Below are 41,986 nucleotides of genomic sequence, written 5' to 3' on the forward strand. Positions count from 1 at the left end.
TAAGACCATTAATCTTAATATTCATCTTTTCAAAGCACCATTGGATGTAGTCGAATATGTTATTGTCCACGAGCTTTGTCATTTGTTGGAACATAATCATTCAACTAGATTCTGGAAATTGGTGTCTAATCACATGGCAGACTACAAAACCAAAGTAAAGTGGCTCAAGGTTAACGGCTCATTAATTCTGTAGTGATGTGAACCATTAGTCTCTTGTTGAGGATTGAGGTAGTTTCATGTCAATTCTGGGATTGTTTTTTTAAGCATAATAACAATCCTTTATTAATGGAATTAATAATTATATAAGATTAAAAAATTTATACTATTACAGTCTAGATAGTGTTTCATAGCTGCAAGAAATTGGTCATTTTATCCTATAATTCCTTATCACAGTTTTATGTGATTTTTTTCTAAATACTTGCTTAATTTCAGGATAAAGAAATATTTTATACAGGTTGATTAATGATTTGTGTTATTGCAAAAATCCTCTATCCATTCTTGTACAATCGTGGTTGTTTTTACACTGGCATTATTTTCTATCGTATTTAGTGAGCAATGTTTTAGCCAAATCAATACACAGAATGTGACTTCAACTGATTGTAATATTTACATTAACCATAGTCAAACACTAAAAAACTCTATTATGTGTAATTATGAGAACGGAATCATAATCAACGATAATAACATAACACTTGATCTTAATAGTTCAGAATTATTGGGATCAGGATATTTGAATCCATACACTGGCATAATAATATCTGATAAATCTAACATACTTCTTAAAGGAAGTGGTAGCGTAGGTCATTATCAAACTGGCCTCTTAATTGACAATTCCACAAACATTGATATTTCTTCACTTAATTTTACAGCCAATGAAATATCTATTTTAGTTAAAAATTCTTCCTACATCAAGATTGATGATAATAATCTTTTTACCAATACTGCAGGGGTGAAGTTATACACTGTCAATAATTCTTCAATTTCAAATAACTACTTTGAATCAAATGATATTTCTGCCATATCATTATTTACATCAAAAAATAATACGCTAAACAATAATTCTATTTCTAGCAGTCTCAATGGGATTTATCTCGATCCTGAAAGCCAAAACATTACTATAGATTCAAACCGCTTCTCTAGAAGTTTTGGAGTAGATATAAACTTGGGAAATGGTGGCAAAATTAATCAATCATTAGGTCAAGTTTTTAACAATACCTGCCATGTAACTATTCCCGAATTATTATGTGCAAAAAAAGATAATTGATTTGCCTAAAAGTATCAAGATTTTTATATTATCTTGTATAAAGGTTTCGATACTATGAGCAACAAGGAAGCAGAAAGGGAGGAAATTATCGATGAGACTCATGAATTACAAGATACCGAAAGTGATGTTATAGACGATAAAGAGGACGATGATGAAGAGGACGATGATGAAGAGGACGATGATGCATTGGATGATATTGACTTTGACGAAGAAGAGGAATATTCAGACGATGATTTTACAAGCGACAATGAAGAAAGTTCTTAGCCTTTAAATTGTAAATCCATAGAAAAAGAATTTTATTTATACTATTCATCAATATAGTTTCTTTCATTCCTTTTTAAGATCTGTTCGGAAATATGATATTTGTTGTACCAAAATAGAGCTCCCGACATTATTATAAAATCTGCAATGTAAAATAAATCCCATGGCATTGCGGATGCAGCTCCATCAATATATTGAATTGTGTAACCGTTATCTGCAATTGCATTTACAAGAAGTGATGTAGATGCTAGAACCCACGGAACGGAATGACGATAATCTTTGTAAATATTTATCAAAATGGCTATTGAAGGTACTATGAGACTAAGATCCAACATTGGGTATAGCACCGTAATTACAACATCTGGTAATTCTATAATCTCTGAATGTGGATCTAGATTTGAATTATCCAAAATAAAATCCGAATCCGGTAGCATACTGTAGATATTAACTATAATAAATCCCATTACTACGGCCAACAAAATGGAGGCAGTTATGGATCTTTTTTTTATCTTGATGGTTTTTATTATTGAAATCAAATGTAGTGTGAGAAATACATATCCGGCAAGCCAAAATGAGTCTAAAATGGTAATCTTCTTGAACTCGTCTATATGCATAACAAAATAAGAATACAAAATACCTGCGTCTGCTACAAACCATAGTGCAATACCTATCGTCAAGAATAAATACGATTTACCATGCTTGCCGCCTAGCCCATGACGTAAAACTGCTATAATTGCGAGTATGGTGGTAATGGCCGCTGCAGTGTTAAGCGATATTATGGCAAAACCATGTTGAATATGGGCGTCAGGAATTAGTGCGATAGATACGTCAATTACTAGTATACTACATAACATAAAAATTACAAGATACTTTAAAACTCCTTTGTAATCTGCTTCATTAGTCATTTATGATTACGAAATGCCTTTAGTTAGGTTGAATAGTCTTCTATATATCTATTATCCAGTATTAAGAAAATTGGCAAAATTGTTACACACAATTATCTAATTCATCACCGTTTTAGAGATTTTGTTGCTATGTAATTATTCGCTTCAGATGATGACTGTCTGATTAAAAATATACAAGATACATTACCTTATTTTTAATGAGCACTAAAACATTAAACAAAAACCGTATTGAATCGGTAGTATCTCACAATGTATGATTAATATTTAAAACAGGTTCTTTTAACGACATGTAAATTTAAGGTGAATTTGAAATTCGCATACATACATACATATACATACACACACCATAATTTACTATCTGTTTTCTATCGGCGTATTTGAAAATGCTGATTCTTATACATTTATAGAGACATGTATAATATACTCTTGATATTTTTGGCCAGTGCTAATAATTTTGGAATTGAGAAGGGCAAGAGTGAAGCAGCCATAAAGTGGATAGATGAGTTTCTTGTCAAGAATAACAAGTCATTTAAGATCGCAGTCACAAACAATCAACTCGATACTTTGAACTTTGGAGCCTTTGATTTGGTTGAATGGAGCGGCGATTGGAGTATCGCTAGAAATGTTATCAAAAAGGTGAGTTCCAAACTAAACATAAAGGTTGTGGAGGCAGGATTTCACCTAAAAAACAATATCATCGAATCCTTTTTTGGTATGAGTAAGGAGTATTGTAAGGTCTATAGTGGTGGAAAATTCGTTGGAACCCTGATATTAAAAAAAAGATCTGGTAGTTGGGTTGTAGAAAAGGAAAAACGTGGATAGGTAAATTATTTTATTCATCCATTCATTATTGCAAAACCTTTATACCTTCAGTATCTATTGACACTTCTTTATTGTATGAGTTAATTCTATCATGCATAATCCATTTTTCAGTAGGTAGTATAATGTAATTTTGGGTAATCGTTAGTTTTAGATTGTCAACATGAAATATCCCACTTACAATTATGGTCTTTTTATCCAATATTCTTGATTCAAAAATTATTTCTCCAGACTTGTCAACCACAAGTACATGTTCTTTGTATGATTTTTTTTGGGTCAATTCGGGAGAGCATTCCTTTACTTGATTGCTTTCTACTACTAATAGCTGATTGCCATTCTTATCCAAAATAACAATAGATATGAGCGGAATTTCTGAATTGGAAGGTTGATCAAGTTTAAACAGATACCTGTCATTGAATTTTACCGCTTTGGGGCTGTTAGTGATAAAATTATTTCCAATTAATAGAGTAAATGACATACATCTTTGATGTCGTTGTACATTTTATATATATCCTATGCTAAGAGAAGAATTCAAGACATACATTTAAAAACACTTAATTGTGCTTGAAAAAATAATGTCCTTAATTGAAGAGACTTCTATAGGCGTAGTAGGAATCGGAATGCTTGGTTCTGCTATAATAGAACGGTTTTTGAATTCTGGCTTGAGAGTAAATGTATTTGGCCGTAACAAGCGAAAACTTGCCCTTCTGAATGAAAATGGTGCTACAATATTTGACTCTGCACGTTCTTTGGCTGAAAAATCGGATTTTATTATTACATGTGTTACCAATTATGAGTCTCTACAAGATGTATTATTTAGTATTGAGGGTATTTCAAAAGGTAATAATAAAAATGTTACTATAATTGATTGCACTACCATAACTGCGGAACAGTCGCTATGGTGTGCAGATAAGATGATGGTGGATAAAGGTTTAAGATTCATGAGTGTTCCTGTAATGGGGGGTCCAACGGATGCCCGCCATGGAGAACTTATCTCTCTTGTGTCTGGAAATGAAGAAACTTATCGAAAGATTTATCCAATTTTAGAAAGGTTCTCTAAGAAAATTTTCTATCTTGGAAATACTAATGGAATTTCTAATAATGTGAAACTTGCGCTTAACCTAAATATCGCCTTGATAACCTTGGCTTTGTCAGAAGGCCTGATATTGGCTAACCGATCTGGAATTGATGCTAACCTTTATCTGGAAATACTTAATCTTACTAAATTAAAGACAGGTATAAGTGAGCGTAAGGGAAACATGATGGTAAAGAATGACTATTCCCCATCTTTTTTCCTTAAGAATATGCTAAAAGACATTGATTTAGTTATGGAAATGTCTAATAGTTTACAACTTATCCTGCCCATGACAAGCATGTCCCAACAGCTGTTTAGGGCCGCTAACAAGAGGGAAGATAGACAAGAATTAGATTATTCTGTGATACACACTTTTCTGCAGGAGTTAAATACCAATCAGAAAAAATAATAATAATATTTTATTTTCTATGGGTTTTGGTGATTTAAAGACTCAGGACTTGAGGCAGTTGCTACATCTAAGAATGGGATAGTGGACTTCTCTCGGATTCTTTTTTGGTTTATTTCTTTTCATGTTATCGGTCATATTTATATAGAAAAAGAGAGGAGGGTGGAGGAAATTTTTCTATTGAGGGGGCTCATATACCCTGCTATTTTTTTTCCGTTATGGTTTTTGCTATTGGATTATTTTGCACTCCTTTACAGAACTTATTGAGCAGGACAAAAAGTTTAGGTTAGATGGTATAACGATGCTGTCTCTTCATAGAAATATTAATTCCGAATTTGTAAAATCTCCGTAGATCAATATTGTCGCTTTTGATTTGGTGTACGTTGTATCCTTCATCAGCTAGGCAGCAAATGCCATTCATTTGGCCATGAAATTCAATAAAAATTTAGACAAGAAGATCCTCTCTTTTGGTATTGGAATAATTATTTGGTGTCCGTCTAACATAAATACAATTTTTTTCTTAATTTTGTTGATCATTTGCCTTGTGATATGAATTTTTATGAAACTCTAGATGGATATACAAAAATATTTTATAAGTTAACATCTTATTTTGAATAACAATTTTTATCAAATTGGGTAACTTTTTTATTAAGGATATGGATATATGCAGGATTTTACAATAGTATATTAAGTTAAGTGAATTTTGATTCAATTTCTAGTGGATCGTTGAAAATAAACAGAAAAAAAGGAAAAATGGATTGCGAATTTTGTCTTCATAATTAGTAAGAAAACTATATATCTTTTGATCGTGCTATTATATATTACTTAATGCAAAACGTTGACAGTAGTGAGGATCCTTTTGTTAAAATAGCATCACTGATAGGTGGTGATGAGTATAATCAAGTTGCTAAAGCGTTATTAAAGACCGAAGATTCAACTGATGAAGAAATAGCTATTGCAACCGGTCTTCGAATCAATATAATTAGAAAGGTTCTTTATGATTTATTTGGAAAGGCATTGATTACAGGTATACGAGTAAAAGATGAAAAAAAGGGCTGGTTCGTATACCGGTGGCGAGCAAAGCGAGATCACGTAGATAATTTCATCGATAACCAAAAAAAGAAAATTTTGGAGAGATTGCAAAATAGGCTTGAGTATGAGGAATCATCCGAATTTTATCATTGTGGAAATTCTGCTTGTGACCGAATCAAATTTGATTATGCAATAGAGCTTTTCTTTAAATGTCCAAACTGTAAAGAACCACTAAATATGGTAGATAATAGTAAACTAAAGGATGCTTTGAGATTTAAGATTGAACAATTGAGCACTGAACCTGTAAAATAGATTATTTTTTTTTACCCATATTGGGATTCTTGTAGTATAGTGTTATCTCACCAGTATTTTTCTTTTGCATCTTCATCAAAACGAGCTTTGGACATTTTTTTATAACTTCATATCCTTTACCATCCACCAATGTGGTTGCATCCCTTCCACCAATTATGATCGGTGCTATTGTAATTATTAGCTCATCAAAAATATTGTTTTCTATGAAAGACCAGTTAATCTCTCCTCCTCCTTCTACAAGTATTGTTGAGATGGATTCATTTTCTAAAACCTTTAATAATTTCTTTAAATTTACTTTTTCTTTAGTTTTTGAATCCTTATCTATTACTGTTATTTTTAGACCTTGTTTTGATAGCTCTTTGAGCTTTGATTTGGGTGCGTCATTTGTGACTGCTATTATGGTTTCGACCTGATCCGCCGTTTTTACTATCTTTGACTTTAATGGTATCCTAGCTCTGCTATCTATAATCACACGTATTGGATTTTTGGAATTTTTTGATTTGATCTTGGCGGTATTATCTTTCTTGAGATCTGTGATATCTGCTTCTCTTAGTTTCAAATTTTTCCTTATTTGGGTTAGCCTCTCGGTTAGCATAGGATCATCGTTAATGACTGTATTTATCCCAATTATGATTGCATCAACTTTCGATCTTAATTGGTGGACTCTTAGAAGATCTTTATTTGAAGAAATTTTTGTATCTCCAATAATTGTTGAGATTTTTCCATCTATGCTTGCTGCTACGTTCAAAATTACTTTCAAAATATGACTCCCATTCTATTTTATGACTGTTTTTTCAAGTACGAGCTCGCCGTTTATCATTACACCCTTTACGTGTTTTTCACTACACCTAGTTACAATAGATGTGTATGGATCAAATAGTGGATAAAGATCCAGATCGTATCTATCAATGAAAACAAGGTCAGCATTGTATCCTTGTTCTATGCATCCTCTACCGATTCCAAATATCTTGCCACCATTTACCGTAGCCATTTTTAATACATCCTTTGCATTAATAAAATGAGTATCTTTCTCGAGCGCTCTTTGACTTTTTAACAAAAAGTCCATTTCCCTAAACATGTCAGGAGAATTAAGCATTACATTGTCTGTTCCTATGCCGAGTTCAAAATGCAATTCTAGCATCTTTTTTATGGGGGATAATCCCGCGCCAAGAACACCATTTGCTCTTGGGCATACTATTATTTTCTTTTTGTTCCTGGATAATAATTCCAATTCCATGTCGTTTGCATTAGTAACATGTACGTAGATATCTGGGTTGAGTAGCTTTAGTGTTCTTTGAATTTCAGTCGCACCATATCTTTTCATAGATTCTTCTACAGCGCTTTTAGATTCGGCAGCATGAATTGCGGTGAGGGGTAATGAGATTTCATTTGTACCTTGATTTACTGCTTTCTTTGTCTTTTTGCTCTTTTGTCTAGCCACAATTTCATTATACCATGATAACATTTTGTCTGAATTTTCATTTGCACCGCTTATTCCAAACCCATGACTTTTTTTTAAAATGGACTCGCCAGATTTTATAAAATAGGATTTTAATATAATTTCATCTTGACCTTTATTCTCATTTTGTCCATCTTCATCTAGCAAAATTACTTCCAGATCTGTGCAAGGCCCTTTTTGTCCTGTTCTTGCATTAATGATGTAAATATCTTTGTTTTTTTTACTTTTTGAATTATGTTTAAGCATTTGAGCAGATGGTTTTATACTTTCATTTGGCGTTTTGGGTTTTTCGTTTCCTTTTGTATTTTGTGCAAAAGATTGTGAGTTGATTGTCGCTGATTTGGCAAGGTGCTGTGGTGGTAACTTTGGGTTCAAGTCTATTCTTCCTAATATGATCCTATTTATAGGACTAGAATTAAGCGCAATCTCAAGCAAATCTACTCCTTGTAGTCCTCCTTCTCTGAAATCTACAAAGGTTGTTATTCCTTTCTTTATCATTGATATTGCTGTATTGCTAATCATTTGGATTAACTGAGAACGGGGAGTTTTGTCTAGAATGGTTTTTTTTATGCTGTAATGAGGATGAACCCTTGCATTAAGATCTTTATCCGATGAAATATCTTTTCCAATGGAATCCCCAATATGAGTGTGTGAGTTTATGAATCCTGGAAGTATGATGAAACCTTCGGCGTCAATAACTTCTATTTGATCATTTATTTTCCTATTTTGATTTCTAAATTCTACGACATTTTTGTTTGAGATATTTTCAATTATCCCGAATTCGTTAATCTCTATTATACCGCTGCGAACTAATTCAAGATTATCTCCTCGCAACATGGTTACATTTTTTAATAATTTTTGTTTCAATTTGATTCGATTACATGCATTATCTTTCCATTTTTTCTGAGCTCTCTTATTTGATCAAGCGATTTGGTAGCTAATTTTACTGCAGTTCTAGCGTTCACTCCACTTCCTATTCCACAGTTGAATTTTACACCAGTGACGTCTTTGATGTTTTCAAGTATCTCTAATATCTTTTCCATTTTGATACTGTTTTTTGCTACTATCATAAAGTTATCTCCTCCTAAGAAGAACGTAAGACTGTCTTCCTTTAAAAAAACATCCGAAACCATTGAATGAATTTTTATTAACAGATTTGTAATTTCATAAGATGACAATTCATTTGCAATTGCTGTTGAACTATCTACATCAATGTGAATTATCTTCAGGTTGTCCTCATGCTCAGAAGATGAATTTTCAATGCTTGCAAAAATGCTTGGAAAAGCAATGTATTTTTCTCTATTTTTTTTGATCATTTGTATTTTGTGATCCGCTTCCAATGGTGTCACGCCAGATGCTATAGTCATGGAGATCTTTACTTGATTGTATTTTTTTGATAGTTTTTCATGAATGACTTTATGGCGTTGGAGGGAGATTTGATTGGATATTGTTATAAACTCATCAAATCGATTGAAAAATACAATACCATTTTCATCTGAAAAAAAACTTTGCAGGTCTGCATAGATTCTGGCCTGAAGAATCTGCAACTGATGCTCTCTGTCGCTTCCAAGTTCAAGTGTCCAAGGACCATATCCTTCTAGTCTTATAATCGTTAGTTGACAGCCCAAAGTTATCGACTACTTTTATTCTTAGTATGGTGTTCTTGTTTCTTTTGTTTTCTCATGCCTTATCTTCTTTAATCGTCTTGTCATTAAAATTGCAGCATTAATTGCGTGCTGTGTTACAGGAGTAATTCTGGCCTCGGCTTGCTCAAACGTCATGTCTGGACCTGTTATTCCCAAAGAAACTGGCTTTCGATGTTTCAGCGAAAGCTCTCCAATAAGATTTACAGTGGAATTAGTTATGACTTTGTCGTGACTTGTTTCTCCCTTAATCACTGCTCCTAATGTAACAACAGCATCTATATTTTTTTTCTTCAATAATTCTTCTACCATAAGAGGCATATCAAATACTCCAGGGACCTTGCAGGTATAGAGAATCTTTGCGTTGTTATGTTCGCTAGCTATGTGCTTTTTGGCTTCATTTAACATATCAAAAGTTATTTCATTGTTGAATTCTGATACAACAATTCCAATTCTAACTTTTGCCATTATTTTTCGTATGATTTTGCATACGCTATTAGTTCTTTTGCTTCTATAATTACCAAATTATTATTTTTGGCATACTCTACTGCATCTTTGTAAGACAGGGCTTTGTGGTTATACGGATCTAGCATTTCACAAATAGTTGTTATGTTTGTAATATTTGCAATTTTTGTAAGAAAGATTGACATTTCTGTATGTCCTTTTCTCTCATTCAATAGACCCTTTGATGCAATCAGGATTGGTACATGACCAGGTGTTCTGAAACTATTTTGGAATTTTTCAAGAATCCTCTTTTGAATATTTGTGTCTGTAGTAGCAGTTAACTCTGAGCATATATTTGCCAAAGATGATATTGTTAACGCCCTGTCATTATCTGTTATACCTGTATAGGTGTTATTGTGGTTGATTGTTATTGAAAATGATGGTTTATCTCCATATGGAGAGCTGTTTTGGTTTATTTGTGCTATGGTTCTATTGGCATTTCCAAAAATGCTTAAAACATCATACAAATAAGGTAACCCCAATTTTGCAGATAGTTCCTTAGATATTGCCGTACAAATTAACCCGCCAGCATTTTTTCTCATAATTGCGATGTGTTCAGGCGTAATACTGTTTGAGGAAATCACCAGATCAACTTCATCTTCTCGGTTGTCATCATCGTGAATCAAGACAAAATTTCCGTTTCTTAATGAAGTTACGGCCTCATAAATCCTAGTCAATTAATTATTTTGGGTTTTTAATGTTTATATGCTTTACTATTTTCCTTGTTATTACCAAAAAACTGGTAAATATTCATTAAGTATCGGGATAGAATGTCTATCTCTATGTTAACAGTATCATGCACTCCTTTGATACCAAGGGTTGTTTTATCCAGCGTATGAGGAACAAGTGATATTTCCACAATATCTTTATGTACGTTGACCACGGTCAAGCTAATTCCGTCAATTGCTATTGAGCCTTTCTGAGAAATAAAAGGTAGGAGATCTCTGTTTTCTATTTGGATGCTTATCTTGCTTCCTGTTTCACCCTTTTCAATTTTCTTTATAACTCCAGTACCATCTACATGTCCTAGTACAAAATGGCCTTCTAACCTACCTCCAACCTGTAGACTCCTTTCTATGTTTACCTTGTCGCCTTTTTTTAATTTGATGAAATTAGTTTTTTTTATTGTTTCATCTATGACTTGAAAGGTAGCTTTTGACTTTACTAATTTTGCTACTGTCAGGCATACCCCATTTACTGATATACTATCACCTAGTTTTACCCCATTTGATTTACCCAGTCGGAGAGTGATTTCTGTATGGTAATTTCCTCTCTTTGAATTATTCTCAGAATTAACTTTAGTTTTTTTATTATTTCGATGGGTATCTGGAAAGGATCTTTCGATACTTTCAACTTTAGCTAAATATTCCGTTATCCCTGTGAACACAATTGACAGAAACCATAAATGTGATTTGAATTTTGTTAATGGTATTCCGTATTACGGTGCAATTCTATCTTATCCAATTTATGTTACCTATAGATCAGTTAATTTATTCCGTACCCAGAATTCTCTTTGCTTGTTTGTAATGGACCGCGTCAATCATTTTTCCTTCTAGTTTTATGGCTCCAGTTGATTTATTATTTTGTGCATTTTCTAGTGATTGAATAACTTTGTTTGCCCAATCGATGTCTTGCTGAGATGGGCTAAACGTTTTATGCACTTTTTCTATTTGGGATGGGTGTATGATGCATTTCCCCGTATATCCAAAATTTTTCCCCATCTTTAGATCTTTGATCAGTCCATCTACGTCATTGATATCTTGCCATATCGAATCAATTGAGTCTACTCCTGCAGCCCTTGCGTCAACAGGTACTTTGGCCCTACCGTAAATGTAACTGCTAAGTAGGTCGTTATCATAATTGTCTATTTTCATGTTGTGTAAAAAGTCAAAAATACCAAAAACAAGGGCAGTTATTCTTGAGTCGGATTTCGCTATATTAAAAGCGTTAATAACCCCTAATGATGATTCGATCGACGGCAGGATCTTTACATGCCCTCGTGGTATATTTCTTTCACTTTCATTTTTAGTGATAATTTGAGAAATTTTTTTTATTTGGACTTCGTCGTCTACCTTTGGGATTACTATTGCATCAATTCCTTGAATAACAATTTTTTCTAAATCCTCTGCTATTTGGTCTGATGAAGGAGCATTTGTTCTTACGGCTATTATTCTTTCCTTCTTGATGTCATTGCTACTATCATTAAACTCTCCAATTATATTTTCTATATATTGTCTGGCTACAACTTTTTCATTTATGGGGACCGAATCCTCTAGATCAAAACACAGAATATCTGAATTTACTACTTTGGATTTTTCCAAAAATCTTTGATTGTTCCCAGGAATAAAAATTAGACTTCGTGAACTGCCCACAGCATTACCTGAGGTTTCTTGGTATAAAAAAATTAAAGTTTTTGCGGACTGGTAATAATTTTGCCTATTTGGTCAGCAGCTGCCATCATTACGTGACCTTCAACCATGTTTGAAAATGGCAGTGTTGTATGGATAATTGGCTTGATTTTACCTTTGCTTGTCCAGTGGATTACCTGCTCTAACTCTGCTTTTGTTCCCTGTGTGGAACCTAATAGATTGGTTCCTTTAAAGAAAAGATACCTTAAATCTATTGTGGAATCATATCCTGTTGTAGCGCCTGTTGCAACTAGTGTTCCTCCCATTTTTAACAGACCAACTTCTTGTGGGAAGACGTTCTTACCAATGTGTTCAAACAAAACATCAACTCCCTCTTTGTTTGTAATGCTTCTTACTTTTTTATACCAGTCTGCTTCTCTGTGGTTAACAACGTGATCGGCGCCAAGCTCAATACATTTGTCCATCTTTTGTTGATTACCTGCAGTTGCAATAACATTACAGTTGTATAATTTTGCTATCTGGATACCAACCATACCGACACCACTGGTACCTCCCATTATCAGGACTGTTTGGCCTGGAATGATTTTTGCTCTTCCGACTAGCATATGCCATGCTGTCATCCCAACCATTGATACTGCAGCAGCATCATCAAATGAAACATTATCTGGTAACTTGGCTACATTTACTTCTGGCAAATGAGTGTATTGAGCAAAACCTCCCCAAAGTGGACCAGTTTGGAATCCCCATATTTGCCTGTCTTTGCAGTCGTATTCCTTGCCCGCCGTACATTGTTCACATACTCTGCAGCTCATATTAGAATGAGAAACTACTCTATCGCCAACCTTGAATTTGGTTACTTCTTCGCCTACTTCGACTACGTTGCCGGCCACGTCACTACCAGAAATGTGTGGAAGAGGAGTTTTTACTGGATCTCCCCAGATTGCCCACAAGTCGTTATAATTATATGCTGCGGACTCTACTTTTATTAAAACCTCGTTTGCCTTGATCTTTGGAACATCGATATCTTCAATCTTTACTACTTGCTTAGGATCTTTGTTATATTCCCTAAATACAGCTGCCTTCATGGGAGGATGATGTTTTAAAAGCTTAATATAGTTAACTCAGAACAAAAGATTACCAATTTCAAGAGTATATAAGTAGTCTAGAAATGATACGCAGATAATATATTAAAATGAAAAAGGCTTTTACCTTCTAGAGATTTTAAAATCTCTTTTGGGCTGTTGAATTGTACTAAGAATTTGTTTTAATTCTTCGTCAGTGATAGCTCTATTTAGGCGCCCTGTTGTTGCAGCATTTAACAAGTAGTTTTCGACAGCAGCCGCCAACTCTGGTTTAACCATTTTCACATTTGTCAGTCTTTGTCTTGCCTCGACATCTAATAACATTGCTAAAGCTTTTTGTCTCATAGCTTCTGCCTCAGCCTGCTGCCTTCTAATTTCCTCATCAGAAGGTTGGTTAGGTTGTGTATGGCCAGACAATCGGTATCCCTCTTTATGCGTATCTTTCTAAATCTTTGTTTCTCTTGGAAGTTTCCTTGAAAATTTCTGTAGCCAATCTGTCAACTTTTTTCATTCCTTCGTTGCTAATCATTCGGCCTTTGCTCTTTTTTTCGACATATCCTGATGCTTCTAGTTGTTGTAAAGCTTTTCTGATTATTGCTCCACCGGCATCTTTGTGGTGATCCAGATTATAGCCTATTCTTTTTCTGCCCCCGTAATAACTCTTCAAGTCTGATATTCCAATTGGTCCATGCAAGTAAACTTTTCTAACCAGCGATGCACATCTTGTATACCACCAATCCTTGCTTTGAGGAATTTTTTCAACATGGGGACCAGTTTTAACATAACTTGCCCATTCCGGAGGGTTTATTTTCTTATCCTTTTTTAATTGATCAGTTAACTTTGATATCAAGTCATCTGCTGGAACATCAAATATCTTAGCCATTTAATATTACATATGATTCTCTGCAAATTTCCCTTATAATCCTTGTTCTTTCCTTGAATTCTAAATAATTCAGTTTAGATTTTAACCCTAGTGAAAATTTAATGTTATAATTAACGATTTTCGACATTTCCTTATTATTCCGATGCACTAGTCTTTTTACTTGAATTAGGGCTTTTTGCATTGTTCTTGTTTGTCAATATCTTTCGATATGTGTGTCCACAAAATTTACAGGTGATTCTTAGTGCTTTTATATTTGATCTTCCTATTCTAATGGTTGAGTCTCTACCGGGAACCATGAATTTTTTGCAGTTTTTACAAAATAGGATTTTGTATTCAAATGGCATTTTTAACTTGTATTTTAGGATAATCTTTTTTGCAACCTTTGCATGCTCTTGAGCAAATTCATCGTTAACGTAGAGTGCTCTATCTAACAACGACTTTGCCCTCTCCAGCGCTAACTGCCTTAATGCATTTTTTTTCATGCTTGGTGAATTTTATTATAAGATGACTCTGGTTGTTATATATCTTTAAATAATTTTTTTCTTTTCTTAATTTGTTAATATTTGCTAAATTTGATCCTTGCAGAGGCATCGCTTGAACTATTGCCTTCTATTCTATATGGACATCGAACAATAAAAAAGCTAAAAAAATCTGGTAAAAAACCGTATGACGTTTTACTAGATAGATCCATTCATCATTTTGCCATGGTAGATACTGAATTAGAATTTGCTCAAAAGAGGGGCCGTCCTGATATTGTTCATATTTCTTTGGTAAACGCTCTTGCCACTCCACTTTATCAGAATAACCTTGTTAGAATTTTTGTTCACACTGTGGACAATAGCGTAATTTTAATTGGAGAAAAAGTTCGAATCCCAAAATCTTACCCTCGATTTGAGGGATTAATGTTGACGCTTTTCAAAAACAAAAGTATTGTATCCGAAGAAGGTAAAGTTCTTCTAAAGCTACAGAAAAATCTGAAAATCAAATACCTTTTGAGGGAAATAGTAAAACCTGATTTGGTTGTGGGTCTTTCTACAACTGGATCATTTGCGACAGCGTCGAAAGTAGCTCAAGATCTTACAAATGCTATCAATCCATGCTTGATCATAGGCGGGTTTCCAAGGGACCACTTTTCAGAATCCGTTGAATCATGTTTTGACAAAAAGTTTTCTATTCATAATGGTGGCTTAGAAACTCAAGTGGTAGTTTCCAGGTTGATTTATGAATATGAAAAAAATGTTTTAACTTGATGCATCCAAAAAAATTTTAAGAAGCTTATCTTGCTCTTCTTGCTCCAGAAATTAATGCGTACACTAGGCCAATGCCTAAACCTACTGCTAACGGTATCCATACTCCAAAAGCTTCGGGGTTTATCACAATTTGTAAGCTTGACAACATACTTGACAACATTAGGGGTAATTGATCGTGGATGTATATAAGCTTTGTATTGCAGAATTTTTATCTTGCTTTCAAGATAATTCATTAAAGTGGGTGATCAACTTCATATTTTGTCATTTTGTGGAAGTTATACCTTAATTTATTTAATGAACAAATAGTTGGATTCGCTGCCATAGATATATTTAATTTAAATTACCCTATCGAACAAATTTTAGTTATATGAAGATGCAGAAAGAGCTGCGCAAGTTTTGTCCAAAGTGTAAAACTCATACTGTTCAAGCTGTTTCTACTTACAAAAAGGGCAAAGACCGAAAAGGTGCTCAAGGTGCTATACGTCACGCCGAAGATAAAAAAGGCTATGGTGGTCAAAAGTTCCCTGAATTAAAACGAACTGCAAAAACAACAAAAAAAGTTACCCTTAGGTATACCTGCAAGACATGTCAAAGAAAGACAATGAAACAAGGAATGCGAATAAGAAAATTGGAGATCCAAGGATAAAGATCTTAATTTGGTGAATTGATATGAAAAAACATAATATTATGATTCCTAAACCTCGAAGCAATTTTGTAAAGGTGGAGTGCGAATCTTGCAAGAATGTAAAAATCTTGTACACTTATGGTACAAAAACTGTTTTATGTCCTTCCTGTAATTCTGAACTTTTGACTAATACAGGTGGACAAGCAAAAATTAATGGTAACATTATAGAAACTATGGACTAAGTAGTGATAGTAGTGAGAACAAGTTCAGGTTTTTTTTTCAAAATACCTGTTGTTAAGGTATTCTTCTGCTAGATTCAATTCTTTATTGGTGTTTATGTTAAACGCCAATCTAGGATCGCTTATTATTATTGCTTTTTCCTCTAGCCAATCACCGATAAAGGTTCCGTTGGTTTTTTTCAAAAGCTGAGAAATGTCTACTAATGAAATTCCTGAATAACAATATTCATGATTGTTTATCCAAATTGTAAATGGAGTTGGTGTAAAACCATATTTTGTTACTATGTTTTTGTCAATTACTATGCTAATACAAGGTGTTTTTTGATTTATTCTTAATATTTTTTTTAGAATACGTTTAGTCACTAAGGGAACATCGATGGGTAAAAATAGGATTTTATTAGATTCTGATGAATCACGTATTTGTATTTGTTGCTTTTTCTGGTCTAATCTTTTATGAATAGTTTCAAAATACTGAATTACTTCTTTATAATCATTCGAAAAGCCTTTGCCACTTGTATTTAATATAGTTACTTTATTTGGGTATGCTTTGTAAATATATTCTTCAGTTTTTTTTGTTTTGGGACTGATCGCTGCAAATATTCTAAGATCGATCTTGAAATCTTCCAAAACATTGATGATGTATTGGATCAAAGGTTTTTGCTTTAGTTTCAACAGAGGCTTTTCTATTATTGGATCCTCAGGACCTTGAAGACTTGAATTAAGATCAAGTCTACTTCCTCTTCCACCGCACATTAACACACAATTAATCATCTGAATCTTTTTTCTGGTTATCCTGTTATGGGTAAGAGTTGTAATTTTTATCTTTACTATTTGGATTTGGGTCCTGATTCCTTAATACAATCGAGTTTGTCAAACTTCGGATAAATCTTACTTTTGACAAAGGTCGTCTATAACAATATATGATTATTGTATTTTTGCTTTATTATTTTCCTAATAAATTTACTGCGTAGAAAAGACGATGCTCCATGCCTTTTGATGAACAAATATATATGTGCTCATCAATATGATACGTGACAAATAAAAGTATGGATAAACTATTGATACTTTGGTGTTAGGGTTTGATCTCATGTGATCATGTGAAATTGAACCAAAGCTGTAAATTATATAGTGATAGACACATATCCTAGGTAAAGTTAAAAAAATTCATGAGGGTTATCATTCACTTACCCTTTCTTTGATTGTTAAAGGTGGGTTAAAAGCAATAGATTGCCATAAGAAAGTTTTTGATGCGAAAGTAAGAGGTCCAATGATGACTCCTGATGGCAAATCAGTTGCCCTTGCTGAATTCGAAATAGGTGATTCCAAAATAATGTTTTCAGATGAATTCTCTGATATGAAAATGGTTTTGCCGTCTACTATGAAGGGGAGGGGTTTTTTTTAACCACCAATTTCTCTGTAACTTTTTGTTGATAACGTGTATAATACTTTTAATCTTGCAGTTGCAGAGGGCGCTACTTTTTTGACAAGTTACCGATAAGTTTTGGGGTGACAGACATGAAAGCCTAATAGATTCATTCGGTCATATTTAGTCATTGGTAAGTCATGTAAAAGATCTTACTAAAGAGGAAAAGAAAAAGGCTACTGAGGTAGCATTCTCAAAAATGGGAAATTAAATGAACCTGTGTCTCTTGCTCTGAATTTAGAAATTTTTATTTATTTTTTTATTTATCTATTTGTTTTTTTAAATCATTCTTGATTGTTGTCATATGGATATTTTCTTTTGATCTGCCACACAGCTTTTCACTACTAAAATTAATGTTCAGACCGTTTTAAATCCAAAACCATTATAATATTTTTCTCATCCCGGTATCAATTTTTTTTTGTTCTCTAACACCCTTTAAGATAACGATATCAGTGATACAACCCTTACCAATTCATTTGTTGCTCCCATTACGTCACCACTGATTCCTCCAAAATTCTTGTTTGCAATAAAGAGTAGGATAAGACTGCCAATAATCCCAACGACAAAAATTTGAATTCCACTTAAGGGATTTGACCAGCATACTGTTGACACAAGAGCTAGAGTTATTATGGTTGCAACTGTCATTTTTCTTTTTGAATTCATGTCAACTGTAAATTGCGAACTATAACCCTCCCATGCTGATTTTCCAATAAACGCTTGGAGTATCATCGAGTATTTCGCAATTATTTCTGCAGCAATTAGAGTAATCAACAATCTTTCAAGACCCATATTCGAATAAATAGATGAAATAGCTAGAGTCATCCCGATCAAATAACTGGATACTGCTACGGCTCCAGCGGATCCTATTCGAGGATCGTGCATCACTTGGTGTTTTTTCTCTCTATTTCCTTTTGCCATTATGCCATCTGCAAAATCTCCTAATGCATCAGTATGATGACTGCCAGTCAAAATAATCAAAAAAATAGTCACCAAAAATGCAGAAATATAATGATCAAAAAAACTAAATACAACAATTCCAACTAAAACGGCTAATACTCCAATTATGAAACCTATGATAGGGAACAGAAACATATTTTTTGAAATATTTTCCAAACTTATATTTTTGGCTGTTCTTCCTACTGGTATTATAGTTAAGAATGAAAGTGCTGAGAGAAACTGTTTATAAACCAAAGTACAAGTTCCACCAGTTTAAAAAAAACAAAAGTACAATGATGGGAATAACAAAACCAAATACAAATAATATGGTTGCAAGCTTGACTACCGTCAATGATGTTTTGCATTTTGTCAAGGATAATTCTTCGTCCATATTCCCAAGGGTATAATGATCAACCTTTTCCAATTGAACACATAATCCTCCAGCCATTAGTGACATTGGAATTCCCGCATTAAAGCTCTCTAGTTTCCTGGAGTCTCTTTTCATTATTCTCACTGCGTTTCTCCAGTCCTCCTTACAAATCATCAAAGCTGGGACCAGAAAACCCGGTGAAATTCTGGCAGGAATAATATTCAAAATGGTATCAAGCTTTGCTGACATCCATCCTATATCTATGTAATATTTGTCTTTATATGCAATCATCGAATCTAATGTATTAACTGTTCTATAGATCATACATCCTGGGAGATTGAGTAAACCGTAATAAAACAAGGGAGCAAGGATCCCATCCACAAAACTTTCGGCTACGCATTCGATGCAGGCAGATAGAATTTGGGATTTATCCAAGGAACTGGTGTCACGGCTAACAATTTTTGATAGATTATTACGAGCTCCTGTGATATCATTTTTCTCTAGCATCACAAGAACCTCTTGAATATGCTTATCCATTGATCGGACTGAAAATGAGATCTTTAGTATTAAGGAGGAGACCAAAATAAACAATACAATTCCTAGTGTATAGTACAATTGCGTTGTAACAAAATAGGTGATTAATCCTATGAATACGGGCAGCCCTACTGCCAAGACTGAACCACCAAACCTCTCATATTTTCCACCATTGTCTTTTGAGGTGCTTTTTATGAAATTTGTAAGAATGTTAATGATTTTTCCTATGAAAACTACTGGATGAAATCTGTTGGGTGGTTCACCGAATACAAAATCTATCAACACGGCAGTCAACAAAACCACAATGATATTATGCAATAAGGGGAGCAAAACCATGTCTCATATTTTCATGTTTTCATATTCTCTATCATTTCAGAATCTTGTCTAAGATATGTTCTAAGTTAATGGATGATTCTAGAATATTTGCAAATTTTTGAATCTCGTCTTCAAGTATTTCTTGATCAGCAAAAATCTGATAAGGTGCTATATTTGTTTTAGCATTGGAGGGATAAGTATTATTCTCGGTTTGAAATTGTTTTTTTCTGGTTATCAAGTTATCTTTACGTGGTTTCTGTTTCTCTTTTACCCTTTCATTTGATTCTGTATCCTGTCTGTGCAATTGCAGTTGTTTGACTCTATTTCGCTGTTTTTTGTTACTATCAAGTGAATCTTCTTCAGGGATTGCATGTTCAATCTTGGGGACCACTCCTAAGACAGGTTTTTTTGTTTTATTTTGTATTTTTTGAATTGCTGAAGATAAAATCTTGTTATCTCCCAAGAACTTGTTTATTATGATACCTTTTATGAGCTTTTGATGCTTTGGCTCTAGCAGCATAATGGTACCCAAGATACTTGCAAAACATCCTCCTCTTTCGATATCTGATACTAAAATAACTGGGGCTTTGACTTTATTTGCAAAAAGCATGTTAGCAATATCGTATTCTTGTATGTTAATTTCGGCTGGAGATCCTGCTCCCTCTAGCAAAATTACTTCATGTTCTTTTTGAAGAGTTTTAAACGAGTCAATTGCTATTTGGAAGCCTTTTGTAAGTACAAACTCGGAATAGTATTGCTGCGCACTCATAGTGTCAAAATAATTTCCCTTAACATACACTCTGCTTTCATAATTCCCAACGGGTTTTAGCAATATTGGATTCATATCTGGAGTTGGTTTCACCCTGGAAGCAACCGCCTGTATAGCTTGGGCTTTAGCTATAACTCTGTTTGATTTATCAATAACATGTAATAAAGACGACATGTTTTGTGATTTGAACGGAGCGACTTTATACCCCAAATTTGATAGTATTCTGCATAGGGCGGTTACGATTAGACTTTTACCTGCTCCGGAGGTAGTTCCCTGTATCATTAATATTTTTGATTTCACCAAAATATCTCCTCAAGTGCTTTAAATAGCAAATTGTTCTCTTTCTTGGTCTTTATGGCTACTCTAATGAACTTGTTATTCATACCTGTAAAGCTTGTACAATCTCTAACGAGAATTCCATATTTTTTTAAAAGTAAATTGTAAAGTTCAGTAGAGTTAATCCTGTCTAGTACTTCTAATAGGTAAAAATTAGTGTGAGTTGGTAATACCCTTAATCTCTTAATTTTACTTAATAATTTGTACAATCGGTTTCTTTCAAAGGTGTTATTTGATATTGTCTTTTGCAAATGGGACTTGTCCTTTATGGATTCAATTGCTGCATACTGGGCCACTGCATTGACATTCCAACTTATAAGATTATTGGTGAGATTATCCATCAGTTGCTTTGAAGAGACTGCATATCCCACACGCAGACCTGCAAGACCATAAATCTTTGTAAGGGAACGCAACACCACCAAATTGTCATAATCTTTTGTCAGTCTGATAAACAAGTTGGTGTCTTTTTTCTTATTGATATTGTTACTATTTACAAATTCTATAAAGGATTCATCCAAAAGGATTTTAGTTTTCTTACTTGTTTTTTCAAGAATTTTCAAAATTTCGTCTTCAAAGTATCCACCAGTGGGGTTATTGGGATTACACAAGAATAGGCAACCCAATTCATGATTTGGATCGTTTGCTGCTCTTACTATTGATTCATAATCGATTCTAAAATTGATATCTTCCTTATGGGGGGCAAAATACTTGATTTTTCCATTCTTACGTTTAACTGCTAGTTCATATTCACAGAAAGTAGGAATCGATATTCCTACACTTTTTCTCCTTGCAAATGTGTCTGCAAAATAGTGAATCAGCTCTGTTGCTCCATTTCCTACTATGAGGTTGTCTGAAGGATTGAAACTGTTATCACAAAGGATTGAATCTATAATTCTTTTTTTTAAGTTAATACATTTGGGATCTGGGTAATTGTAAGCCAGATCAATAATGGTCTTGCCAGATAATTTTGAAATAACTTTTTTTGATGTTCCTAAGGGATTAATATTTGAACTAAAATCTACCTTAATGTATTTGAGATTATTCGCAGAGTAGATACCGCCATGATGACAACCTTGCAATAACGTCAATTCAATTAAAAGATCTTAATCTTTCTCCATTTTGAAAAAAGGATATGTCTGACATTACTATACTAGTGATTTATTCCCGGATCCATTTAAAAAGGATTATTAATTGTTTTGTCATTTAGCTAGCTATATGCTTAAAGTTGCATTGATTGGTTCAACTGGCGCAGTTGGCCAGGAGTTTGTGGTTGCGCTTAATAAACATCCTTGGTTTAATTTGACTCATATTGTTTCCTCTGAGAGGTCTGCTGGCAAAAAGTATATGGATGCAATAAGAGACCCACAGTCTGGTATACTAAAATGGCATAATCGAGAACAAGTACCTGAATACATTCGGGACAGTGTGATTTCAAAAATCGATGACATTGATCCAAAAGAATTTGACTTAATTTTTACAGCGCTCGAATCTGATGATGCCCAAACCATCGAGCCAAAATTAGCAAAGCATGTTCCAGTAATAAGTACAGCTGCAGCCTTTAGATATGAGAGTGACGTGCCAATCTTGATTCCTGGAATAAATGATGATCATACCGAACTGTTAAAGAAGCAACAAAAAGAACGTCAATGGGATGGATTTATTGCACCATTGCCAAACTGTACAACTACTGGATTGGCCATTACATTAAAACCGTTGATAGATAATTTTGGTGTTAAAAACGTCTTTATGACTTCTATGCAAGCTTTATCTGGTGCTGGAAGATCTCCTGGTGTAATTGCTTTGGACATACTTGATAATGTTATACCATATATTCCCAAAGAAGAGGAGAAAGTCCAGATAGAAACAAAAAAGATCCTGGGCAAATATGATGATAATTCAGAGGAAATTTCAGTAAATGATATCCGAGTTAGTTGTACATGTACTAGGGTTCCTGTTTCTGATGGTCACACAGAAGTTGTTTTTGTGGAGACTGTTGAAAAAACGGATCCTTCTTCCGTCAAAGAGAAGATGATCGAATTCTCAAAGAATGTTACTATAAAAAACCTTCCAACTGCTCCTAGTGAATATATAGTTGTAAATGACGATCCTACAAGACCACAGCCCCGTGTTGATAGAGAGATAAATGATGGAATGACCACTGTGGTAGGAAGATTACGAAAGGATTCTGTTTTTGAAAATGGTATTAAGTATGTGCTTTTAACACATAATGAGAAGATGGGATCTGCCAAAGGAGCCGTATTGCTTGCTGAGTTATTCAAGACAAAAAATCTTATATAATTTATTTTAAAATTAAAAAAACTTTATACAAAAGATAAATATTATACATTTATTAAGCACCAAAAAATAGTATATTTTGAAAATTATGGGCAGAATCGACGATCTTGATTTAAAGATATTGAGCGAGTTGTCAAAGGATGCAAGTATATCTGTTCCCAGGCTTTCAAAAAAAATCAATATCAATTCTTCCGTGGTCTATAGCAGAATTAAGCGCTTAGTAAAAAGAGGTTTGATCAAAAAATTTACTATAATTATCAATGATGAAGCATTAGGGTTCAACGTAAAAGCATTGACCGGGATAACTATGGATTCAAAGCAAAGAGATAATGTTTTGGGCGAGTTGTTTAAAATTCCAGAAGTTCGAGAAGTTGCTGAAGTTACTGGACGCTTTGATGTTTTGGTAACCATGACTGCTAGATCCCTGGATGAAATGCACCAAATAATATCCGAAAAAGTTGGTAGAATAGAGGGAGTTCAAAAAACAGAGACCTTTATAGAAATGAGGAAAACTTCAAGAGAGATAATATCTAATTCTGTACCAAAATAAATTCTTTATCTCTCAAGATATAAATAACTATTTTAATTAAGAAATAGTGGTAGGTTAATCGACTATTTGGGTTTACAGATGAGAACAGTAAGTAACCAAGTAAAGAATTACTATGAACTCACCAAGCCAAAAATTTGGTATTTACTTGTTTTCACGGCTATTGGAGCTGCGGTTTCAGCGTCATGGTTATTTGATGTTCAGGTAAGTTGGTGGACTTGGGCATTACTTTTCTTCGCAATAGCTGCTGGTTCTGCTGCTGCAGATACTCTTACAGGATACAACGATAGGGATATCGATGCCATAATGGAAAGAACTAAGGGAAGGCCCATACCATCCGGAAGGATTACTCCAAGAAATGCGCTAATTTTCGGTCTCATTCTAACAGGTGTATCTCTTATTTGCTCTTGGTTCATAAATATCTGGGCATTCGGACTAATGGCGTTTGGTTTATTTGACAACATAATTGTTTACAGCAAATGGTTGAAACGAACTAGTCAGTCTAATATTATCTTGGGGGGATTCTCAGGAGGTGCTCCGGCCCTAATCGGCTATATTGCTATAACTTTTCAACATGTTGAAATTGGAATTGCCATGGCAGGATTGGTATTTTTCTGGATTCCGACTCATATTTGGAGTCTAGCTCTCCATGTTAAAGAGGACTATAAGAAAGCCAATGTTCCAATGTTGCCTGTAGTTTCGAGTGAAACAAAGTCTGTTAGGATAATAGCATTGACCACTTTAATGATGGTGGTCTTTAGCGTTTTACCTTTCTTTTTCAATCAGTTTGGATTGATTTACCTCCTAACCGCTACCGTGTTTGGAATCGTCATGATAGTGTTGTCTGCCTGGTTGCTATTGAGACCCAGCGAGAAAACCTCCTGGCTGGTTTTTAAGTTCAGCAGTCCGTATTTGGCGGCTCTCTTCATAGCATTTATGGTGGATGCTTTTTTTCATTAATATAAAAAATATCTGTGAGAAAACAAACGCCTCCACCAAGTACATATTTTGCACATGTTGATCTTTTAATATGTTAATTTAGCATCGAGTTATCTATATAGGAGATTTTTATTGTTGATTCTAGTCAAAAAATTGGAAAACCGTTTTTTTATCCATGCCATGACTTGTCAAATAAAGTGATAAATATATAGGAGCGAGATTAAGGGACCATGTTAGATCTTTTGTTTGTAATCAGGATTAATTTTGCTCATAGAATATAACTAATAAATTGAAATTAAAGTGAGGATTAAAGAGTATAAACAGTTAGATTTAGCAAAAAAATTATTTTTTAATGTCATTTAATTTTTGAACCTTGTGATTAAACTTTTCCCGGAATCTTGGTACGTTTATGATAAATCTTTCGTGTTTTCCTTCTCCAACTAATTCTAAGTCATCTAATGCCGATACTTTAAACATGATTTTTCTTCCGTCTATACCAATCACTTCTGCAGTTAGTTTTACCTCGGCTCCTACAGGAGTGGCGGCTAAATGGTTGATGTCAACAACCGTTCCTACCGAATCCCATTCTGAATCTATTTTGAGAAATTGCTCTTTTAAAAGGAGCCTACAAGTTTCTTCCATTTCTGAGATCATTGATGGTGTTGAAAAGACGTTTTCCCCTTCCCAAAGAAAACTTGTTGTCTGGTTCTGGTCAACTTTAATCTTTCTTTCTTTTTTTGCCCCTAATTTTACATCAAAATCCATACAGAATATTTTGATAACTCGGTTAAATCTATTTGTGCTGTATTAAATCCTCGTTATTGGAACATTTTATATGTGAAACCTATAAAAGAGGCATTTCAAAAAATTATAGCATTCTATTAAGGTGATATGGGAATATGGCTTCAATACAACAAACAGCTGGTGGTATGCCAGTATTAATATTAAAAGAAGGAACGAAAGAAAATAAAGGTAGAGATGCACAGAAGAACAACATAACAGCAGCAAAGTTAGTGGCAGAGATTGTAAAATCTAGCCTCGGTCCACGTGGTATGGACAAAATGTTGGTAGATTCTTTAGGTGATGTTACAATCACAAATGATGGGGCTACTATACTAAAAGAGATAGACGTTCAACATCCTGCAGCAAAAATTATGGTCGAAGTTGCAAAATCTGTTGATAACGAAGTGGGTGATGGTACAACTTCGTCTGTTATATTTACAGGCGCACTCCTTGAAAAGGCAGAAGAGTTGATATCAAAAGATGTTCATCCATCTGCAATTGTGGATGGATATACTGCTGCTTCAGAGCAAGCCCTTGTTATACTTAACAAGATATCTCAAAAGGTGAATGTAAACGACAAAGAACTTTTGATTAAGATAGCCAGAACTAGTATGGATTCTAAACTGGTGTCTGACGATAGTCCGATTCTAAGTGATATTGTGGTGGGTGCAGCAAAACAAGTTGCAGACAAGAACACTAATGGTGAAGGTTTGCGTGTAGATTTAGATAATATCAAGGTAGAAAAGAAAGCAGGTGGCTCAATCCGCGATACTACTTTGATTCAAGGAATCGTTTTGGATAAGGAAATAGTTCATGCTGGAATGCCAAAGAGGATAGAAAGCGCAAAAATTGCTTTGGTTAATTCTGCTTTAGAAATAGAAAAGACCGAAATGAGTGCAGAAATTCGAATAAGCGAACCACAACAAATGCAAATGTTTTTGGAGGAAGAAAATAGGATGCTCAAAGGAATGGTTGACAAAATAAAATCAATTGGTGCATCCGTTGTATTGTGTCAAAAAGGAATTGACGACATTGCCCAACATTATTTGGCTAAAGCTGGAATTATTGCAGTCAGACGAGTAAAGGAAAGCGACATGTTCAAATTGTCCAAAGCTACTGGTGCAAGATTGGTAAATAATTTGGATGATTTGACTGAACAAGATTTAGGTACTGCAGATCTTGTGGAAGAAAGAAAAGTAGAGACAGATAAATGGGTATTTATTGAAGGATGCAAAAACCCCAAGGCAGTCACCATTCTAATTCGTGGTGGTTCACAAAGAGTAGTAGATGAAGCAGACAGATCTTTACATGATGCACTCATGGTAATGAAAGATGTTTTAGAAAAGCCATCTATTGTAGCCGGTGGTGGTTCGCCAGAAGCTTTTGTTGCCAATGAACTCCGACAGTGGTCAAGTAGTCTTGAGGGTCGTGCACAATTAGCTGCTGAAAAATTCGCAGAAGCACTAGAAGTAATTCCTCTTACCCTCGCAGAAAACGCTGGTATGGATCCAATCGATACCATGGCTGAACTCAAAGCAAAACAAACCAAGGGATCAAAATGGATTGGTATTAATGTTAGGACTACTTCTGTTTCTGATATATACAAAAATAGCATCCTTGAACCGACTACAATCAAAGAACAGATAATCAAATCTGCTACAGAAACTGCATGTATGCTCTTAAGAATAGACGACGTCATTGCAGCCACAAAGTCCAAAATGCCAGCAGGTCCACCTGGCGGCATGGGCGGCATGGGCGGCATGGGCGGCATGGGCGGCATGGGCGGCATGGATATGGATTAATCCTGTCCATCATTTGATTTTACGCATCCATATACGACAGCACGCTCAAATAGGCTACCAACCCGCCAAACCCTCATTTTTGGAAATTTTTTTATCATTATTTTGTTTTTAATAATTTTTTATATCCTTGAAAGAACGTTGTTGTCAATCATCTTTGTGTTAAGCAAACGAAAAATTAATTTGCTTCAGAGTCGACCCCTATCAGATCAAAAATGTAGAGGTTGGTTTGGAAATCAAAAAAATCATGGGACAATAAATTTATTCATAAATGCAACACATGTAAAGACCCATTTTGAATAATCATCATCATTCTATTTATAATAAAGAGGGTGATACCCTTCGAATACTAAAGAGTCTCTGTACGAAGCTAGAAGAGTATGATAAAAGTCAAACTCGATCCAAAGTCTTCGTATTACCTGATTTTTTTGTTGATAGAATAATAGAAGTTACAAACGAATCTCTTTTTTTCAGAGATGTGAAGAGAAAAATTGTTGCAGGTGGTGGAAGTATGAGAGGATATATCAGTAAGGACATAAAGGGTGGAAATGCTGTAAATGTTGCATATTGTCTTGCCAAGCTTGGTTTGATAATAGAACTTTGTACTGTCTCTGACTTTGTCGGGTCCGCTATCTTGAAATCTGTTTTTTCATCGTTTGGTAAAAATGTTAAATTACAAGTTGTCAAGGGAAAACATGGTTTATCATCGGTTTTTGAGTTTGCTTTTTCTGCAGACTCGTCTATCGTATCACCAGATTTGCCATCGCCATCTAGTCATCCATTAGATCGTCAATCCAATACACCTCCAGCAACTGCTATAAAACCCTCATTTGCAAACATTATGATTAGCGATGTAGGTGACAATGATAACTTTGGTCCTGAACTTATAGAAACACAAGAAACACTCAAAAAACTCAAGGTTGTACAAGCAGTAGTATTTACAAACTGGGCATCAAATTATAGAGGAACTGATCTGATGAAGTTTGTCTTTTCAAAGTCTCCTCAATCAATTCACTTTATCGATCCCGCTGATTTTGAATTGAGATCATTTGAATTTGTTAATACGCTAAAAAATAATTCTGATCTCATTGATATATTAAGCATTAATGAAAACGAATATAATCACATTGTCAAGGCCTTGAAGGATATTAGCAGCAAAAAGGACGGGCAAAATCTTTGGTATAGTTATAATACGGATGATTTGCTAGATAACCTAAATAATTTTTGTACAACTGCCGAATTTATTTATAATTACCTTGGGATAAGACTCTGCATACATACAACCAAAGGATCAATTCTGGCTGACAATAGATGTGTTACCTTTGTTAGTGCACTTACTCCGCCTGAAATCAATATTGTGAGTGGAGCAGGCGATTCATGGGATGCGGGATTCATATTTGGTGAGCTTGCTGGTTTTACAAGCGAAGAGAAACTAGCCTTTGCAAATTTACTTGCAATGCTTCATATAGATAATTTTGGTGGAGATGATCCCTCATTAGAACAAGTAATTGGGTATCTAAAAAAGCTGTGAAAGAAAAGAAGACTTGTTGCTCAAAAAAAAAACAAAGAACAAGCGATAAAATGATCTTGATACCTTCCAGTTCTCTTTTATACCTGATTTTTGACTATACCGTAGTATAATAAAATGGCTGCTATTGTCTTACAGTCTGTAATTGTCCCATCATAACAAAAGCGTACTGCATTCTGCAAACTGACGACCATTGTCTCTATATTTTCGTCCTCATCCATTTTCCTTGGCTTGTCTAACTTTTTTAGATTTTTCGCAACAAAAAAGTGCATTAACTCTGTATCATAGCTAGGCACAAGGAACCAATTTGTAATTGGGCTCAATACTCCTCCATAGCCTGTTTCTTCAGCCAATTCTCTTTTTGCCGCTTCCATAGGCATTTCATTTGACTCTATTCTGCCTGCAGGTATTTCGACTAGATTCCTCCCGACGGCATGTCTAAATTGTCTAATTAGGATTATTTCATTTTCATTTAATACTGGTATGATTCCTACCGAAGGATTATGCTCTACTACTTCTTTTTTAAAAATTTTTCCATTTAATTTAAATGAGTCAATTCTTAATTTGACTTGGCCATCATGAATTACCTCTTTGTTTATTGCCGAATATCCATTTTTTATATTGAAATTGTTATTGATTGAGCCCATATTATTTAAAACAAGTTATAGGTTGTTCAATATTTACCAATGGGATTAAAATAATTGGATTTTACTTTTTTTTGTAAGAATGATGATGATGATGACAATGACGATAAAATCACTTAATATTCAAACAAGTTTTCTACAATGCAAAAAAATTTAATTTGTGAGTAAAATCCATTATTTGTGAAACCCTAACAATGAATGAGGCAATGACTTTACATCAAAATGAAAACCGGAAAGACGATGATGATGTCCATACTATTATGACTTTAGGCTCTCACTGCTCTTTACAAGTTCTCAAGGGTGCAAAAGATGAAGGCTTTAAGACCTTGATAATATGTGACGAAAAGCGCTTTGCATTATACAAGAGGTTTAAATTCATAGATACTATAATATTGTTAAAAAATCTGCACGATATAGTTGACACAGAGTTGCAAGCACGCCTTATTCAAAAATACAATCCCATATTGATTCCTCATGGAACTTTAATTTCTTCGCTAAATAGTGACGAATTAGAGTCTATCAAAATACCAATATTTGGTAACAAGTGGATCTTAAGGTGGGAATCCGATAGAATGATGAAACAAAGATTGATGGATGAATCTAAATTACCCTCACCCATTCCTGTGCCCTCAAAAGATGACATTGATGGGTTATGCATTGTAAAATTGCATGGTGCAGCCGGGGGGAAGGGTTATTTTCTGGTTACCGATAAGGCTGGATTTGAGCAACAGGCTCAGATTTTGGTCAATTCCCAAACCATAAAGTCTGAAAATGATCTTTTTATACAAAAATATGCTAATGGTGTGCCGGTTTATTTACAATATTTTTACTCACCGTTAGATAATGAGTTGGAGTTGCTGGGAATGGATAGAAGATATGAAACCGATATTGATGCCATCGGTCGTATTCCTTCAAAGATTCAAATGCAAACAATTGTGGAACCATCATACACTGTTGTAGGAAATTTGCCCATTGTTCTTCGTGAATCTTTGTTGCCTGAGGTATATGAAATGGGTGAGCGTTTTGTTGATGCTTCTAAAAAATTAGTTCCACCGGGAATGCCTGGGCCATTTTGCATAGAAGGCGTATATGATAACAACACAAAATTCACAGCATTTGAATTTTCAGCAAGGATTGTTGCTGGTACCAACTTGTACGTTTCAGGATCACCTTATTCAGATCTTTTATACGATACTCCGATGAGCACAGGGAGGCGAATATCTTTGGAAATTAAGAGGGCTCTGGAGAGATCGCAGCTAAAAACTGTGATTACTTGATTTTTTATTGTAATTTAGATGATTCGAGTAGAGAGTGAGAAATCCTTTTTTTTGTCTATTTCAATTAAAAGGTCTATTCCCTCTTTCGTAATTTCATAATATTTGGAGTTCTTTAAAACATAATTTTTCATTCTTTCTAGGTGATAGTATATTGAACCAGTAGATAGGCCTGTTAGTGTTCTTATTTCTGAAAAACAAGCAGAGCCGTTTTTTTTGACAATAGCTCTTAGGATCTTAATTCTAGTCCTCATGGCTCTAAGTTGTGTGTCGCCCATCAAGTCTATCATATCGATCATTTTTTTTTATTCCTTGCGGTTTTGTTTATTATAACTTAATTCTGTATGAATTCAGGTATGTTTCTCAATTTGTATTGTAAATATATTTGGTCGATACAAATTTGGATTGACAATGCACTGAAGAGATTTATTATGATTTGTTTTTTTATTAAATTAACTAGGGTACTTATACAATATCGGTCAAAAAATGATTTAACTAGCACTCTAGTCCATTAAAAAACTGCTTTCGGTTTACTATAACACTAATTTATCTTGACCACATTTTTTCCCCTTTCTGATGGGATGATCTTCATTGATTCGTCTTCAAAATTCCTGTCTAACTGACTGCCTCCAAATATCCTATCTAAGAAGACAGCAAGAGCTGCTATTTCTGAATGAGGTTGATTACCTATGGCTAAATTATAGTCTGATAAATCATAAATCTCTTTAGGTACTTTTTCTGCTCCAATTATTGCCAGTATTTTTTGATTAGAAGCCTTGGACTTGATTTCGTCGATTTTATCGTTAATCCGTTCACCATACATCGTAAGATGGACCACTATCCCGTTGTCTTCCTTCCATTTTTTGATTGTTTTTTTCCAATTGTCGATAATTTGAAGCTCAAAATCCTTATTACCGCCCCATCTTTGGTTCACTTTCTTCAGTGTGTTTTTTATTTCATCGTCTACGTCAGTCATAAATATTTTCTTGCATCCTAAAGCTCGAGAAACCAAAACTGCATGTGTTGTGGTCCTATCATCTCGAACAAGTCGATGACCTATTCTAAGCACTGCTACAAACGGTGAATACAAGGTAGGAGCTTGGGATATTTCAAATTTCTGTAAAGTGTTAGGTTCCTCTGACAAAAGTTTTCTTGATTGCATTTCTGCTTTTATTTCTTTATATATTGAGTGCCCCGCCAAATAGCAGATATAAATCTGATTTACTCCTCAGTATCCTCTTCATTTGCTTTAACATACAACTTGATTCCAAGGAATCTCTCGAGTTTTTTTGCTATAACTTCATCTGGCCTTATCGCCCCTGTTTCTATTTTTCTTATGAGTGTTACCTTTTCGTTTATTTTTTGCCCCAGTTGATCGTGTGTTAGACCTTTGGTTGTCCTTGAGTTTCTTATAAGTGCGGGATAATCAGGATCCAGAATCAGTTCGTCAAGCATGTCAATTTTTTTCAATGGTGGGGGTTTAATTTTTGGCATTGGTCTTATTCGTCTTGAATATTGATTTCTTGAAACAGGGGAAATGCCAGTTGGGCCACCTTGTCTGACAGCTAGATTTCCTCCAGTGTTGGGACCTCTGGGTACTATGGAATTTCTTGAAGATTGTGAGAATGTCATTGTAGATTTTGAATTCGATTCGATGGGTTTGCCTCTTTTTGAACACGATAAGCATACATTAAAAATTGATTTTTCTATCATAACTTTTTTGCTTACATCAGTATGCTTGCCACATAATTCACAAAAAGAAACCATTGATCATATTAGTCTGATCTAATTTATTAGGATTTGTAGTATGAACATCGATTTGCTAAAACCTGGTTTACGCGAGTCGTTCAAGTGGTTAATTTATACTCCATTCTTTTATCATTATCTACAACTCATCATTCGCTCTACTAGCTGGATGGTTTATCATTTTAGTTGAGCATTATACTAAGCAGTATGAAAGATTTGTCTGTTTATAAGGAGTTTAATAATATTATATTATTGTTGTTGTAGTTATGTTCTGATACTTGTGAAAATACGACACATGTATCACATTTTTATAATGAATCAACCATAAATATACTATATGTATTTATATAATATTCAAATTTGCATATAAAGGATTTTGCTCTTATCATATGGGCTCTGCCGCTTCTAGAGGCCATAGGTATAGTAAAACAACTTTTGATTTGATTTTTATTCGAGTTGTTTGTATTATCAATTCTTATTGAAAAAGCTGTTTGTTGACCCCGAACAAAAAATCCGCTCTCATGTGAATTTTCTTTTTGGAAAGGATGTAGGTGCTCTTCTGCCTGATAATTTGGAGATTGAATACTCTCGTAAAACAGGTAAGGTAAGAAGCTTTAGTATTGATGGATGCCTCATTGGCACATTTAGGACAGATGGTGGTATAGCCTTGTCTATTCTTGGAGCTTCACTTTTTTTAAAAAGTAAAAATTTTGTTCAAAATACCATAGTTCCTATCGATGATGCGATTCCATTTGTGTCCGAAGGTCGCTCATTGTTTATAAAACATATTTCAAAGTGTGGAAAAAATATTCAATGCGGTTCAGACGTAGCGATACTTAATCGGAATAATTCTGTGATAGCTGTAGGTAGATCGCTGTTTTCATATGAATATTTCTCTCGAATTATTGATGATGTTTCTGATGGAGAAGATGGAAATTCCAGACACCGAGGAATTGGTGTGAAGGTTAGAGAAGGAATAAAAAGCAGAACCGCATAGGTGAAAATATGATGCGATCCGGCAATCGAGATATGCGCAGGATGCTTGACCGAATGGGTCTTGATATGAAGGAAATGGACTCGGTAGAAGAAGTTATTATCAGAACGGATGTCAAAGAGATATTTCTTAGGAAACCCCAAGTTGTTGAAATGAAGGGTAAAGATAGTACTATTTTCCAAGTTGTAGCATCCGATATCGAAGAAACAAAACGAGATGTTCCATCCTTTAAAGAAGAAGATATTGTCTTGGTAATGCAACAAGCAAATGTTACCAAAGAAAAAGCAATTGTAGCATTGACTGATTCAAAGGGGGATATTGCACAAGCAATACTGAATTTAACAGTTTAATTTTTTTAATTTTTCATCATTTTGAGACATGAATTTATAATGATAGATAATATTGTAAAGATAATTTCAATTAATTGGTTAAATATATGAATATATTATTCATCACTTTGTTAAAAAATAGTAGATATTGCCATTTTGGTAAATTTAAATGGATTTAATAACGATTCTACAACAAATTGCAGAAAATTATGCGTAATATTTAATAGTCTTGTTTAGAAAGTATTGGTATAACAATAGAAATGTTCAACTTAACAAGTTGTCCACCAGTTATTGTTGCTACCGTTTCTGGAAGATCGTATTATCGAATTACTAATGCTCTAAAATCCATGGATCTAAGATATCTGTCTTTATCTCCTGAAGAAGCAGCCTTAGCCACCGGCAAGGTGATTATTACTACTGATATTGAATCGAGGATCGTAAACGGTGAGAATATGGTTTTAGATACTCAGTTAGAAGAGAATCCTCTAACCATAAAGGCAAAAATCCTTCAAAGTTGTAATGTGAATGGTGGTTCCTCAAAAGAACAACTTGTGGTGGGAATTGATCCTGGCAAAAGGATTGGTATTTCAATTTTGTATTGCCAGTTTGAATTAGACAAAATTATTCTGTCTTCTGTAAACGCTACTGTGGAAAGGATCATATTTATTTTATCTTCTATTGAATCTCCAACTAAAATTGTTAGAATCGGGGATGGAAGTTTGGCCCTATCTCATCAAATTGCAGGGATTCTTAAATCGTATTTTAAAGATGGGGTGATAATTGAGATTGTCGATGAATATGGTACATCCATAAGAGAAGGTTCAGACAAGAATCGTGGTGGCATACGAGATATGAGTTCTGCAAGAAAAATTGCTTTCCGAAAAGGCAAAATTTGGGAAAGTTACAAGTAATTGAGATAAGTTATTAATATCGCATAATTACTTTAGAAATTAGGCGAAGTTGGCCCAGCCTGGTTAAGGTACGAGCTTCCCAAGCTCGGGATCGCGGGTTCAAATCCCGCACTTCGCACTTGCTCGTGAGGGGTTTTTGTCACTTAATAAAATTATTAATATATTGTTTAGCCGCTCGTAAATTTATTAATAAATACAAGAATTTATTAATATGAACTCGGACGTTTTTAATATAATTGATCTTTGTTAAGGAACCGCAAGAACGTTAAATTAATCAAGGTATATTAACTTATATGAAAAGTACGGAAATTACATCGGCTAAGAAGACAAAGAACAAAACCGTAGGAGTCATGTTTTCTGAAGACGATTTAGTGAGATTGAACTTCTTTTTGCGAAGGAATAATTTTCCTACTTTGGGTAAGTTCATCAAGGCTGTTCTAAATAAAAAATGGCCCACTTATCAGAGAAATGAACAAACTGAAAAGCTACTTGAAAGGATAAGAGATAAGAGATAAGAGGAATAAAAGATTCGGTGACCGACGACTTTTCAGTAGAACTTTACAAACATGTGGACGAAGAAGATGTGTTAAAAGATTTTTGCAAGAAATATATTTACAAAAAGTATGCCCGTGATCTTGTCGTATACTACAGTAGAAATAAGGATATTTTCTTTACAAAACCTCCTATTATACATCCTTTATCGGGACATGTTAGGGTCTCGATATGCGACCCCCTGAGAAGGTTTGCCGAATACTATGACAGAAAATATCAGAATCCGGAATTTAGACAACTCATAGACGAGGTAAGTCATTAGGTGTGGTCACTGGATAAATTTGTCAGTTTCTTGGTTACAAGACTAAAACCCACTCCTAAATTGGCACATGTCGGTCCAACATGTGTAATCATACTTCGTCATACCTCGATAACTTATAGAATTATTTTCTAAATTTCCAGTACAGAGTTTAGTATCAAAACTCAGTTTAAGCTAATTGTTATTGTTTAAATAATTTAAAATGATTACTATCAAATCTATAAGTGGAATGATGCTCGTTACAACGGCATTGTTCTTAAGTGGATTATCGCTGCAACATTCAGCAGATGCAACGCTATTCGGAATTGGGAATTGCATAGTTAACTGTATAGGTGGAGAACAAGGGCCTCCAGGACCACAAGGTGAACCAGGACCAGAAGGACCTCCGGGACCAGCAGGACCACAAGGTGAACAAGGACTACCAGGCGAACAAGGACCACAAGGTGAAATTGGACCAGAAGGACCAGCAGGACCACAAGGTGAACAAGGACTACCAGGTGAACAAGGACCACAAGGTGAAATTGGACCAGAAGGACCAGCAGGACCACAAGGTGAACCAGGACCAGCAGGACCACAAGGTGAACAAGGACTACCAGGCGATGATTGTCCAAACGTAAGTGGATTGCATTCAGCTGGAATTCCAATAGTGTTACCAAATGGTGTTCCTGTTTATCCAGATAATGGTGCAGAAGGAGTTTGTACTCCAAATCCACCAACACCATAATTTTTTTAATACTTTTTGTTTCAAAAATTTATTTAAATGATATAGGATTCTTATATCAAGTATTCATTCTCTTATTTTCTTCTAACAATTATTCAATGAATCTAAATAATTCTCTCAATACTCGCATAATCCAATAGTATTTCGGTTTATGAGTAATCAATTAGACAGGTCCATGAGCAAGAAGACAACGTTCCAAGTTTTGTTGATACACAACAAACAATTATAGGAAATTATAGACTCTTTATTAACCAAGTAACAATTTTCTTAGTTCCTCTTTTCCCTATAGCAATCCACTAGTCTCGTAATAAAATAGCATAGACTATTGATAATCTTCTTATTCTCAAATCCTGCTATGTTCTATACAATAATTCATTTCTTCAAGTTATAGCGCTATCCAAATCTTCGCACCATTAACACGTTAGAACCATCTTTAAGGGAGACATTCCTCTTGCTGTTATTCATAACGATGAAATTAACTAAAATCATCGAGGATTAGCAATTCACTCCTCAACTCATCCAACACAGGTCTTATCCTCTTTGCGGTTATTTCATTCATGTCAGGCCTATAAAAGTGATTGACAAATACTGAACTTGAAATTCTTCGCTTTATTATATCATAGGGGTTTAACACACATATTCATTTTCTTGTTAACGTGGAAGCGAATAAACCTCTGGATGGATCACTCGCTCTGTCTGTCTCCTTTGAAGGAATCAGATCTCGCTCAGCTAAGTGCGGGATAACGTCGTTTCTTTATCGATGGATCGCGGGTTCAAATCCTACACTTCGCACTCGTCCTTTCCTTTCTTTAAATTCATTGTTTCACATCTCTTTGGCCATTGAATTTGGCAACCAATTATGAATTTCATTAAAGATATAGTTTCCTTGTAGCATTGTTTTCATCTAAATCAGATATTCTAAAATGAATAGTATTAAAATTGGATAGATAAATGCAAAAAGACAAAAGTAAAAAGATATGTCTATCCACTTCTGGAGGATAGCCATTCAAATATGTCTTTTAGGACATATTCTGTCAATGGTCCACTCTGACTTATCCAGTTGCTGGAAGGCGATAGGGAGTGTCCAAGATCAGGATAAGTAATTAAAAGATGGTCAGGATGATTCACTTCCATTAGTCTTTGTTGTAGTTGCAAGCCTTGTTCAAGAGGCGTTGCAGTGTCGTTTTCACCTTGAAGTATTAATACACCAATATCTGAAGATATATTTCCTATAATACTCAAAGTACTTTGCAAATCAGAGTGTGACCTCATCCATTTGGGACATCCTTCTAAACCACTATTCCATTCAAAGTATCCATAATGGACATCAAGACATTTTGATATCAAAGCTGAATCTGTAGGGAATGTAACATTGTTATACGCTGCTATAAGTGCAGGCTTTAAATTATTTTCAATACTAATTGTGTTTTTACTAATAGTTGTATTATTAGGATGTGATTTCACTGTTGATGACTTGTTAAGATAATCCATACCGTTTGTATGATAAAGAAGAAGATGGGTGAGATTACCGCCAACTAGATTCTCGAAAATTTGATCGTTAGATATTTCGCTTATTGTTAGTATCCCACTATCATTCTTATCTAAAACCTTTTCCGTATAGTCGAGAGGATTCTTGACGATTTGGAAATATAGTAATTCCGGAAGAGTATTTGCAACTGGTCCCATTAAAACTATATTCTTGACTTTATCTGAATTATCAACAGCTACTCTTGGTGCTATCATCGTTCCTTCACTATGTCCTATCAATGTCGCTTTCTTACTTGCATTAACCTCTGACTGTTCTAGTAGTACTGACAAAGCCTTTTCTGCATCTTGTTTGAGATCATTGAATGTAACATTTCCCCATATGTTATTGACCGTAGTAAAGTTTGGTTCAACGCCTCTCTTATCGTATTTAAGTACTGCAAATCCTCTCTCTGAAAGATATTCAGCTAGTTGAAAAAAAGTTTGTTTTTCTGGATAAATCTTTGAACCTGTCTTATTATCAATTAGGATCAAACCACCAGTTTCGTTCATATCATTAGCACCAGAGCCATGGATCAGGAGGACTCCTGGAAATGGTCCTTTACCTATTGCTGGATAAGATAATTGAGCATTAGTTGAAACTCCATTACCCAGATCTAGTGTCAGATTTCTATATTTGACTGTTTGAATATCTGATTGAGCCAACGCATCAGGAAATAGAGATGAACTAAACAACGACGATAAATATGTCAATAAAATTAAGAAAGTACCAAAAAATATACCTAAAACCATCAAGGGTTTTCGCTTAAATCTTAATAAAAGCATTAACATTAGCAATAAGCCTGCAGTATATAAACAAACAATACTTTATAGAATAAAAGCCAATCAACTTCGGTATCAAAGAAGCCTTCATACATTCATCATCATCATCATCATCATCATCATCATCATCATCATCAACAAATAGTATCGTTCTTGCTCAAATCAAGTATAATAAAAAGAAGGTCTACAAAATGAGAATGATCATGTGGTCCCTTATATTGCTACCAGGATTTGAACTTTACAATAGAGCAAAGGGATCGCGGGTTCAAATCCCACACTTTACACTTATTTCTTTTATTGAGGATTTGACCCATATAGTTAACTAATCACATATTTTCAATGTAGGTTTTTATTTAATGGCTTTCATACTCTGCCTTTCCAATGAAAATTTTTGTTGGTTTTGACGTCCTTCCAAAGTGTATCGATATCTACTACTGCAAATGCACTGTCTCTTTCATCTGAAATAACGACTTTTTGTATTTTGCTATTATTATTAGGAATTAGCTCATGACTGTCAAATAATTCTGTATAACTAATTTACCATCTTTGATTATCAAATCTACCTAACTCAAAAATCCAGCCTGCCAGATTATGTGACTTGGGTGTTCCAGGTCAAGACCATGCCATATCGGGGTGAAAGATTGACAATATTTTTTCTACGTCTTTCTAATTCCATGCTTCTGTCTCCCATTTATAACGTCTCTAATTTCTAATTCTAATTACATGATATAATAAGTTAGATTTTGCCTTGCGAGAATGACAAGAGTTATTTAATTACTGTCGCCAAAATTACTAATATAATTCATGTACCGATACTTTGACCCTGATGAGGATTCCTTTTTAAAAGATGACGAAACATATCAAAGGATAATTAAGCAACTAAATCCATTTATTTCTAACCTGAATTCAGAAGAGGATAAACAATTAATATTAAAAATGCTTTCAACCTGCTATCACAGATATTATAAATCGATTAAGACTAGATCACAACATGATATCGAGTTAATGTATTCTACAATGATGGCATTATTGATAGAACAGACTGGAGAAATTGTAAGACTAGGTTAGTTAGCAAAATCTAGTTAATATTGCTTATTGAAATAAGGCTTACAGTCCAAAAGCTTTACAAGGCCTTTGGACCACAAAGCATAAGAATTTTCATAAATTAAAATTCATTAAAATCTAGATCATTTTTTCCTTCTCTTGTACTCATTTTCAACGTTGGAATATCTGAGTAAAATTGTTATGGCTCTTTATATATGTAAATTGTCATGATTTGCGTCATGGCCATCTATCAGGCATCATTAATTATTTACTATCAGTTAACCGTGCTAAACTTTTTTGGAAGTATGTCAAAAGAGAAAGGCTTTGTAATCTTGTCTGAAATGTTGTTAATGGTGTAAGCGAATGTCACTTGTGAGTTCACTTTTCCTGTATTTTCAGTAATAAATGGCAATCCACTAGTATCAACTTCAATAGATTTATGTGGACCTAGGTTAAGTAAAGATATGTGATCACAAGTATTTCCCTGATCACGTCCAATATTTTTACTAAATTTAATACCTAGATCACCATAATCACAGGAACTAGTAAATTGTACGTTAGAATCAAAGTTATTTGAAATAGTCGCCGCTACAACAAAGTCTTCACTTGCATGTACCCTATTCGGGATTGTATGAATATTATACATTTTCACACCTTCTGATTGATTTGAAATTGGAGTTACACTAACAGTCATCCTATCTGAAGAAAATAAGCCGTCATCATCTGTAACTACTAATTCATAATAACTACTACATTTATGTGATATGGTTGATGAGGCGCTAAAGATTGGTATGGGTGAATTCTCGTTTCTTAGTGTTATATCTAAACAGCCTGGTGCAAATGATTCTGCAGGATTCCATTGATATTTATCAATCTTTCCGTCTGGATCGTAGCTTTTTGTTCCATCAAGATTAACGGATTGCCCGGCAGTGATGATCTTATCAGGTCCAGCATTTGCAATTGGTGTTTGATTATCTGATACCTTTGAACAAGAATAGAATCCATCATAGTAACCATTCATAAATTGATCTGTATGATTACTTGGTCCTTTTTCTGGTTGATTTATGTATCTATCAGACTCTTCAGAAATACCTGCATCAGAGCATCCGTGAGCATATCCAGAGTGATAGACGTCAGAATCCTTACCTGAACGATCTTGACTACCATTACCATCTTTACATTCTTTGAGGTCAGGATAATGCCTACACACGTCATCTTTGTTTCCGCAAGTTTCCTTGCCTGGTCTAAAAATCATCCTTGATGGACAGCCATCAGAATTGGGAATACAACGCCCAGATTCATCATCACCTGCTGCATGGTATCCATCCGGACAACCACCATTAGGTACGCATTGACCATCTTCGTTTAGACCGAAACCATCTGGACAATTGCCATCTTCATCTGGAGCACATTTGGTTAATGATGGATCAAACAAACAGTCTTTATCGGGTTGCGCTTCATTATTGCTTCTTTCCGTCGAATCATCGGGATCATCCTGACTATCGTCTCCTTCATTTGAAGTATCATTCGACAATCCATTTTGGGCTATTGTTTCCTTGTTACCTTCATTGCCATCTGTATCTACGGACTCTAAATCGATTTGGATAGTGTTTTTATCTGAAGGCTCGGAAAAACCAGTTTCATTAGATTCAGCAAATGTATGACTGCTGATCGAAGCCGGGTAAAATATGAAAAGAAGTACACTCATAAATATTGTACAATAAATTTTAAAGTTGATTTTTTCCTTGAATTTTGAAGTTTGCTGTAAAAATGACCCTGAAAAGTCATAGTTCATTGTAACCAATATTTTAAATTAGAAAATGTAATTCTAAAAGATTTTATAATATTGTTACAGTGATATTCTATATAAAAAAGTTGATTATAATAGATTTTTGATCTTTAAAATAGGATTGTTGGTTTTAATCCAAATAAAAACAAATGAAATAAAATTGAACGGTAATTTAGTTCACAAAGTTGGATTACGCCTTCAAACAAATTCTATATTGGTAGCAGAGGAATAAATGAGGATGTGAGTTATTTTACTTAAAATATTTTTGATACTAATTCTAGCGTCAACACAACTACGTGAATTCTTAATTTGAGATTAGTAAATTCGAGTATGCCGTTACTTTTCAGTAGGATATCTTATACTCAAATCTCGGTTGTATGATTCTAGTGGTTCACAGTCGATTAATATCTATTATACACAGTCCTATGAACCAGATGGAACACCCTTTTGACTATGAAGGTTGTAGACCACTATAATGCTTGACATATGCAGTAGTAGACAGATATCTCATCATCAAGTTGCATTTGACATCGGAAAGATTTGTATAAATATAAATAAGTTCCCTAAAATATAAACATGGTGTAATCAGTTGCAAACTATTGTATAATCCATTAGTAACGAATTTCATTATACTAGAGATTACTTATCAAGACGCAGATATAACATAAAGAGGAATTAATAGTTGTTTGCTTGCCATCTTATTAATTTGGATTA

Annotated in this window: 50 protein-coding genes and 1 tRNA gene (1 of these 51 running past the window's edge); 25 read left to right on the top strand and 26 right to left on the bottom strand. The window is 34.4% G+C overall.

Annotated elements, in window-relative coordinates:
- From F1Z66_RS09395 to F1Z66_RS15870, 3 genes are all read left to right on the top strand, one after another.
- Positions 1-193 carry the 3' portion of a M48 family metallopeptidase gene (locus F1Z66_RS09395; RefSeq protein WP_149863356.1) on the top strand. Its footprint begins 665 nt before the window's first position, so 193 of the gene's 858 nt are visible here — the last part of the coding sequence; its start codon lies off the left edge, out of view; the stop codon is at positions 191-193.
- A 282-nt stretch (positions 194-475) separates the two neighbouring features.
- Positions 476-1,264 (top strand): right-handed parallel beta-helix repeat-containing protein, encoded by a 789-nt coding sequence (locus F1Z66_RS09400; protein WP_149863357.1) that lies wholly within the window; start codon positions 476-478, stop codon positions 1,262-1,264.
- A 54-nt stretch (positions 1,265-1,318) separates the two neighbouring features.
- Complete coding sequence (locus F1Z66_RS15870) at positions 1,319-1,528, top strand: hypothetical protein (RefSeq protein WP_195907523.1); 210 nt, start codon at positions 1,319-1,321, stop codon at positions 1,526-1,528.
- A gap of 41 nt (positions 1,529-1,569) precedes the next feature.
- On the opposite strand, the gene F1Z66_RS09405 is transcribed toward F1Z66_RS15870, so the two are convergent.
- A complete protein-coding gene (locus F1Z66_RS09405) occupies positions 1,570-2,430 on the bottom strand; it encodes a hypothetical protein (protein WP_149863358.1) in 861 nt (286 codons plus the stop codon).
- 411 nt (positions 2,431-2,841) lie between these two features.
- On the opposite strand from F1Z66_RS09405, the gene F1Z66_RS09410 reads away from it, so the two are divergent.
- Positions 2,842-3,252 carry a hypothetical protein gene (locus F1Z66_RS09410; protein ID WP_149863359.1) on the top strand — a complete coding sequence of 137 codons (411 nt, stop codon included), beginning with the start codon at positions 2,842-2,844 and terminating at the stop codon, positions 3,250-3,252.
- Between the two features lie 25 nt (positions 3,253-3,277).
- Here the strand turns inward: F1Z66_RS09410 and F1Z66_RS09415 are convergent, their stop codons facing one another.
- The gene (locus F1Z66_RS09415; protein ID WP_149863360.1) at positions 3,278-3,727 is read right to left on the bottom strand and encodes a hypothetical protein; all 450 of its coding nucleotides are present in this window, start codon (positions 3,725-3,727) and stop codon (positions 3,278-3,280) included.
- Between the two features lie 97 nt (positions 3,728-3,824).
- Here F1Z66_RS09415 and F1Z66_RS09420 point away from each other — a divergent pair, with 97 nt between their 5' ends.
- Positions 3,825-4,733 (top strand): NAD(P)-dependent oxidoreductase, encoded by a 909-nt coding sequence (locus tag F1Z66_RS09420; protein ID WP_149863361.1) that lies wholly within the window; start codon positions 3,825-3,827, stop codon positions 4,731-4,733.
- A gap of 825 nt (positions 4,734-5,558) precedes the next feature.
- A complete protein-coding gene (locus tag F1Z66_RS09425) occupies positions 5,559-6,074 on the top strand; it encodes a transcription factor (RefSeq protein WP_149863362.1) in 516 nt (171 codons plus the stop codon).
- Position 6,075: 1 nt separating this feature from the next.
- Here the strand turns inward: F1Z66_RS09425 and F1Z66_RS09430 are convergent, their stop codons facing one another.
- The 11 genes from F1Z66_RS09430 to F1Z66_RS09480 all read right to left on the bottom strand — a co-directional run bounded on the left by F1Z66_RS09430 (position 6,076) and on the right by F1Z66_RS09480 (position 14,496).
- Positions 6,076-6,834 carry a 2,5-diamino-6-(ribosylamino)-4(3H)-pyrimidinone 5'-phosphate reductase gene (locus tag F1Z66_RS09430; RefSeq protein WP_201448561.1) on the bottom strand — a complete coding sequence of 253 codons (759 nt, stop codon included), beginning with the start codon at positions 6,832-6,834 and terminating at the stop codon, positions 6,076-6,078.
- Between the two features lie 15 nt (positions 6,835-6,849).
- Positions 6,850-8,400 carry an amidohydrolase family protein gene (locus F1Z66_RS09435; RefSeq protein ID WP_149863364.1) on the bottom strand — a complete coding sequence of 517 codons (1,551 nt, stop codon included), beginning with the start codon at positions 8,398-8,400 and terminating at the stop codon, positions 6,850-6,852.
- The gene (locus F1Z66_RS09440; protein WP_159357429.1) at positions 8,397-9,161 is read right to left on the bottom strand and encodes a GTP cyclohydrolase IIa; all 765 of its coding nucleotides are present in this window, start codon (positions 9,159-9,161) and stop codon (positions 8,397-8,399) included. Before F1Z66_RS09440 ends, F1Z66_RS09435 begins: the two co-directional genes overlap by 4 nt.
- A gap of 21 nt (positions 9,162-9,182) precedes the next feature.
- Positions 9,183-9,644, bottom strand: a complete 462-nt coding sequence (gene ribH / locus F1Z66_RS09445) for a 6,7-dimethyl-8-ribityllumazine synthase (protein ID WP_149863366.1) — start codon at positions 9,642-9,644, stop codon at positions 9,183-9,185.
- Entirely contained in the window at positions 9,644-10,357 is a 714-nt protein-coding gene (ribB, locus tag F1Z66_RS09450; protein ID WP_149863367.1) for a 3,4-dihydroxy-2-butanone-4-phosphate synthase, read from the bottom strand. The genes ribH and ribB overlap by 1 nt, the downstream gene beginning before the upstream one ends.
- 17 nt (positions 10,358-10,374) lie before the next feature.
- Positions 10,375-11,067, bottom strand: coding sequence for a riboflavin synthase (locus F1Z66_RS09455; RefSeq protein WP_149863368.1), 693 nt, complete (start codon positions 11,065-11,067; stop codon positions 10,375-10,377).
- A 103-nt stretch (positions 11,068-11,170) separates the two neighbouring features.
- On the bottom strand, positions 11,171-12,052 hold the full coding sequence (locus F1Z66_RS09460) for an HpcH/HpaI aldolase/citrate lyase family protein (RefSeq protein WP_149863369.1): 882 nt from the start codon (positions 12,050-12,052) through the stop codon (positions 11,171-11,173).
- Between the two features lie 32 nt (positions 12,053-12,084).
- Positions 12,085-13,134, bottom strand: a complete 1,050-nt coding sequence (locus F1Z66_RS09465; RefSeq protein WP_149863370.1) for a zinc-binding dehydrogenase — start codon at positions 13,132-13,134, stop codon at positions 12,085-12,087.
- 120 nt (positions 13,135-13,254) lie between these two features.
- Positions 13,255-13,548 carry a DNA-binding protein gene (locus tag F1Z66_RS09470; protein ID WP_149863371.1) on the bottom strand — a complete coding sequence of 98 codons (294 nt, stop codon included), beginning with the start codon at positions 13,546-13,548 and terminating at the stop codon, positions 13,255-13,257.
- A 13-nt stretch (positions 13,549-13,561) separates the two neighbouring features.
- On the bottom strand, positions 13,562-14,014 hold the full coding sequence (locus F1Z66_RS09475) for a 30S ribosomal protein S19e (protein WP_149863372.1): 453 nt from the start codon (positions 14,012-14,014) through the stop codon (positions 13,562-13,564).
- Between the two features lie 134 nt (positions 14,015-14,148).
- Positions 14,149-14,496 (bottom strand): ribonuclease P protein component 4, encoded by a 348-nt coding sequence (locus F1Z66_RS09480; RefSeq protein ID WP_149863373.1) that lies wholly within the window; start codon positions 14,494-14,496, stop codon positions 14,149-14,151.
- Positions 14,497-14,577: 81 nt separating this feature from the next.
- On the opposite strand from F1Z66_RS09480, the gene F1Z66_RS09485 reads away from it, so the two are divergent.
- Positions 14,578-15,264, top strand: coding sequence for a ribosome biogenesis protein (locus F1Z66_RS09485; RefSeq protein ID WP_149863374.1), 687 nt, complete (start codon positions 14,578-14,580; stop codon positions 15,262-15,264).
- A gap of 25 nt (positions 15,265-15,289) precedes the next feature.
- Here F1Z66_RS09485 and F1Z66_RS16265 read toward each other — a convergent pair whose 3' ends face one another.
- Positions 15,290-15,412, bottom strand: a complete 123-nt coding sequence (locus F1Z66_RS16265) for a hypothetical protein (RefSeq protein ID WP_255437912.1) — start codon at positions 15,410-15,412, stop codon at positions 15,290-15,292.
- Between the two features lie 219 nt (positions 15,413-15,631).
- Here F1Z66_RS16265 and F1Z66_RS09490 point away from each other — a divergent pair, with 219 nt between their 5' ends.
- Entirely contained in the window at positions 15,632-15,910 is a 279-nt protein-coding gene (locus F1Z66_RS09490; RefSeq protein ID WP_149863375.1) for a 50S ribosomal protein L44e, read from the top strand.
- A 23-nt stretch (positions 15,911-15,933) separates the two neighbouring features.
- Complete coding sequence (locus F1Z66_RS09495) at positions 15,934-16,131, top strand: 30S ribosomal protein S27e (RefSeq protein ID WP_149863376.1); 198 nt, start codon at positions 15,934-15,936, stop codon at positions 16,129-16,131.
- Positions 16,132-16,155: 24 nt separating this feature from the next.
- On the opposite strand, the gene F1Z66_RS09500 is transcribed toward F1Z66_RS09495, so the two are convergent.
- Positions 16,156-16,881: an NTP transferase domain-containing protein gene (locus F1Z66_RS09500; RefSeq protein WP_230207508.1), complete on the bottom strand. Its 726-nt coding sequence runs from the start codon at positions 16,879-16,881 to the stop codon at positions 16,156-16,158.
- Positions 16,882-17,323: 442 nt separating this feature from the next.
- On the opposite strand from F1Z66_RS09500, the gene F1Z66_RS09505 reads away from it, so the two are divergent.
- The gene (locus F1Z66_RS09505; protein ID WP_149863378.1) at positions 17,324-17,530 is read left to right on the top strand and encodes a hypothetical protein; all 207 of its coding nucleotides are present in this window, start codon (positions 17,324-17,326) and stop codon (positions 17,528-17,530) included.
- Between the two features lie 456 nt (positions 17,531-17,986).
- On the opposite strand, the gene cobS is transcribed toward F1Z66_RS09505, so the two are convergent.
- Genes cobS through F1Z66_RS09525 form a run of 4 tightly spaced genes read right to left on the bottom strand, consistent with a single transcriptional unit; the run spans position 17,987 to position 21,899 of the window.
- A complete protein-coding gene (cobS, locus tag F1Z66_RS09510; RefSeq protein ID WP_149863379.1) occupies positions 17,987-18,742 on the bottom strand; it encodes an adenosylcobinamide-GDP ribazoletransferase in 756 nt (251 codons plus the stop codon).
- Positions 18,732-19,727: a cobalamin biosynthesis protein gene (locus tag F1Z66_RS09515; RefSeq protein WP_149863380.1), complete on the bottom strand. Its 996-nt coding sequence runs from the start codon at positions 19,725-19,727 to the stop codon at positions 18,732-18,734. Before F1Z66_RS09515 ends, cobS begins: the two co-directional genes overlap by 11 nt.
- A 31-nt stretch (positions 19,728-19,758) precedes the next feature.
- On the bottom strand, positions 19,759-20,775 hold the full coding sequence (locus F1Z66_RS09520) for a cobyric acid synthase (RefSeq protein ID WP_201448562.1): 1,017 nt from the start codon (positions 20,773-20,775) through the stop codon (positions 19,759-19,761).
- Entirely contained in the window at positions 20,772-21,899 is a 1,128-nt protein-coding gene (locus tag F1Z66_RS09525; protein ID WP_159357432.1) for a pyridoxal phosphate-dependent aminotransferase, read from the bottom strand. Before F1Z66_RS09525 ends, F1Z66_RS09520 begins: the two co-directional genes overlap by 4 nt.
- A 127-nt stretch (positions 21,900-22,026) precedes the next feature.
- Here F1Z66_RS09525 and asd point away from each other — a divergent pair, with 127 nt between their 5' ends.
- The 3 genes from asd (at position 22,027) to F1Z66_RS09540 (ending at position 24,613) form a co-directional block, all read left to right on the top strand.
- Positions 22,027-23,109, top strand: a complete 1,083-nt coding sequence (gene asd / locus F1Z66_RS09530) for an aspartate-semialdehyde dehydrogenase (RefSeq protein ID WP_149863382.1) — start codon at positions 22,027-22,029, stop codon at positions 23,107-23,109.
- Positions 23,110-23,194: 85 nt separating this feature from the next.
- Positions 23,195-23,656 carry an Lrp/AsnC family transcriptional regulator gene (locus F1Z66_RS09535; protein ID WP_149863383.1) on the top strand — a complete coding sequence of 154 codons (462 nt, stop codon included), beginning with the start codon at positions 23,195-23,197 and terminating at the stop codon, positions 23,654-23,656.
- Positions 23,657-23,734: 78 nt separating this feature from the next.
- A complete protein-coding gene (locus F1Z66_RS09540; protein ID WP_149863384.1) occupies positions 23,735-24,613 on the top strand; it encodes a heme o synthase in 879 nt (292 codons plus the stop codon).
- 321 nt (positions 24,614-24,934) lie between these two features.
- Here F1Z66_RS09540 and F1Z66_RS09545 read toward each other — a convergent pair whose 3' ends face one another.
- Positions 24,935-25,357 (bottom strand): thioesterase family protein, encoded by a 423-nt coding sequence (locus F1Z66_RS09545; RefSeq protein ID WP_149863385.1) that lies wholly within the window; start codon positions 25,355-25,357, stop codon positions 24,935-24,937.
- A gap of 134 nt (positions 25,358-25,491) precedes the next feature.
- On the opposite strand from F1Z66_RS09545, the gene thsB reads away from it, so the two are divergent.
- The gene (gene thsB, locus F1Z66_RS09550; protein WP_149863386.1) at positions 25,492-27,177 is read left to right on the top strand and encodes a thermosome subunit beta; all 1,686 of its coding nucleotides are present in this window, start codon (positions 25,492-25,494) and stop codon (positions 27,175-27,177) included.
- A 292-nt stretch (positions 27,178-27,469) separates the two neighbouring features.
- Positions 27,470-28,705 (top strand): carbohydrate kinase family protein, encoded by a 1,236-nt coding sequence (locus tag F1Z66_RS09555; protein WP_149863387.1) that lies wholly within the window; start codon positions 27,470-27,472, stop codon positions 28,703-28,705.
- Positions 28,706-28,782: 77 nt separating this feature from the next.
- On the opposite strand, the gene F1Z66_RS09560 is transcribed toward F1Z66_RS09555, so the two are convergent.
- Positions 28,783-29,349, bottom strand: a complete 567-nt coding sequence (locus F1Z66_RS09560) for an NUDIX hydrolase (RefSeq protein WP_149863388.1) — start codon at positions 29,347-29,349, stop codon at positions 28,783-28,785.
- Positions 29,350-29,552: 203 nt separating this feature from the next.
- On the opposite strand from F1Z66_RS09560, the gene F1Z66_RS09565 reads away from it, so the two are divergent.
- Positions 29,553-30,623, top strand: coding sequence for a formate--phosphoribosylaminoimidazolecarboxamide ligase (locus F1Z66_RS09565; protein ID WP_149863389.1), 1,071 nt, complete (start codon positions 29,553-29,555; stop codon positions 30,621-30,623).
- 14 nt (positions 30,624-30,637) lie between these two features.
- Here F1Z66_RS09565 and F1Z66_RS09570 read toward each other — a convergent pair whose 3' ends face one another.
- From F1Z66_RS09570 to F1Z66_RS09580, 3 genes are all read right to left on the bottom strand, one after another.
- A complete protein-coding gene (locus F1Z66_RS09570) occupies positions 30,638-30,919 on the bottom strand; it encodes a winged helix-turn-helix domain-containing protein (protein WP_149863390.1) in 282 nt (93 codons plus the stop codon).
- 242 nt (positions 30,920-31,161) lie between these two features.
- Entirely contained in the window at positions 31,162-31,782 is a 621-nt protein-coding gene (locus F1Z66_RS09575; protein ID WP_149863391.1) for a tRNA (cytidine(56)-2'-O)-methyltransferase, read from the bottom strand.
- Between the two features lie 59 nt (positions 31,783-31,841).
- A complete protein-coding gene (locus tag F1Z66_RS09580) occupies positions 31,842-32,387 on the bottom strand; it encodes a helix-turn-helix domain-containing protein (RefSeq protein ID WP_149863392.1) in 546 nt (181 codons plus the stop codon).
- A 457-nt stretch (positions 32,388-32,844) separates the two neighbouring features.
- Between F1Z66_RS09580 and F1Z66_RS09585 the strand changes: the two genes are divergently transcribed.
- The 8 genes from F1Z66_RS09585 (at position 32,845) to F1Z66_RS09620 (ending at position 36,995) form a co-directional block, all read left to right on the top strand.
- Entirely contained in the window at positions 32,845-33,363 is a 519-nt protein-coding gene (locus tag F1Z66_RS09585; RefSeq protein ID WP_159357433.1) for a PUA domain-containing protein, read from the top strand.
- A gap of 8 nt (positions 33,364-33,371) precedes the next feature.
- Positions 33,372-33,710 carry a nascent polypeptide-associated complex protein gene (locus tag F1Z66_RS09590; protein WP_149863394.1) on the top strand — a complete coding sequence of 113 codons (339 nt, stop codon included), beginning with the start codon at positions 33,372-33,374 and terminating at the stop codon, positions 33,708-33,710.
- A gap of 239 nt (positions 33,711-33,949) precedes the next feature.
- Positions 33,950-34,600 (top strand): hypothetical protein, encoded by a 651-nt coding sequence (locus F1Z66_RS09595; protein ID WP_149863395.1) that lies wholly within the window; start codon positions 33,950-33,952, stop codon positions 34,598-34,600.
- 43 nt (positions 34,601-34,643) lie between these two features.
- Positions 34,644-34,718 (top strand) — tRNA-Gly (locus tag F1Z66_RS09600).
- Between the two features lie 175 nt (positions 34,719-34,893).
- Entirely contained in the window at positions 34,894-35,115 is a 222-nt protein-coding gene (locus tag F1Z66_RS09605; RefSeq protein ID WP_149863396.1) for a hypothetical protein, read from the top strand.
- 17 nt (positions 35,116-35,132) lie between these two features.
- A complete protein-coding gene (locus F1Z66_RS09610) occupies positions 35,133-35,414 on the top strand; it encodes a hypothetical protein (protein ID WP_149863397.1) in 282 nt (93 codons plus the stop codon).
- Between the two features lie 199 nt (positions 35,415-35,613).
- Complete coding sequence (locus F1Z66_RS09615; protein WP_149863398.1) at positions 35,614-36,135, top strand: collagen-like protein; 522 nt, start codon at positions 35,614-35,616, stop codon at positions 36,133-36,135.
- A gap of 653 nt (positions 36,136-36,788) precedes the next feature.
- The gene (locus F1Z66_RS09620; protein WP_149863399.1) at positions 36,789-36,995 is read left to right on the top strand and encodes a hypothetical protein; all 207 of its coding nucleotides are present in this window, start codon (positions 36,789-36,791) and stop codon (positions 36,993-36,995) included.
- Between the two features lie 118 nt (positions 36,996-37,113).
- On the opposite strand, the gene F1Z66_RS09625 is transcribed toward F1Z66_RS09620, so the two are convergent.
- A complete protein-coding gene (locus tag F1Z66_RS09625; RefSeq protein WP_159357434.1) occupies positions 37,114-38,370 on the bottom strand; it encodes an alpha/beta hydrolase family protein in 1,257 nt (418 codons plus the stop codon).
- Positions 38,371-39,243: 873 nt separating this feature from the next.
- Between F1Z66_RS09625 and F1Z66_RS09630 the strand changes: the two genes are divergently transcribed.
- Positions 39,244-39,507: a hypothetical protein gene (locus F1Z66_RS09630; protein WP_149863401.1), complete on the top strand. Its 264-nt coding sequence runs from the start codon at positions 39,244-39,246 to the stop codon at positions 39,505-39,507.
- Between the two features lie 250 nt (positions 39,508-39,757).
- Here the strand turns inward: F1Z66_RS09630 and F1Z66_RS09635 are convergent, their stop codons facing one another.
- The gene (locus tag F1Z66_RS09635; RefSeq protein ID WP_149863402.1) at positions 39,758-41,191 is read right to left on the bottom strand and encodes a PKD domain-containing protein; all 1,434 of its coding nucleotides are present in this window, start codon (positions 41,189-41,191) and stop codon (positions 39,758-39,760) included.
- Positions 41,192-41,986 lie beyond the last annotated feature (795 nt).

This window comes from Candidatus Nitrosocosmicus agrestis (assembly GCF_008389435.1).
Classification (GTDB): domain Archaea; phylum Thermoproteota; class Nitrososphaeria; order Nitrososphaerales; family Nitrososphaeraceae; genus Nitrosocosmicus; species Nitrosocosmicus agrestis.

Coding starts and splice junctions, on each gene's coding strand:
- F1Z66_RS15870 (WP_195907523.1), top strand. CDS start 1,319: ATGAGCAACAAGGAAGCAGAAAGGGAGGAAATTATCGATGAGACTCAT.
- F1Z66_RS09405 (WP_149863358.1), bottom strand. CDS start 2,430: ATGACTAATGAAGCAGATTACAAAGGAGTTTTAAAGTATCTTGTAATT.
- F1Z66_RS09410 (WP_149863359.1), top strand. CDS start 2,842: ATGTATAATATACTCTTGATATTTTTGGCCAGTGCTAATAATTTTGGA.
- F1Z66_RS09415 (WP_149863360.1), bottom strand. CDS start 3,727: ATGTCATTTACTCTATTAATTGGAAATAATTTTATCACTAACAGCCCC.
- F1Z66_RS09420 (WP_149863361.1), top strand. CDS start 3,825: ATGTCCTTAATTGAAGAGACTTCTATAGGCGTAGTAGGAATCGGAATG.
- F1Z66_RS09425 (WP_149863362.1), top strand. CDS start 5,559: ATGCAAAACGTTGACAGTAGTGAGGATCCTTTTGTTAAAATAGCATCA.
- ribH (WP_149863366.1), bottom strand. CDS start 9,644: ATGGCAAAAGTTAGAATTGGAATTGTTGTATCAGAATTCAACAATGAA.
- F1Z66_RS09465 (WP_149863370.1), bottom strand. CDS start 13,134: ATGAAGGCAGCTGTATTTAGGGAATATAACAAAGATCCTAAGCAAGTA.
- F1Z66_RS09475 (WP_149863372.1), bottom strand. CDS start 14,014: ATGGCTAAGATATTTGATGTTCCAGCAGATGACTTGATATCAAAGTTA.
- F1Z66_RS09480 (WP_149863373.1), bottom strand. CDS start 14,496: ATGAAAAAAAATGCATTAAGGCAGTTAGCGCTGGAGAGGGCAAAGTCG.
- F1Z66_RS16265 (WP_255437912.1), bottom strand. CDS start 15,412: ATGTTGTCAAGCTTACAAATTGTGATAAACCCCGAAGCTTTTGGAGTA.
- F1Z66_RS09490 (WP_149863375.1), top strand. CDS start 15,632: ATGAAGATGCAGAAAGAGCTGCGCAAGTTTTGTCCAAAGTGTAAAACT.
- F1Z66_RS09495 (WP_149863376.1), top strand. CDS start 15,934: ATGAAAAAACATAATATTATGATTCCTAAACCTCGAAGCAATTTTGTA.
- F1Z66_RS09500 (WP_230207508.1), bottom strand. CDS start 16,881: ATGTGCGGTGGAAGAGGAAGTAGACTTGATCTTAATTCAAGTCTTCAA.
- F1Z66_RS09515 (WP_149863380.1), bottom strand. CDS start 19,727: ATGGTTTTGCTCCCCTTATTGCATAATATCATTGTGGTTTTGTTGACT.
- asd (WP_149863382.1), top strand. CDS start 22,027: ATGCTTAAAGTTGCATTGATTGGTTCAACTGGCGCAGTTGGCCAGGAG.
- F1Z66_RS09535 (WP_149863383.1), top strand. CDS start 23,195: ATGGGCAGAATCGACGATCTTGATTTAAAGATATTGAGCGAGTTGTCA.
- F1Z66_RS09540 (WP_149863384.1), top strand. CDS start 23,735: ATGAGAACAGTAAGTAACCAAGTAAAGAATTACTATGAACTCACCAAG.
- F1Z66_RS09545 (WP_149863385.1), bottom strand. CDS start 25,357: ATGGATTTTGATGTAAAATTAGGGGCAAAAAAAGAAAGAAAGATTAAA.
- thsB (WP_149863386.1), top strand. CDS start 25,492: ATGGCTTCAATACAACAAACAGCTGGTGGTATGCCAGTATTAATATTA.
- F1Z66_RS09560 (WP_149863388.1), bottom strand. CDS start 29,349: ATGGGCTCAATCAATAACAATTTCAATATAAAAAATGGATATTCGGCA.
- F1Z66_RS09565 (WP_149863389.1), top strand. CDS start 29,553: ATGACTTTACATCAAAATGAAAACCGGAAAGACGATGATGATGTCCAT.
- F1Z66_RS09570 (WP_149863390.1), bottom strand. CDS start 30,919: ATGATCGATATGATAGACTTGATGGGCGACACACAACTTAGAGCCATG.
- F1Z66_RS09575 (WP_149863391.1), bottom strand. CDS start 31,782: ATGCAATCAAGAAAACTTTTGTCAGAGGAACCTAACACTTTACAGAAA.
- F1Z66_RS09580 (WP_149863392.1), bottom strand. CDS start 32,387: ATGGTTTCTTTTTGTGAATTATGTGGCAAGCATACTGATGTAAGCAAA.
- F1Z66_RS09590 (WP_149863394.1), top strand. CDS start 33,372: ATGATGCGATCCGGCAATCGAGATATGCGCAGGATGCTTGACCGAATG.
- F1Z66_RS09595 (WP_149863395.1), top strand. CDS start 33,950: ATGTTCAACTTAACAAGTTGTCCACCAGTTATTGTTGCTACCGTTTCT.
- F1Z66_RS09605 (WP_149863396.1), top strand. CDS start 34,894: ATGAAAAGTACGGAAATTACATCGGCTAAGAAGACAAAGAACAAAACC.
- F1Z66_RS09615 (WP_149863398.1), top strand. CDS start 35,614: ATGATTACTATCAAATCTATAAGTGGAATGATGCTCGTTACAACGGCA.
- F1Z66_RS09630 (WP_149863401.1), top strand. CDS start 39,244: ATGTACCGATACTTTGACCCTGATGAGGATTCCTTTTTAAAAGATGAC.
- F1Z66_RS09635 (WP_149863402.1), bottom strand. CDS start 41,191: ATGAGTGTACTTCTTTTCATATTTTACCCGGCTTCGATCAGCAGTCAT.